Annotated in this window: 40 protein-coding genes (2 of these 40 running past the window's edge); 9 read left to right on the plus strand and 31 right to left on the minus strand. The window is 43.8% G+C overall.

Translation table 11 applies throughout. The features are described 5' to 3' along the window. On the minus strand, positions 1-221 hold the start of the coding sequence (locus GTW09_RS01025) for an acyl-CoA dehydrogenase family protein (RefSeq protein ID WP_163109310.1). Its footprint begins 934 nt before the window's first position; the window shows 221 of its 1,155 coding nt (coding positions 1-221); its start codon is at positions 219-221; the stop codon falls past the left edge of the window. A gap of 293 nt (positions 222-514) precedes the next feature. Here GTW09_RS01025 and GTW09_RS01030 point away from each other — a divergent pair, with 293 nt between their 5' ends. Continuing rightward, the gene (locus tag GTW09_RS01030; protein WP_338024916.1) at positions 515-2,092 is read left to right on the plus strand and encodes a response regulator; all 1,578 of its coding nucleotides are present in this window, start codon (positions 515-517) and stop codon (positions 2,090-2,092) included. Positions 2,093-2,103: 11 nt separating this feature from the next. On the opposite strand, the gene GTW09_RS01035 is transcribed toward GTW09_RS01030, so the two are convergent. Continuing rightward, positions 2,104-2,964, minus strand: a complete 861-nt coding sequence (locus GTW09_RS01035; protein ID WP_163109312.1) for an NAD(P)-dependent oxidoreductase — start codon at positions 2,962-2,964, stop codon at positions 2,104-2,106. A 209-nt stretch (positions 2,965-3,173) separates the two neighbouring features. Between GTW09_RS01035 and GTW09_RS01040 the strand changes: the two genes are divergently transcribed. Both GTW09_RS01040 and GTW09_RS01045 read left to right on the plus strand, forming a co-directional pair. After that, positions 3,174-3,659: a glutathione peroxidase gene (locus GTW09_RS01040; protein ID WP_163109314.1), complete on the plus strand. Its 486-nt coding sequence runs from the start codon at positions 3,174-3,176 to the stop codon at positions 3,657-3,659. Positions 3,660-3,688: 29 nt separating this feature from the next. Further along, positions 3,689-4,690: a 2-hydroxyacid dehydrogenase gene (locus GTW09_RS01045; RefSeq protein ID WP_163109316.1), complete on the plus strand. Its 1,002-nt coding sequence runs from the start codon at positions 3,689-3,691 to the stop codon at positions 4,688-4,690. 30 nt (positions 4,691-4,720) lie between these two features. Here GTW09_RS01045 and GTW09_RS01050 read toward each other — a convergent pair whose 3' ends face one another. The 6 genes from GTW09_RS01050 to GTW09_RS01075 all read right to left on the minus strand — a co-directional run bounded on the left by GTW09_RS01050 (position 4,721) and on the right by GTW09_RS01075 (position 13,627). Further along, positions 4,721-5,479, minus strand: a complete 759-nt coding sequence (locus GTW09_RS01050) for a methyltransferase (protein ID WP_163109318.1) — start codon at positions 5,477-5,479, stop codon at positions 4,721-4,723. 24 nt (positions 5,480-5,503) lie between these two features. After that, complete coding sequence (locus GTW09_RS01055; RefSeq protein ID WP_163109320.1) at positions 5,504-6,265, minus strand: Nif3-like dinuclear metal center hexameric protein; 762 nt, start codon at positions 6,263-6,265, stop codon at positions 5,504-5,506. 156 nt (positions 6,266-6,421) lie between these two features. Next, positions 6,422-7,045, minus strand: a complete 624-nt coding sequence (locus tag GTW09_RS01060; protein WP_071979737.1) for a TetR/AcrR family transcriptional regulator — start codon at positions 7,043-7,045, stop codon at positions 6,422-6,424. Positions 7,046-7,105: 60 nt separating this feature from the next. Beyond that, positions 7,106-8,128, minus strand: coding sequence for a protease SohB (gene sohB, locus GTW09_RS01065; RefSeq protein WP_163109322.1), 1,023 nt, complete (start codon positions 8,126-8,128; stop codon positions 7,106-7,108). Between the two features lie 135 nt (positions 8,129-8,263). Beyond that, on the minus strand, positions 8,264-10,831 hold the full coding sequence (locus GTW09_RS01070) for an acylase (RefSeq protein WP_203565578.1): 2,568 nt from the start codon (positions 10,829-10,831) through the stop codon (positions 8,264-8,266). Between the two features lie 198 nt (positions 10,832-11,029). After that, positions 11,030-13,627 (minus strand): VolA/Pla-1 family phospholipase, encoded by a 2,598-nt coding sequence (locus GTW09_RS01075; RefSeq protein ID WP_163109324.1) that lies wholly within the window; start codon positions 13,625-13,627, stop codon positions 11,030-11,032. Between the two features lie 306 nt (positions 13,628-13,933). Between GTW09_RS01075 and GTW09_RS01080 the strand changes: the two genes are divergently transcribed. Beyond that, a complete protein-coding gene (locus tag GTW09_RS01080) occupies positions 13,934-14,677 on the plus strand; it encodes a YciK family oxidoreductase (protein ID WP_163109326.1) in 744 nt (247 codons plus the stop codon). A 125-nt stretch (positions 14,678-14,802) separates the two neighbouring features. On the opposite strand, the gene glnS is transcribed toward GTW09_RS01080, so the two are convergent. Next, positions 14,803-16,470, minus strand: coding sequence for a glutamine--tRNA ligase (glnS, locus tag GTW09_RS01085; protein ID WP_163109328.1), 1,668 nt, complete (start codon positions 16,468-16,470; stop codon positions 14,803-14,805). A gap of 380 nt (positions 16,471-16,850) precedes the next feature. Between glnS and GTW09_RS01090 the strand changes: the two genes are divergently transcribed. Beyond that, on the plus strand, positions 16,851-17,882 hold the full coding sequence (locus GTW09_RS01090; RefSeq protein WP_163109330.1) for a LacI family DNA-binding transcriptional regulator: 1,032 nt from the start codon (positions 16,851-16,853) through the stop codon (positions 17,880-17,882). Positions 17,883-17,941: 59 nt separating this feature from the next. Here GTW09_RS01090 and GTW09_RS01095 read toward each other — a convergent pair whose 3' ends face one another. The 19 genes from GTW09_RS01095 to sdhC form a co-directional block, all read right to left on the minus strand. Beyond that, positions 17,942-19,684 carry an alpha-amylase family glycosyl hydrolase gene (locus tag GTW09_RS01095; RefSeq protein WP_163109332.1) on the minus strand — a complete coding sequence of 581 codons (1,743 nt, stop codon included), beginning with the start codon at positions 19,682-19,684 and terminating at the stop codon, positions 17,942-17,944. Continuing rightward, a complete protein-coding gene (locus tag GTW09_RS01100) occupies positions 19,674-21,167 on the minus strand; it encodes an MFS transporter (RefSeq protein WP_163109335.1) in 1,494 nt (497 codons plus the stop codon). The genes GTW09_RS01095 and GTW09_RS01100 overlap by 11 nt, the downstream gene beginning before the upstream one ends. 40 nt (positions 21,168-21,207) lie before the next feature. Further along, positions 21,208-23,115 (minus strand): alpha-amylase family glycosyl hydrolase, encoded by a 1,908-nt coding sequence (locus GTW09_RS01105; RefSeq protein WP_163109337.1) that lies wholly within the window; start codon positions 23,113-23,115, stop codon positions 21,208-21,210. A gap of 226 nt (positions 23,116-23,341) precedes the next feature. Further along, positions 23,342-25,285 (minus strand): alpha-amylase family protein, encoded by a 1,944-nt coding sequence (locus GTW09_RS01110; protein WP_239059235.1) that lies wholly within the window; start codon positions 25,283-25,285, stop codon positions 23,342-23,344. A gap of 106 nt (positions 25,286-25,391) precedes the next feature. Next, on the minus strand, positions 25,392-26,288 hold the full coding sequence (locus GTW09_RS01115; protein ID WP_239059236.1) for a PEP-CTERM/exosortase system-associated acyltransferase: 897 nt from the start codon (positions 26,286-26,288) through the stop codon (positions 25,392-25,394). A 113-nt stretch (positions 26,289-26,401) separates the two neighbouring features. Beyond that, entirely contained in the window at positions 26,402-26,908 is a 507-nt protein-coding gene (locus GTW09_RS01120; protein WP_071979747.1) for an RNA methyltransferase, read from the minus strand. Positions 26,909-27,466: 558 nt separating this feature from the next. After that, positions 27,467-28,309, minus strand: a complete 843-nt coding sequence (locus tag GTW09_RS01125) for a patatin-like phospholipase family protein (RefSeq protein WP_163109935.1) — start codon at positions 28,307-28,309, stop codon at positions 27,467-27,469. A 215-nt stretch (positions 28,310-28,524) separates the two neighbouring features. Continuing rightward, complete coding sequence (locus GTW09_RS01130; protein WP_163109339.1) at positions 28,525-32,856, minus strand: alpha-1,6-glucosidase domain-containing protein; 4,332 nt, start codon at positions 32,854-32,856, stop codon at positions 28,525-28,527. A 71-nt stretch (positions 32,857-32,927) separates the two neighbouring features. Further along, positions 32,928-35,987 (minus strand): TonB-dependent receptor, encoded by a 3,060-nt coding sequence (locus tag GTW09_RS01135; RefSeq protein WP_163109341.1) that lies wholly within the window; start codon positions 35,985-35,987, stop codon positions 32,928-32,930. 405 nt (positions 35,988-36,392) lie between these two features. Beyond that, positions 36,393-37,889 carry a tryptophan halogenase family protein gene (locus GTW09_RS01140; protein WP_163109343.1) on the minus strand — a complete coding sequence of 499 codons (1,497 nt, stop codon included), beginning with the start codon at positions 37,887-37,889 and terminating at the stop codon, positions 36,393-36,395. A 209-nt stretch (positions 37,890-38,098) separates the two neighbouring features. Then, positions 38,099-41,020, minus strand: a complete 2,922-nt coding sequence (locus GTW09_RS01145) for a TonB-dependent receptor (RefSeq protein ID WP_163109345.1) — start codon at positions 41,018-41,020, stop codon at positions 38,099-38,101. 369 nt (positions 41,021-41,389) lie between these two features. Next, on the minus strand, positions 41,390-42,262 hold the full coding sequence (gene sucD / locus GTW09_RS01150) for a succinate--CoA ligase subunit alpha (protein WP_071979752.1): 873 nt from the start codon (positions 42,260-42,262) through the stop codon (positions 41,390-41,392). Next, complete coding sequence (gene sucC, locus GTW09_RS01155; RefSeq protein ID WP_071979753.1) at positions 42,262-43,428, minus strand: ADP-forming succinate--CoA ligase subunit beta; 1,167 nt, start codon at positions 43,426-43,428, stop codon at positions 42,262-42,264. Before sucC ends, sucD begins: the two co-directional genes overlap by 1 nt. A 148-nt stretch (positions 43,429-43,576) precedes the next feature. Next, positions 43,577-45,097 carry a 2-oxoglutarate dehydrogenase complex dihydrolipoyllysine-residue succinyltransferase gene (gene odhB, locus GTW09_RS01160; protein ID WP_163109347.1) on the minus strand — a complete coding sequence of 507 codons (1,521 nt, stop codon included), beginning with the start codon at positions 45,095-45,097 and terminating at the stop codon, positions 43,577-43,579. Between the two features lie 9 nt (positions 45,098-45,106). Further along, complete coding sequence (gene sucA / locus GTW09_RS01165; RefSeq protein ID WP_163109349.1) at positions 45,107-47,926, minus strand: 2-oxoglutarate dehydrogenase E1 component; 2,820 nt, start codon at positions 47,924-47,926, stop codon at positions 45,107-45,109. A gap of 174 nt (positions 47,927-48,100) precedes the next feature. Next, on the minus strand, positions 48,101-48,811 hold the full coding sequence (locus GTW09_RS01170; protein WP_071979756.1) for a succinate dehydrogenase iron-sulfur subunit: 711 nt from the start codon (positions 48,809-48,811) through the stop codon (positions 48,101-48,103). A gap of 14 nt (positions 48,812-48,825) precedes the next feature. Beyond that, the gene (gene sdhA, locus GTW09_RS01175) at positions 48,826-50,598 is read right to left on the minus strand and encodes a succinate dehydrogenase flavoprotein subunit (RefSeq protein WP_071979757.1); all 1,773 of its coding nucleotides are present in this window, start codon (positions 50,596-50,598) and stop codon (positions 48,826-48,828) included. 1 nt (position 50,599) lies between these two features. Next, the gene (sdhD, locus tag GTW09_RS01180; protein ID WP_071979758.1) at positions 50,600-50,947 is read right to left on the minus strand and encodes a succinate dehydrogenase, hydrophobic membrane anchor protein; all 348 of its coding nucleotides are present in this window, start codon (positions 50,945-50,947) and stop codon (positions 50,600-50,602) included. Continuing rightward, complete coding sequence (sdhC, locus tag GTW09_RS01185) at positions 50,941-51,315, minus strand: succinate dehydrogenase, cytochrome b556 subunit (protein WP_071979759.1); 375 nt, start codon at positions 51,313-51,315, stop codon at positions 50,941-50,943. The genes sdhD and sdhC overlap by 7 nt, the downstream gene beginning before the upstream one ends. Positions 51,316-52,015: 700 nt before the next feature. On the opposite strand from sdhC, the gene GTW09_RS01190 reads away from it, so the two are divergent. Further along, on the plus strand, positions 52,016-53,293 hold the full coding sequence (locus GTW09_RS01190; protein WP_163109352.1) for a citrate synthase: 1,278 nt from the start codon (positions 52,016-52,018) through the stop codon (positions 53,291-53,293). A gap of 88 nt (positions 53,294-53,381) precedes the next feature. After that, a complete protein-coding gene (locus GTW09_RS01195; protein ID WP_100971632.1) occupies positions 53,382-53,804 on the plus strand; it encodes a DUF3429 domain-containing protein in 423 nt (140 codons plus the stop codon). A gap of 143 nt (positions 53,805-53,947) precedes the next feature. Here GTW09_RS01195 and GTW09_RS01200 read toward each other — a convergent pair whose 3' ends face one another. Both GTW09_RS01200 and GTW09_RS01205 read right to left on the minus strand, forming a co-directional pair. Continuing rightward, on the minus strand, positions 53,948-54,835 hold the full coding sequence (locus GTW09_RS01200; RefSeq protein ID WP_163109937.1) for a pirin family protein: 888 nt from the start codon (positions 54,833-54,835) through the stop codon (positions 53,948-53,950). Positions 54,836-54,888: 53 nt separating this feature from the next. Then, positions 54,889-55,851 (minus strand): glutathione S-transferase family protein, encoded by a 963-nt coding sequence (locus GTW09_RS01205; RefSeq protein ID WP_163109354.1) that lies wholly within the window; start codon positions 55,849-55,851, stop codon positions 54,889-54,891. A gap of 328 nt (positions 55,852-56,179) precedes the next feature. Here GTW09_RS01205 and tcdA point away from each other — a divergent pair, with 328 nt between their 5' ends. Together tcdA and GTW09_RS01215 are read left to right on the plus strand one after the other, a co-directional pair. Then, a complete protein-coding gene (gene tcdA, locus GTW09_RS01210) occupies positions 56,180-56,956 on the plus strand; it encodes a tRNA cyclic N6-threonylcarbamoyladenosine(37) synthase TcdA (protein ID WP_163109356.1) in 777 nt (258 codons plus the stop codon). Between the two features lie 115 nt (positions 56,957-57,071). Beyond that, on the plus strand, positions 57,072-57,479 hold the full coding sequence (locus GTW09_RS01215) for a hypothetical protein (RefSeq protein WP_100971628.1): 408 nt from the start codon (positions 57,072-57,074) through the stop codon (positions 57,477-57,479). A gap of 130 nt (positions 57,480-57,609) precedes the next feature. On the opposite strand, the gene GTW09_RS01220 is transcribed toward GTW09_RS01215, so the two are convergent. After that, positions 57,610-57,671, minus strand: partial view of a DUF2919 family protein gene (locus tag GTW09_RS01220; RefSeq protein WP_163109358.1) — the 3' end only. Its footprint extends 472 nt past the window's final position; only the last 62 of its 534 coding nucleotides appear in the window; its start codon lies beyond the right edge, outside the window; it ends in the stop codon at positions 57,610-57,612.

Here is a 57,671-nt window from a genome sequence, read left to right on the forward strand (position 1 = left end):
TCAAAAATAATAGATGAGTCTAATCGTGAAAGCCCTAGCCCGCCGGCTTCTTCTGGCGTATACAAACCACAAAAGCCAAGCTCGCCAGCTTTCTTTATGGCCTCAACTGGAAAGTGATGCTCTTTGTCCCACATCGCAGCATGAGGTGCGAGTTCTTGTTGTGCAAACTGACGCGCCGTATCTTCAAACGCCAGTTGATCATCATTCAATTCAAAGTTCATGTTATTTGCCTTTTATCATTGCGACTTTACACTGTATTAACACAATAACTAAAAGTTACCCCTTACGTAAACGTAAAGGTAAAACATTAATTAAATTATAATTACAGGCACGTAAATAATTTGTGACGACAGAGGAGGTATCTGAGTATACAACCCAGTCTCTTTACTTTTGTCATCTTGGCGTGTTGAACTTTTCTGTGAATGAATGTTACGTGCAGTTTTACAGGTTCACTGGTAAGCTATTAACAGAGTTAAGTACAACCTTGGTTTCTGTGGAATTACGAGCCGCTATTATTGAAGACAACGCGACTGCACGCACTGCGCTGCGCGGCCACGTTATGTCGATTGCCAATTTATCAGTAAGTAGCTACACATCAGGTGTTGAGTTAAAGGCTGCGCTGCGAAAACAAAATTTCGAACTCATCATAATGGATTATCACCTTGGTGAGGGGAAAACAGGCGTTGAATGGCTCCAAAGCTTAAAAGAAGCAGGCTATATAAAACCTAGCACCGGCGTAATATTTCTGACTTCTGATAGAAGCGGTCAAGTTATTGGTCGTATCATGGATTTACAGCCCGATATCTTGCTTATTAAACCCTACACCATTGCCTCCCTTTCCCGCCAAATAAAGCATTATTTACATTACCGTGACTTTGTAAAAAATGTATTGCAGGCATTAGATAATAAACAATTAGAGCGTGCGATAGGGGTAATAAGAAGCAAAATAAAGGAAGGCATCCCCCCCCGATTGGTATCAGATATTCGCAAATTATACGCTCGCTTATTGTATGAAAACGGTGAAATACAGCGAGCACTCAGTATTTATGACGACATTCTTAGTCGCTCGGATAAAGTATTATGGGCGCAGTGGGGTAAAATAAGGTGTCAGTATTCCGCTGGGCAGTGGCCTGAATGTAAAGAGCAATTAAGCTCAATGGTTAACTCAAGCCTTGCTAGAGACGAAGCCTTTGAATGGCTGGCCTCCTTATCCTTTGAACAGCATTCTTATGAAGACGTTGAAAAATACTTGGAGCAAATAAAATTTAGTGAACTTAGCCTGCCCGCTGCAAAACTTAAAAGCCTAGCGTTTCAAAAGCAAGATAAGGTAGTAGAAGCTATCGATCTGCTACAAAAGAAACGTGCTCTCCATCGTTCAGCAAAAGACAGATTCAATGATTTCACATTTGAATTAGCAGAGTTTTACCTATTGCTCGCAGAAGATTCACCACAAAGTAACCGAGAAGAAAGTCTGTCTCAGGCACGAAAGTTAGTGGGCATAGCAGGCCGTAATCAATCTGATAGCCAAGTTTTACAAAAAAGAGATTACCTACTCGCTTTTTCTTCAGTTCTCGATGATGATTTGGAAAAAGCAGCACACTTTTTAGATGCTGACTATATGGAAAACCATTTAAGGACTGAGCCCGCAACCCTTGTTATAGCGGCAAAAGTACACCACAGCCTTGGCGATGAGCGCAAAGCGGGTGAATTATTGCTTATGGCAAAGCAAAAGAACGGCGACGTTCAAGGTATTTCTGAGCAAGTGATGAACGACGAGTCCATCTTCTCAGGTGGTGAACGTTTAGGGCTCAATCATGAACACGCGATAGCCATAAATGATACGGGCACACAGCTGTTTATTGAAGGTCTGTTTAGCCAGGCCATGAAACACTTCTATGACGCATTTCAGCTATCACCAGAAACCGCTGCCTTTGGGCTTAATTTACTTCAATGCATGATTGAAGCAGACACCGCTGTCTATCGGCGTTATGGCATTCACAAGCTACTCGACACCCTATCTGAACTGCCACTAAGTGAAACAAATCGAGGGCGCCTTGAGCAGCTTACGCTTTTAGTGCAAGAAAATAGTTAAAAGTTATTTCGTTACTTTAAGCGCGTTAATAAACTCGATGTATCCCATCGCCCGCCACCAAGCTTTTGCACATCGGCATAATACTGGTCGACCAAGGCGGTCAATGCTAGCGTGGAACCATTGCGTTTAGCTTCATCAAGGGCAATGCCTAAATCTTTACGCATCCAATCTACCGCAAAACCAAAATCGTAAGTGTTGGTTAGCATAGTACTTGCGCGATTTTCCATTTGCCAAGATTGTGCAGCACCTTTGCTTATTACATCGACCACTGCATTGCAGTCTAAGCCCGCTTTTTGACCAAAGTGCAGTGCCTCTGATAAACCTTGTACGATGCCGGCAATGCAAATTTGATTCATCATTTTGGCCAATTGGCCACTACCGCACTGTCCCAGTAATTGACTATGGCGTGCATAAACATCAATAACAGGCTGGACGCGTGAGAAAACCTGATCTTCACCGCCTACCATAATGGTAAGTTGCCCATTTTCTGCACCTGCTTGCCCACCTGACACCGGGGCATCTAAAAAGTGCACACCTTTGTCGGCACAATGTTTATTCAATTCTCTTGCTGCATCGGCAGAGGCTGTTGTGTGATCGACTAGCACGGAGTTAGGTTTCATTGCGCTAAGCGCACGGGTGCCAATCTCCATTACATCATTATCGTTTCCCACGCACATAAAAACGATGTCTGCCTCTTCCGCAGCTTGCTCGGGAGATGTGGCCAAAGCACCGGCGTACTTTTCCAACCAGTTCTCTGCTTTTTCTTTGGTTCGATTATAAACGGTGACTTTATACCCAGCCCTTGCAAGGTGCCCTGCCATAGGAAAACCCATGACACCGAGTCCTAAAAAGCTTACCTTTAAATCTGACATGCAAAGTACTCTCTTGTTATTTGCGATAAATGAAGGGCTGACCGAGGACATATCAAATACACAGCATGCGTAATCAACAAAGACTGGCTTAATAGTTAAGTAGAATTAAGCTATGTTAGAAAAACACTTACTCGAATATAGATACTGTTCAGCCGCGAATATGATGAGAATATCAGAATTCACAACAACAAAAACATAAAGGATGCAAATTGAGTATTTATCAGCATACGGTAACAACAAATAGCGGTAACAACATTCACCTTGAGCAATATAAAGGAAAGGTATTGCTTATTGTTAATACCGCCAGCAAATGTGGATTTACGCCCCAGTACAAAGGGCTAGAAACACTTTACAATAAATATAAAGAGCATGGATTTGAGGTTCTAGGTTTTCCATGCGACCAGTTTGGTCACCAAGAGCCTGGGTCAGATGAAGATATTGCCGAATTTTGTGAAGTGAATTTCGGTGTTTCTTTCCCCCTTTTCAAAAAAGTTGAGGTTAATGGACCGAACGCGAGCGCAGTGTTCGAACAACTAAAAGAGAAAGCGCCTGGATTACTAGGAACCAAACGCATTAAGTGGAATTTCACAAAGTTTTTGGTCAACCGCCAAGGTGATGTAGTAAAGCGTTATGCGCCAACAATGAAGCCAGGCGATATAGCAAAAGATATTGAGTCTCTGCTTTCTCAACAATAACGGTTAACACACCTCAATAAAGGATGATGATGAAAAAGAAAATAGCGTTTTTCAGTACCCAAGACTATGACCGCCATGTTTTTGATGCAGCGTTAAAGAGCAGCGTCTCAAACCAAACGAAAGACATGGACATCACTTATTTTGAGCATACGCTATGCGCTTCTACTGCGCCTTTATGCCAAGGCTTCGACGTTGTTGTTGCGTTTGTTAATGATGACTTAAACGCTAAAACCATTGAAATACTTGCCAGCTGCAAAGTAAAACACATTGCTTTACGGTGTGCTGGATTCAACAACGTGGACATCAGCGCTGCCGAGGCAGCCAATATTCGGGTTAGCCGAGTTCCAGCTTATAGCCCTGAAACCGTTGCTGAACATACTATCGCACTAATTCTGACTCTTAATCGCAATACGCATAAAGCGTATAACAGAGTGCGAGAAGGTAACTTTCAGTTAAACGGTTTAATGGGATTCACACTTCACAATAAAACGGTAGGTATTGTAGGTACAGGAAAAATTGGTAAAGCGGTTATTCGAATTCTGCGCGGATTTGGCTGCAAAGTACTTTGCTGTGACCCCTTCGAAGACGAAACGGTAAAAGACCTAGGCGCGTCTTATGTCGATATAGAAACGCTATTTTCTGAAAGTACAATTATTTCGCTTCATTGCCCTCTCACTGAGGACAGCAACCATATGATTAACGAAGCGTCACTTCAAAAAATGCAAGACGGAGTGATGTTAATTAATACGTCGCGAGGCGGATTGGTGGATGACACCGCTCTCATTAATGGACTCAAGCGCAGAAAAATCGGCTATCTCGGCTTAGACGTATACGAGAGAGAGTCTGAGTTGTTCTTTACCGACCGCTCTCATGAAATTATACAGGATGATAATTTTCAGCGCCTTATCACTTTTCCCAATGTTTTGGTAACGGGCCATCAGGGCTTTTTCACTGCAGAAGCGTTGAACGAAATTGCCCATGTAACGTTAGATAATATCATTAACGGGAACAACACTGTTGTACTCGATTAACAGCTTTAATCCAACGCGACGTTTATACAGCTACTTTTTAACAATAATGTGAAAGTATTTACCTAACCACATGTAGGGAGCCTGCTTATGGTACTGCCTCTCAAGCGCTAGCAATTCATCATATTTTGATGCCTGATGCGATATATCGCGCATATAATCATGGAAGCAACGCACCCCTGCTTTTTCGACGATTGAAAAACCAAGTGATTCGCAGTATTCCAGTACTTTTAAAGCCGAAAGCGGCTTTTTAGGGTTTAAACGAACCTGCTTTTTCGCCTTCATACCCTTGGCAATGTAGTCAAAGTTGCCATAAATAGCATTCGCAAACAAATTCGCATCGTAATTGAAAAAGCTTAGGCTTAATGTAGTGCCTGCCGTCATGCGATCATAAAGCATCGACAAGGCCTCGTAGGGTTCATCAAGCCATTCAAGCACCGCATGGCACACTACAACGTTGAATGGTGTAAAATCGTTGATGTCCTGCAAAAACTGCTGACGAATTTCTATATTATCGCGAAAACTCGCATTGGCACTTTGGGAAAACAATTCTTCTGCTTGAACCAATACATCTTTTGATGCGTCTGTGAGCACAATTTTGTGACCCATGGACGCCAAGTACGCTGTCATAACACCCGTTCCGCCACCTATTTCAAGAACGTGAGCGTGGTTAGGTAAGTGAGGGGTAAGCACGTCACACAATAAGGTATGCCTTAACTTACCTTTTGTCGTTCCATAGATATTCTTGGCAAACTTATCCGCGATGCCGTCAAATACATGATCGTCTCTCATTAATTTTTAAACACTTATTATGAGTTAAGCCGGATTGTTGATGTCGACAAAATCAACAGTAACGTCAAACTGAGAAGCAATGTGCTCACCTAATGCTTTTGCGCCATACCGCTCTGTCGCGTGGTGCCCAGCGGCATAAAAAGCAATATTTTGCTCTCTGGCTATATGAATAGTTTGCTCAGACACCTCGCCGGTAATAAATGCATCTGCTCCCCAATCGGCCGCTTGCTCTATGAAACCTTGGCCACCACCAGTGCACCAGGCCAGGGTTTTAATTTCACGCTCTTCAGCACCCTCAAGCAAAATAGAGCGACCTAGAACCGCTTTCAGTCGCTCTTTTAATTCAGCGGCGGTAATTGCAACGGGGAATTCGCCCTGCATAACAACGCCAATGGGCTTTACCGAAGATAGTGCAGCAACATTTTCGATATCAAGTAAATCTGCTAATTGGCGATTGTTTCCTAATTCAGGATGAACATCGAGTGGAAGGTGATAAGCATACATGTTTATGTCGTTCTCAATTAACGACTTTAAACGCTGCTTTTTCATACCGGTAATACACTGAGACTCGCCCTTCCAAAAGTAACCATGGTGAACCACAATTGCATCCGCTTTGCGCAGAATGGCTTCGTCGATAAGTGCCTGGCTCGCCGTGACACCGGTGACAATATTGGCGATATCTTTTACGCCCTCAACTTGCATTCCATTGGGACAATAATCACTAATTTCATTAACGCGCAGCAGGCCGTCTAAATAAACCTTTAAGTCTTGATTATTTACAGACACATAAACTCCTTTGAAAGGTAGGATTGAGCGACAAAACCATTTAGCTTTATCACCTTGTTGCAGTTCTTTTCGATAGAGTGACATTAAGCCGTATACAGGCTTGTAACTTTGAGTAGTAATTCATGTACGCTTTACTTTTTGCGCATTGTAACAGATTTAGTTACCTGCAACTCCCTGCGCTACAAACGGAATAAGGTGAGAGATAACTTCTGCAATATCAACATGTTTTTGAAAGTCAGACTCAACAATTTCTGTTAACGCTTGGCTTGACGCCATAGAGAAAACAAAACTACCAATGGCAAAATGCAGCCTCCAAAACAATTCCTCTTCGGGTACGTGTGGAAGGCAAAGTTGAATTGCGTTAACCAGTGATCTAATGGTGGTTCCATAATGACTCATGATGAAACGCCGAAGATGACCTTGCGTCTCGTTGTAGCCTCTCCCTAGCAACTTCACAAAAGTGGCAGTGCCCTGTTCGCTAACTACATTTAATTCCAGCATAGGAGGAGTTAACGTATACAGCAAATGCTCAACACCTGCTGCGCCTTTTTTAGGTTCGAGGTCTTTTAGGCATGTATCGATGTGAGGCATGAGATGATCAAAATATCGTTTAAATACTGCTTGGATCAGGTTCTTCTTACTGCCAAAATGATAATTTACAGACGCTAAATTAACCCCTGCCCGTGCAGTAATTTCTCTCATAGAGGTTTGAGTAAAACCCTGTTGAGAAAACAAGTATTCCGCTGTATCTAAAATGTCATTTTTAGTGTTTTTTGCCATTTTTATTATCTTTGCGCAGAGCAATAGAGGCCTTATTGGCCTCTCACTTAAACGAGCAATTTAAAACCAGTGTCTGGCTTTGCTCCACGATTTCATCAGAACACGCTCAGCCACAGATGCAGCAGACATTCCAAGCTTTTCGGCAACATTCTTTTTAACCGAATATTTTACGCTAAAGATCTCTCTTTTTGGGTAGTGAGAAAGAATGTAGTCATCGGACGTCGTTATATCGTCGATAAGCCCAAGTTCTTTTGCCTTTATTCCAGGCCAGTACTCACCAGTAGCGACTTTATCTATATTCATTTCTGGGCGTTGGCTATGAACAAAGTCTTTAAATAAAACGTGGATTTCTTCTATTTCTTCTTTAAATTTTGCACGTCCCTCATCATTGTTCTCGCCAAAGATCGTTAAGGTTCGTTTGAATTCGCCCGCTGTGTGTTGTTCGAATTCTATATCGTTTTTCTTTAACAGCTTATGAAAGTTTGGCAGCTGTGCTAGCACGCCAATGCTACCAATGTAAGCGAATTGTGACGCCAATAGCGTGTCTGCGACACAGGCCATCATATAGCCGCCACTGGCAGCAACCTTATCTACCGCTACTGTTAGCTTAAGCCCTTTTTGCTTTATGCGCTGAAGCTGAGATGCTGCAAGACCGTAACCATGAACAACACCGCCGCCGCTTTCTAAGCGAACTAATACCTCATCGTCTTTATCCGCTACACACAAGATTGCCGTAATCTCTTCTCTCAAATTATCGACTTCTCCAGCATCCATAGAGCCCTTGAAGTCAATAACATATAACCTTGGAGACTTTTCTTCGTCGTCTTTTTGTTTACTCTTTGCTTTTTCTTCTTTCTTTTGCTGTTTCGCTAGCTTTTTCGCAGAGTTCTTGTCTAGCAGTACTTGCTTTGCATAGTTAGTAATGTCCTTGAGTTGGTCTGAGATTGATGTGATCTCTAACTGACCTTTACCGTGCTTCTGTTTGTTTGCCACACCAACAATTGTTGCAACAACAACGACAAACGCAACGACCAGCGTTATCGCTTTGGCCACAAATAAGCCATATTCGTACAAAAACTCCAAACCTTACTCCTAGTAAAAAATAAGGGTCTGAACAATTCAAACCCTTGGACACGCTTAGAAAATGGGTACTTTTGCCGAAACTACAAGCGGAGACCCATTTTTATTATTATCTCGCGCTATAATACCAGTCTTACTTTATTCTGACGATAGTGTCATCTTCTCAATCATATTCGATTCAATTTCTTCATCTGTAAAGTAGATATCTCGCAAGGTAGGTTGCTCGGAATACAACCTTGTTTGATCCAAGAAGTGCTCACTGCCAAACTGACGAGACTGAGAATAGGTCAAAATCCCTCTTCCCTTAGGTCCATTGTCAGTAAAGCTAATCACCATAGCCCAACTTGTACCGTAATTGATGTGATAGCCTCCAGCCTCAGCGCTCATGATAGTATTGTTATTCACAGGCTGATATCTGTGTCTAGGCAGCAGGGTTTCATCTCTGCCGCGTATGCTATCAAATACATTGAAACCACCTTCTATATTGTGAGCTCCACCCCACGGCAGTTTTTCACCCGACGCAGTGCCATCAGGTAAGCTACGTTCAACAAACTGAACGTTACCAAGGGTGGCATCAAACTCAACACCCGCTTGCTCAATAACCTGTACCGCTTTTGCTAATTGTTGCATAGTGGTCTCGTTTTGAACTAAGCCGGTTGGCGTTGTCACTGGAGACTCAAGAGAGAAAGGCACTTCCCACTGTGGGTTTTGATTAAACTGAAATGCAAACTCTCTAAATACATGGGCACCAACACTTGATGTATTCATAGTTCCATCCCATGCACCGAGTGCATCACAGGCGGCCGAGATATCTACCTCTGTACCATCAACGTTTACCGGCGTATCACCTTGTTCAGTGCATGCTTGTAGCAGGCTCGGTAAAATGTCTTCAGCAAGATAACTGCGGTTATTTAATAGAAGTTCTTCAACCTCTTCAGGTGTGAAGGTCTCATCGCTTCCAGCCTCAGTCTCAATAAACTTCTGACCCATTCTAGAGCGCAGAGATTGCTGATTCTCAGTATTACCATAGAGGGGATTTACTCCAGTAATTGGTGAAGATAGATTCGTTAGCCAAAAACTGTCATTCGAGTTTTGCACCGAGTCTGCTCCCTCATATTTAGGCGCTTCTTCGTAAGGTACAGGCCCATCAAAGTCGAACTGTGAAATAAAGCCCGGCAATACGGTGAAACCTGCCGCCGCTTTGGTTTGTATAAGAACAGGGTTTGTTGTTAGTTCGTTGATAGCGGTTTCAGTTAAGTTCGGTACTGTTGAATCATCAATGTAAAACACCTGACCATCGCTTGACGCCGCCATAGTGTTATTAAATATTACGCCATCATAGTCTTTAAATGCCTGCTTAAACTCATCCATTGACGTGGCCATATTCATTGCTAGCCAATGATCAACAATATCAAAGTTGGGTAAGTTAGCATCCTTGATAGCGAACGCGTTTTCAGAGTCCCAACCGAAGCTCCCAGGTACTTCAATCATAGGCCCGTAGTTAGTGTAATAAGAGGTTTTATTCAATTGAATGGTTTGTCCACCACCCACAGCGACTTCAATCTGAAGCGGTTTTTTATAAATAAGTCGCTTATTACCATCAACAATATGGCTCATACCCGACGCATCGTCTTCATCGAGGCTTAATTGATAAACTACAAAATGTTCCGCTGTTGAAAATGTGTGTGTCCAAGCAACATTTTCGTTAAACCCAATATTAACTGCACCTGGTAACCCCATAAGGGAACTACCCGTTACATTAAGATAATCTGGTATTTGCGCATGGAAATTCCAAAAGCGTAAATTCCCAGTGTGTGGAAAATGGGGATTACCAAGTACTAATCCTCTACCGTTGGTGGTTTTATCGCTACCAAGGCCCCATCCGTTAGACCCCATTTCCTGCGGATTTCTCTCTGGTAATTCAATGGTAGGTGCTATTTTGAACGGAATGTTTGATGACTTTGGTGCGCCTTGCGAAGTGCCAACTTGAGAAACGGCCGCTTGAGCCGATGCTGCCGGTGTTGGTAAATAACTTTCTCCTTCCGGCGCCGCTAAAAACATTGGCCCTAAGAAATTAGCCGCACCTGGCAGAAGTGCAACACCTAAAGAGTAAGTCAGCAAATCCACACTATCTATTGGCTCAACCCAAGGTTGACCAGCACAACTTTGATCCTGTTCTTCAACTGGCGTGTCTTCTAAATAACGGTTATATCCCGCTGTATAACCTTGAAACATTGCTCGAGAGTTTGCTGAAAGTCTAGGGAGGTTTTCCTCTGCCAATTCTCTAATGCCTAACGTAAGAAAGCCAAAGTCATTAATAAGATGCTCTGAGTCTCCACTTCCAGGCTGGCGATCGGGTCCATAAAACTTTGCCCTTTCAGAATTGTATTTAAGAATTTGGTCTGCCAGCACACACATGTTGTCTCTGGCAAAGGCATAACCAACACCATAGGCCATACTTTCAAGGTTGTCGGCTTTAACATGCGGTACCCCGTAGGTCGTCCACGTGATATCTGCGGTTAATGTTCCGTCGGTGTCAAAAGCGGGAATTGGAGCAGGAGCCGAAACAGGAGGAGGCGGTGGCGTTGGTGATACGGGTTGTACATCAGAAAAGTCGTTGTCGTTATCACCACACCCTACTAAACATGCGGCGACTGAAAGCGCAATAAGCGTAGGGGCAGGCTTGGTATTTTTAATTATTCTCATTGAAGATTTCCTTGTTAGTAAATGCAAATGTGGTAGAGAAAAACACCGAATTGCTTTCCCTGAAAACCACAACACATCCGACCAATTCACATTACATTAACAAAGGAGAACATTCAAATAACAGTCACACTTAGATACAAAAAAGCCGGCTCTCTGCCGGCTTTATCAATAACACGTTAGGTGTTTACTATTTATAGATTAGTTTGCAACAACAGACTCGTTATTGATTTCTAACAATGCTGCATCAGATGCTAGATAAGTCGCAACTTGTCTTTGCATTTCAGCCGTTACTGCTCCATTTGGCACAGGGTTTAAGCTAGATGCATGAGCACCACTGTTAAACAATACCAAGCCGCTTACTGGATCAGCCTGAGGCCCCTGAGTTGTTGTCACTTGCTCAAGACCAATCAGATTAGCTAATGGCAACTGACCAGACAAAGGCAACGCTGTTGAAACCGGAATAACTTGGTCTGGTAAATTCTCAGCACTACCGTCACCCACCACCGTCATCATGTGAACAGGTGTGTTACTGCCAAGCGTCTGAGCATAGTTTGTTGGGTCACCGGAATCCATCACAGTTTGTGCAGCAAAAGCGAACTCAGCAAATACAGCATTCACCGCAGCAGCTTGCTCTGGCGTTAGGTTATCTTCAAATAGCGCTACAGCTTCTACCAACTGCTGTTCGTTCACGTCAGTTGTTTCGTAAAGCTGATTCAACAGTGCTACGAAATCTTCCGATGCTTGCGAAAGTAATAGGCCTTTAATGAGCGGCCCAAATGACGGGGACTCTATTAAAAACTGTGCTGCACCGCCTCCTGGAGATTCAAGAGAAGCTTGTTTTACTGCAAACATACCGTCAAGCGCCGCAAGATCGCCACCCATAGACGTATTTGCTAAAGCTGCAAAATTACCACCTGTAATTGCACCTAATGATACACCCATAATTGAAACGCGACTGGTATCAAACTTAACGCTTTGACTTGCAGTCGTGTCTACCACAGCGTTAAGGCCAAGGCGAACTCCGAGCAAATCAGAAACACTTTGACGTAAGTTATCTCTCGCTGTTGGTAAGCTAGCAAGGTTCATATAGTGCGTTGCACTTACCGTAGTTGCATTTAAATCATCAACTCCGTCACCATTAAGGTCGAACCCACGGCTGCCGTGAATGGGCTGATCGATAGCGACTGAAGCAATCCCGGCTAGCGCCAATGTACCTGTAATAGATAGCATTGCTTCTTTCTGACTTGTAATACCGTGAGCGAGAATGACAACAGGCCAGCCAGACTCTGGCATACTAATTGGGAAACCTAGCGCCCCAGCTAGTACCGGATCGGGCACGGTAACTTGAACATCCAACGCTTCAGTACCCATATTGCCGCCAGTAGGCTGTGGATATGGGTTGAATTTAGTAATGTTACGCGCACTATCTAATTTCTCACCGTTAACGCGAAGATCGGCTAGACCTAGTGCCGAACACGTTTGCGCATTAGGACCTGGCGTTGCCGCTGCCAATGCTTCCTGAGGCGCGCCTGCTAGCACGATACCGCTGTCACAGGCTGCAGTCCAAAACTGGTTAACCGGTGCAAGTGGGTTTTCAGCAGATGGAACGCCTAGGAAATATGGAAGGTTAATGTTTCCTTCATAGCGCTGGGCTGCGCAGAATGGGCCAACTTGCGTCAATATGGCACTAGACACGCCTACTGCAAACTCATTCAATGCTCCCCACTGCGCAGAGAGCTGACCTGAAGCCGTTCCAGCCAAACCAGCACACGTTTCTAAGGCACTAAAATCAGTGGCATCGATAAATGCCTGCGTCTGTTCTGGCAAGCCTTGTTTGCCAGCCTGAACAGCACCGGCCACAGCCTCAGCTGTAAGTAGGTTTAACGCTTCAGCAGCGTTTGGATCTTCATCTACATCGCCTACTACAATTGCTGGCAGTGCTTGACCCGCAGTCGGGTCGCCAGCACCTGCGCGGGCAGCAAATTCGCTAATCATCACCTTCTTGATGGTATCAAGAGAATTAGCAATAGACTGGGTAGTAAATGCAGATACATACGTCAGTTCTTCGCGATCGTATCCAGCGCTTATTAGTGGATTAATCAGTGAGTTAACCAGCCCTTGCAGCTGCAACTGGTCGTCCGTTGCTAGTGGGTTTGTATTGATATCTAGCCTTGCTAAATCCCAAGTTGTTGAGCCTTGCACCGACTTACCAGACGAATCTTTTAGGTCGGTAGTCATTACAAGCATGTACCCTTGCGCTGGTTTAAGCGGCTTTAAAGGTACGAATGAAACCGTGTTGTTATCTGCTAAGCTCAGTACATAATCTACACCAAAAGTCAGCTGCTCACCTAACTTACAGCCTGCTGATGGTGTAGAAATTTGTGCGCAGTCTGGATCAGATTGGTCAAGACCTAAGGTTGCTTCAAACAATAAAATACCTGCAGACAGCGATGACTCATCAAGAGATGTTCCAGCTGGTGTCTCTACATTAATCACGAATGGGTGCTGTGTAGACCAACCGTCTAATACATTCAATGCATTTTGTGGGTCACCAAAATCAGTGGGGTCTGCAACAGGAATGTTAAGTGTATAATCGAAAAAGCCATCATCGCCAGGTAACATAAGCAGGTCATTTGGAATATTCAGGTTCCCTGCTGCTGGGTCAAATACAATTCGCGAAAATGGGGTTTGGACTTCTGTTTCGGCCTGAATGTCGGAAAGGGTTTCATCGGAGCCACCACAGCCTGCTAGACCCAGTGCAAGGGCCACACTGGAACTTAATACGAGTTTTCTCATCTCTACTCCCTACAAGCATTGTTGTTATTCTGTGTCTAAAATTCGGTTTTATAAAAATAGCTTGGTCTTTCCTGCTTTAACAGGCATAGAAGAACGTTTTAAACATGTTAGACCAGTTGTATCTTCCTCAATCTTATTGACTTTGTTGCAACTTTGCAAAGTTTTGTTAACTACTTTCGTGAAGTTTTTTTACGTTTGCTAGGTTTTTATCAGGAATGTTTTACTTGGCGGCAAGACTGAGTATCATCTCACCTAAGATTTAACGCTACATTAATTACCGTTACACCATGTATTCGAAGGAAAATAATGAACGACTATAAAGCGCCCAGCAAGTTATTGAAAGACAAAGTCATACTCGTCACCGGTGCCGGAGACGGTATAGGTGCGCAAGCGGCTAAGACTTACGCTGCACACGGAGCAACGTGTATATTGCTTGGTAGAACAGTCTCGAAACTCGAAGCAGTATACGATGACATTGTGAACGCTGGGCATGCCGAACCTGCCATAGTTCCGCTTGATATCAAAGGTGCTACTCCTAATCACTATCAGCAAATGGCGCAAACCATTATTGATCAGTTCGGTCGCTTAGACGGCCTGCTGCACAATGCATCTATTCTCGGTCATTTAAGCGCCTTTAAGGATATTGACCCTCAGGAATGGCAAGATGTGATGCAAATAAACCTCAACGGCATGGTATACATGACCCAAGCACTTATTCCGGCGTTACTCAAAGCCGAAAACGCTTCTGTGGTTTTCACAACGTCAAGCGTGGGCCGTAAAGGGCGTGCTTTTTGGGGTACTTATGCCGTATCAAAATTTGCCACTGAGGGCGTAATGCAAACGCTAGCTGACGAGTACAAGACCAAGAACGTACGCTTTAATTGCATAAATCCAGGTGGAACCAGGACAAACATGCGCGCACAGGCGTTTCCAGCAGAAGATCCAAATGCACTGAAAACACCTGAAGATATAATGCCCACTTATCTATATCTCATGGGCGATGAAAGTGCAGAGGTTAATGGCGAATCGCTAGACTGTCAGCCGAAATAGGCGCCTAAAGCGCCACACACAAATAAGCCGCGTATTAACGCGGCTTAGTTTTTTTAGGGCAGTCATTTTTCAGTTGGCCCGAGTACCAATGAGCGCGAATTTAGCGCCAATTTTCCTTAGAAGGGCTAACCTTCTATTTTTGCCCAGGTATCTCGCAATCCAACAGTGCGGTTGAACACCGGTTTCTCTGGTGTGCTGTCGCTGTCTAAACAAAAATATCCTGTGCGTTCAAACTGCCACGCACCCACTGCAGGCACATTCTCACTCAGACCAGCTTCAGCCCAGCCTTGTTTTACTTCAAGAGATTCTGGATTGATAGAATCGGTAAAGTTTTCTTCCGCAGCCGGGTTAGGTACATTGAATAAACGGTCATAGAGCCTAAATTCAGCGGCCTTTGCGGTCGCAGCGTCAACCCAGTGAATGACACCTTTTACTTTACGGCCATCAGCAGGGTCTTTGCCAAGCGTATCCGGGTCGTAAGTACAGTACACTGTGGTTACGTTATCGTTTTCGTCTTTTTCTATACGATTAGCTTTAATCACATAGGCATTACGAAGTCGAACTTCTTTATCGAGAACGAGTCGTTTAAATTTCTTGTTCGCCGATTCACGGAAATCTTCAGCTTCAATCCACACTTCACGGCTAAAAGTGATGTTACGCGTACCCATTGATTCATCGTTAGGATGATTAGGAGCCGCCAGAGTCTCTGTCGCCCCCTCTTCGTAATTTTCAATAACGACCTTAATGGGATCGAGAACAGCCATAGCACGAGGGGCATTCACATTTAAGTCATCGCGAATACAGGCTTCTAACATGGACATTTCTACCATGTTGTCCATTTTTGTTACGCCAATGCGCTTACAAAATTCGATAATTGAGCCAGGCGTATAGCCCCGGCGTCGCAAGCCAGCTATGGTTGGCATGCGTGGGTCGTCCCACCCATGAACGTGCTTCTCATCAACCAATTGAATAAGGCGGCGTTTACTTAGTACCGTGTATTCCAAATTAAGACGAGAGAATTCATACTGCTTAGGACTGCAATCGATAGAGATATTTTCAATTACCCAGTCGTATAAACGGCGGTTATCTTGAAATTCCAGTGTACACAAAGAATGCGTAATGCCCTCGATAGCATCTGATATACAGTGAGTAAAGTCGTACATTGGGTACACACACCACTTATCACCAGTTTGATGATGGTGGGCGTGCTTTACTCTGTAAATAACAGGGTCGCGCATGCACATGAACGGTGACGTCATATCAATCTTTGCGCGCAGGCTGCACTCGCCTTCGGCATATTCGCCGGCTGTCATTTTTGCGAATTCACGTTTATTAGTCTCAACATCCGTATCGCGATATTCGCTATTTTTGCCCGGCTCTTTCAATGTACCGCGCATTTCTCGCATAATGTCTTGACTAGAAAAATCGACGTAGGCTAAACCTTTGTCGATCAATTCGTTTGCAAAGCCGTGTAGTTGGTCGAAGTAGTTGGAGGAATAACGCTCCTCACCGCTCCATGTAAAACCAAGCCACTTAACGTCTTCTTTTATAGAATTAACAAACGAAATATCTTCTTTTGCTGGGTTCGTGTCGTCAAAACGGAGATTACAGGTACCCGTGTAATCCTTCGCAATTCCGAAGTTCAAGCAAATGGATTTCGCATGACCAATATGAAGAAAGCCATTAGGCTCTGGCGGAAACCGCGTTTTTATTGAGTCATGCAAACCACTGGCAAGATCTTTATCAATGATTTGTCGGATAAAATTGGTCGGACGATGCTCAGTCTCGGCCATTCGCATGTTCCCCTTATGCACAAGTAATTGTAATAATGACGTGAGTATACCACTGACACAATTGCTTCAACCACGTTTTATTGAATTAACACTGACAACTGGTCGAATATGCACCGAAACTTTGTCTGTGCAAATACTCTGACAACAAATTCTTTCACACCCGCCACTTTCAAAAAATGAGTGTACTTTTTATTGTGACCACTTATTTTAATTAAGTCTTTGATGTTTAGTTAATAGTTAAAAGACGTATAAACGCTTGCAATCTCACTCTTTCAACATTACAAAACGTACAAAAAAAAATTCAGAAACCAAACAACCCGAAAAAGTGTGGTAGTCTGAAATTAGCGACAACAATGTCGTTCTAGCGAGAAAAGATGTTTATGAAAGAAAAAGCCACCTCTTTTGATATTGCTCACCTAGCAGGCGTGTCACAATCGACGGTATCAAGAGCGCTTAATAACAGCCCTCTTGTGAATCTAGAGACACGGGAGCGCGTGCAGCGGATAGCACAAGAGCTCAACTATAAAGTTGACAAAAATGCGAGCAATTTAAGAAAACAAAAGAGCAGTACGATTGCATTGTTATTGTTTGAAGATCCAACGTCAGATGATTCAATGATCAATCCCTTTTTTCTTTCGATGCTAGGAAGCATTACACGTGCCTGCGCTAAAGCTAATTACGATCTTTTAGTGTCATTCCAAAACTTAGAAGACGATTGGCACGCAGAATATGAAGATTCCAACAAGGCCGACGGCATTATTTTGCTGGGCTACGGCAATTACACCGATTATCAGACAAAGGTGGCACAACTAGAGTCACAAGGCACCCATTTTGTTCGTTGGGGCGCTCCCGACAAGGCCCACCCTGGCGTAAGTATTGGCTGCGACAATTACCAAGGCGGTCACAGCATTACCGAGCACCTCATATCGTTGGGTAAAAAAACCTTCGCGTTTATTGGCGACAATGGCGAGCACGCACCTGAATTTATGGCTCGTTATAAAGGTTATGAAGACGCGCTAAAACAACATAATTTAAATGAGTGTAGCGTTCAAAGAAATGCGATTTCTACCGAAGACGACGGTTCAGATGCAGTTAAATCGCTTATTGAGTGCGATGAACTTCCCGAAGCAATTGTGTGTGCCTCAGACTTAATTGCCATGGGGGCTCTTCGAGCGCTGCGGCGAGCTAACATCTCTGTGCCTAATGATGTTGCAGTGGTGGGCTATGACAATATTGCCGTTTCTGCATACACGACCCCCGCACTCTCAACCGTGCAACAAAATACAAAGTTAGCAGGCGAATTGCTTGTCGATACGTTGTTAAAAGCCATTAACAACGAGCGGGTTGAAGATTACCTGATGCCTGCAGAAGTGATAATTCGACAATCGTGTGGAAACGAAAGTGGCGCTTAATCAAGCGCCACTTTATTTCGTTTATAAATTCTTAAAGACAAGATTACTGAGAGTAAAACTTACTGCCTCGACATTTGGAATGAGGCTGCTTTTAACAGTTCAGGCTGCGTAATCATCTCGTCTAACACCCATACTTGAACGCCATTAGGCTCAACAGTTGTCGATAAAGACTCACCTTTTTCTACGCGTTTACGCTCACCGCTTATTTGCTCATGCCAATCGCCTTCTTGCATAAACTTTTTAACATTGAACACGCTGGGTCTATTGCCTTTGTTAAGCAAAACGAGTGCAGTTTGTTGAACCTCATCGGTGTTAAGAACTCGATAGAATGATGCTTGGTGACCAGAAAGCGAAACGTTCACTTGCAAACCTCGCTGCAATGCAGGGGTTTGCTTACGCACATTAGCAATAGTGGTTAATGCTTGTTTGATTGGGTGCGCCTTTGCTGCTTCTATTCGCTTCTGGCCGAAATAGTTTCGATTACCGGCATGTTCTGCAGTGCCTCTCATAAACCCTATCTCAGATCCCATGTAAACCACAGGAATACCTCGCACGGTAAATAGCCAATTGTGGGCATTGATGAACCCTTCATCAGTGGCATTCATACGAGCCATATCGTGATTATCATAAAACGTAGTTAAGTCATAAACATTTTTGTAAGGGCCATGGGTGAGATGTAATACCTCTTCCATTTCTGAAAAATCACTGTCGAGTGGGTTTTCAAACACCGATAGCATGGCTTTTTGCATCGGGAAATCGAGAACGCTGATAGCACCATTTTTGTCCAGAGTATGCTGGGCAATATTACTCGCGGAGTAATCAAAACTCTCCCCAAACATAAAAAAGTCTGGGCGCTCGCTGCGGATCCTATCTGATGCTTCACGCCAAAATGCATGCGGTACGTGTCTTATTGTATCTATGCGAAACGCATCTGCGCCTTGGGAAATCCAGTAAAGGTAACTATTTATTAAATAGTCTCTTACCGCTGGGTTTTCATCATCTAAATTAGATAATTTAACCAAGTCTGGGTAGTCATGGAAAAAACTGTGCAAAGGGTTGTTTTCTGGGTCAAGCTGCTCTGGATTAAGGTTTTGATGATCGGCCACAAGCCTTCCGTCTTTGTCATAAAGTTCACCATAACCCGGCAAATCCTCGTCCATGGTAAAACTTGGCGAGCCATGATTTGCAACGATATCGAACACTGACTTCAAACCCAGCTTACGCATTTGAGATGTATACTCTTTTACGCTCAGGTCATCGCTTACCAAGTGTTCGTCTGGTTTATAGAAGTTGGACGCCCAATAACCGTGATAACCGGTTTTTCCTCCGTCTTTAAACGCACCGCCGTAAGTTATTTGCTCATCACCATTAAATGCATAATCCGGATTATCGTGAACAGGTGTCATCCAAACCGCAGTGAAGCCCATATTGGCAATATACTCCGCGTTTTTGACTATGCCCTTTAAATCGCCGCCCATATAACCAACATAGGCTTTTTTACCATCAGGGCCTTCGAGGGGAAGTTGCCACGTGGGGTGCTCACCGCCCTGATTTTCATAATTATTTGTTTTGTCACCATCGACAAAACGATCAGTAACAACGAAATATACGGCCTCGCTCGCAAATGGTGTTGTTGTGCCCGCAATGAAAGAGCTTTCGTCGCTGCTGAAAGTGTTAATGCTCTTTGAATGCGCACCGGCATGAGTCGTAACAACATCACTGTTCACCATGCTATTGTTAGAACACCCAGTAACAAATAGTGCAGTTAATGTAAGAGCAAAAATATTTGGTTTAAACGCCATCGGTAATAACTCCCTCTTCTTGCGCAATATCACTGGTATCAGCTTCTTTGACAAAAAATACCGATAACGCGCCTATCATCATTGAAATACCTGCTACCACAATAATGTATTTGGCATCGTTGTCGAATACGCTACTTAATATCCAACCTGCTGTTAACCCTGAAACAATTTGAGGAGCCGCTACGGTAAAGTTGAAAATGCCCATATAAACCCCTGTTTTATCTGCAGGTAACGCACCTGCTAACATGGCATATGGCATGGCAAGAATAGCCGCCCAGGCAATACCGACACCTACCATAGGAATCAATAGCTTAACTGCACCGAGAGGCACGGTAACTTCTGTGATCAATAAATTTACGTTTACCATGGTTAAGTCTTGGAAAAATAAAAAGCTGATGTAACTTAATCCACCTAATGCAAGAGCGCCTGCATAGATGGTTTTACGTCCGAATTTATCAGCGAGTTTGGCAAGGAAAATTGAAAAAATAGCGGCAAATACAGAGTAGGCAGCAAATAAAATACCCACCCAATCGCCTGCGGCACCTTTGGCCATTACGATAGCTTCGGGCACCATAGGTGCGGCCGCAATATATGCTGGATCAAACCACTGTTTGTCTACATTCCAGATGTGTTGAGTAATAGCTGGTGTGGTGTATACCCACATAATAAATAAAGCAAACCATGAAAAGAATTGCACCACTGCAAGTTGTTTCATAGTTTTAGGCATAGTGGCCACTAGCTTGAAGAATTCCGCCAGGCGCTGGCTCAAAGGCGCTTTTTTCTCTTGAATACGAGTTTGCCCTACCGCTAAGCCTTTATACTGATTATATTGCTCTGGCGAGTATTCTTTGGTTCTTATTACCGTCCAAATTACCGTGCCTAATAATACAGTCGCACCAATGTAGAATGCCCACATTACTGAGGGAGCAACCTGCCCCATTTGCGCTGTATTTTCTAGCCCAACCACGTTGGTGAGAACAAAAGGAAGAATAGACCCAATTACTGCACCAATATTAATTAGCAAAGACTGAATAGAATACACTACGTTGCGTTGCGAGGGCGGTACCATGTCGGAGACTAGCGATCTAAACGGCTGAAAGCATACATTAAACGACGCATCCATCAGTGCCACCATCAACGCCCCCATCAACATGGGTGCGAGAAACGCCACGAATAACGGGGCGTTAGGTAACAGAATCATCCCCAATACTGCTGCAATAGCGCCTGCTAGAATAAATGGGCGGCGTCTCCCTAGACGATTCCACGTTCTATCTGATGCAGAACCAACAATAGGTTGCACTATAAGGCCCATAATAGGTGCCACTAGCCAGAAGAGAGAAAGGGAGTGAAGATCAGCGCCCAGGTCTGAAAGAATTCTACTTACATTTGCGTTTTGCAGGGCAAAACCAAATTGAACACCAAGGAAGCCGAAGCTGACATTCCAAATTTGCCAAAAAGAAAGGCGAGGTTGAGTTACTTGCATAGTTTGCTCTATTTATTGTTTTTAAATTAATTGAATACGATCATTTCACAATGAATACGCTTGCAGACATAGCCGGTAAGCTAATCGTGTCTGTTGCTTCAAATGTTTTACCGTCACTCACTCGAGTTAAGGTTTGTCCTTCTTTCAGCATCTCTGTGAAAGATGTTAAAGATAACTCTACAGATTCTTTACTGAGAGCCACCATGATTTTTTCGGAATTCTTATCCGTGCTATCAGCGGTGCGGAAATAGGTGTAAACACCGTCAACGGGCGCGTAGTGTTTTAACTTACCTTGAAATAGTTGCGGGTATGTTTGACGCAGCTGTAATAAGGCTTTAATGCGCTGCTGAGCCCAACGTTCATCGCTATTGAGCCCTTTACCCGTAAAGGCGTTTTTATCACTATCTGAATGCCACCCGCCTGGGAAATCAGAGCGTATAATGCCGTGGTCATCACTGCCTTCGTTACCCATTAGAATTTCCGTTCCGTAAAAAACTTGTGGGATCCCTCGGGTTGTAAGCAATAAAGTCATCGCCATATTCCACTTGGCTTTATCGTGTCCAAGTTGCGTATAGATTCTGCTCATATCATGATTATCGGGAAAGATAACCAGGTTGTTCGGGTCGCCATATAAAAAGTCGGTAGCCAGGGTTTCATAAACACTAATAAAACCAGAGTTCCAACTTTCATCACTGTTTAATGCTTTAACAACGGCAGCCTGCAATGGAAAATCCATCACTGATGGAAGCGCGCTATCATAGTCATCGTGGCGCTGACTACCCGCTTGCCAATAGGCCGTGATTGCAGGGTTTACAGACCATTCTTCACCCACGATATTAAAGTTAGGGTATTCGTCCATTAAGCGATTTGTCCATTCACTTAGAAATACTTTATCTGGATAAGAGTATGTATCTACACGAATACCGCTTAAACCTGCAGTCTCTACCCACCAAATAGCATTTTGAACTAAATAATTGGCCAAGTGTGGATTACGTTGATTTAAATCTGGCATGGTAGGCACAAACCACCCATCGCTAAACCTTTTGATATCGCTTTCTATGGCATGAGGGTCGTGCAGAGACTCTCGTTTGTGGGTGGTGCCGACGAATTTTCCTTCATTATTGATCCAATCCTTTGATGGCGTATCTTCCATCCACTTATGATTACTACCGATGTGATTAAGCACCATATCCATGATAACGCCAACCCCTTCGGATTTTGCTTGTTCACTGAACTCTATAAAGGCGTCATTAGAGCCAAAGCGCGGGTCAATGTTGTAGTAATCTGTGGTTGAATAGCCGTGGTAGCTGTACTTATCCATCGCATTTTCAAGCAAAGGCATTGTCCAAATCTGCGTGAAGCCCATGCTTTTAATGTAATCAAGGTTGTCCATAATACCTTGGATATCGCCGCCATGACGGCCACCTTTTAATTGGCGGTCTACCTTATCTTGATAACCGTCAACGTTATCATTTGCGGTATTGCCATTTGCAAAGCGGTCAGGTGCAATCAGGTAGATAGCGTCTTTTGGCCCGAAGCCTTTTCTCGACGCAGAGCCTTCTTTGCGTTTATCAAGCGAGTAATGAAGCCTTCGATAGCTCCCATCATTGTCGGTCAACGTAAGCGTAAAATCTTGCGCTCGAGCCCCCGAAATATCGAGCGTTACAAAAAGATAGTTTTCACTATCTAATGCGTTAACTCGACTAATTGTTGCTTTGCCTTTATCAATAGAAACGGTGTCATCAGCTACACCTTCACCGTAAATCATCAACTCCACTTCAGGATGTTGCATGCCCGCCCACCAGTTAGGGGGATACACTTCAAGTTCACTTTGTTGTAATGCGTTAACCGGCGCTGCTACCAATAATACAACCGAAGTGAGAAGCAACGGCAATGCGCGATAGCGATTTAGAAGGAAAGCATGGCTTACGCTGTTAAAATTAAACACATGAACACCAATGTTAATAATACGTTAAGTACAGAATCATATCGAGATACTACCTTGTACACTTATTCATACCAACGCTCTGCATACGTATTCACGAAGGGGTAGATAAAATAAGTGGCAAAACAAGTGATACACGCAACAAGTAGGATAAGTGAAAAATAGGTACGACAGTCATAGCCTTCAACGTCAAATGCCTGCACTGGACCGGTGCAAAGAAAGGTGCTGCTTAAAAAGCAAACACCTTAGTTTCAAGGGCATCTAAGGTCATAATGGCACGGTAGTTAGCACCCTCCTGCTCAAGGGTTATCCCCTTGTGGGAGAGTAAAGGTTTAAGCGAAAGGTTGTTGCCTGACGCTTTTATTGCCGAGGCAGGCACTATAAGTGAAATAGGGCCTGAAGCGTTATCGCTAAAGTTAGCAATCACAATGAAACCCTGATCGTTCTCCTCTCGCACGAATGCAAACTGCTGTTCAGAGTAGGCAGAGTCTTTTTCGCTCAGGTTCAGGGCATGTAGACTTTTATAGCGACCATTGATAGCACTGTGTGTTGCGGCAATGTTCATGACATCTTTGTAAAAGCTGTGCAGCACTTTTTCTTCTTCTGTTGATTGCCCCGCATCAAATTTGCCGTTATTCATAAAACGCTGATGTGCTGGTACACCAGCATAGTCAAAAATTGTTGTGCGCGTTGGATCACCAAAACCGGTCTCTTCGCTGCCGTCTTCGCCAACATCCTGCCCAAAATAAAGTAAGGTTGGAGCGCTACTAATTAGTGCACTTACGGCTAGTGCAGGTTTTCCTTTTTCAGCGTCTCCCGTAAAGTCTGGGCTTGCTATGCGCTGTTCATCGTGGTTTTCTAAAAAATGCAGCATATGCGATGCAATATCAGCAACATCGTCATGGACAGAAACGAGATCGCTCACCTTTCCCCTTCCCTGCATGATGGCTTTTAACGTATCGTAAAAACCTACCTTATCGTATAGATAGTCCATCTTTCCTGAATGTAAATAGTCGCGATATTTGCTGGGCTGATATACCTCTGCCAATAAAAATGCGTCTGGTCGCTTCTGCTTTATACTACTATTCAAAAACGACCAAAATTCTACGGGAACCATCTCGGCCATATCATAACGAAACCCGTCAACACCTTTATCTAACCAATAGTGCGCAATGTCTCGAAATTTGTACCAAGAATTAGGAAGCGATTTATCTGCCCAAAACGCGGCGTGCTGTTGGTATGACAAATTTGCATATTCAGCTGGAAGTGTTGGAAAGTCGTAGCTACCGTCGGGTTTTACACCATAGTTAATTTTAACCGTTTCATACCAATCGTTTATATCAGGCTTAGGTGCCCGCGCTCCGTTACCGGTCCATTTAGCAGGAAATTCCTCGAACTTCCCGTCTAATAGAGCGTGTTGCTCTCCGCCTAGCGGTTTATAATCTGGTGAAGTTGGGACTTGAAACGGTTCATCTACAACATAATAAAAATTATTATCACGTGCATAAGTGACTGTTGTATCGTCGTTCTCTCCAAAGTTACTATGGCCTTCTGGCATCGACAATGACTCATAGCGCCTAGCCACATGGTTAGGAACGATATCAATAATAACTTTCATTCCCGCTTCATGCGTTCGGGAAATAAGGGCTTCGAATTCCTCTAAACGCTGGTTTGGATCTTCGGCAAGGTCGGGATTAACGTTGTAATAATCTTTAACAGCGTAAGGTGAACCTGCGCGGCCTTTTACAACATCTGGATCATCATTGGAAATCCCAAACTCGGTATAGTCGTTAATCACTGCATGATGAGGAACACCGGTATACCACACATGACTTGTACCCAGCGCTTTTATACTGGCAAGGGCCGTAACTGTTATATCATTAAACTTTCCAACACCATTTTCATCAATGGTCCCCCAAGGCACATTGGCGGTATTTTTGTTACCGTATAGACGAGTAAAAAGCTGATAAACCACCGGCTTGCCTTGGTTTAATGAGTCACTCGTTTCATGTTCATTAGTGTGGATTGAGATTTGATTATCGCCCTGTTTATTGGCATTTTTGTTGCTGATATTTTTGTTGCTAATAACATTCGTATCTGAACACGCGAAAATACTCGTTAGCATAACAGCAATTGCGAAAGATTTAGTAGATGAAGGTGTGATAGTCGGCATTCGTGCATCTTTAGTTGTCAGTGAATGCCGATAGGATACGCGTTAACGTATTGTTAAAAAACATGCATACGTATTCAAAGCGTAAAAATCCGAAGAGTAGGTTTTTTTAAGCCGCTCTCGATACCTTACTATCGCCAACACGTTGAAACACGGCGGAACTGCAGTCAATGTTTGCGTAATCCACTTTATTATCTAGCATGCTCATACCCAATGACATCTTTTGCAGACTCGGCTGCATAGTATCATGCACTTCGCGCTGAAATCGCTGTAACGTCTTGGATAGATCATTTTGAAAATCTGTTGACGATAAACGATAAGGCACTCGCTTACCTTTAAAACTTATTGCTTCACCAACTTCATTAAAATGAATGCCAAATGCTTTCATTCGCCTCGCCAGCTTTGGCTCCATGAGTACGTAGGCATGAGACATATTTAAATGAAGACAAACACTTGTGGCCATCAGATAAAGTGCAATGGATAAATAGGGAAAGTGTTCTAAGTTAAAGTCCAAGTTTTTGGATTGCTTTATTTTATTCAGTTTTTTTCTTGGGAAGACTTTGGATTTGAACTGTCGCACGCGAAACTCTCGTGGTACCGCAAGACGTGATATTTCACATACTCCTTCGCTAGTTAAACTTGATGGTAACAATGAAGAACTGTTAAATGCATCAGAGAACTTTTCTTCTAATGGTAGCGAACCGTCTTCTTCCTTTGGCAAAACAAGCCTGATAGTGCCAGCACATTCTCCTGTGGGAAGGTGCTTGATGTAACAGTTAATCGCTCTGTCATCATACTGGTCTATTTCTAGTGAAGAAGCTGTGGTTTGCTCAAACTTCATTTCTTCACAATAAACTTTATGGCGAGTTTTAAAAGAGACCTCTTTTTCATCATCATCATTAGCTACAACAAGTTGATAACGGCTGAAGAAAAACCGCACTATCTCCTCATCAAGAGAAGTTTCTTTTGACAATACGCGAGGTAAAAACGAAGGAATTCTTTTCATTTTTTCCGTTACTGAGCTTTTTAGTGCTCGCATTGCTTTTTTTGTTTTAATCTTCAACGCAAAACTCTCCCACACTTTTTGTATTCAGTTAGCTTCCCGGCCTTTCTAAACAGTTAGATTTTTGTTGTATTGTTCGTATCTCTGCTGCTGCGAATTAGCGCATCCCCGCTAATAAAGTCTGATTTTGATAACCTGTCATATAAAAGTACATTTGCTGTTGCGGCCAAATTCATGCAGGAAAAAGTTGGTATATAGACAACATGGTCACACCACGCCAACACATCCTGCGGCACACTGCCATCTTCTGGACCAAGAATATAAAACGCATTTTCAGGGTGTTCGAAATGCGGTAAAGGAACCGCGCCTTCTACTAACTCCACACAAACGACTTCTGCACCTTTTGGCACTGCGTCTTTAAGACTCTCAACGCCAATTGTGGGTATTATTTTGTGAAATGCTTTAGTGTCTGCATTGAACTCTTTGGCTAACCTATATCTTTGTCCGGTATAAAAAACCGAGGCAACGCCGTAGCATCCCGCCGCTCTTAAGATAGACGCGACATTCACTGGATTTTTCGGGTTAATTAGACCAAGTGACGTTTTTTGTTTTTTTAGTTGCATACGTTAATTTTTATTTACACTTTTTAGTGAGCGCTGATACTGCCACGGTTTAAGATGCCCTGCCAGATGACGGCGTTAAGATTTAGCCTAAGGTATAAATTTTTTATTCTTTTTGTATCAGCTTTTTTTACACGTTTGAGATAGAACTGACATGGATTACCGCTAACAAAAATTTTTTTCAAAAGTGCGTGCATCTTTCTCATTCAGCAAGAACTGAACCACCTGTGAAAAATATGCACGGCTTAATATGTAAAACTTACACGAATATACTATAGCAATATTAATCAACACGTTAAGTGAAAAGTCCAAGATGGCGAAGATGCTTTTGATTACAGTTCGATTAGCTCGATAGATAGAAAGTAAGGATACGATAGACCCTTGAAGGTTGGCATGTCTGCGAAAAGATACAGCGCAATGCACTGTTTACTCTTGCTTTAATTAAGTATGTAGTGGAATGAGGATTGGAATAGAGCAAGAAACGCGCTGCTGTATCAAATCAGATACGGATTGGCATGAAAGATAAAAATGACGTTTCACAGGTGAGTTATAGCACAGTAATTAACCCGCTAAACGCTGAGTAATGGTCTGCACAAATCGCCGGCCCATGCGCCTACCCTGTGCATAACCGCGTAGAAGCTTTTTCTTGTCCATGGTGAGGCGTCTTACACAAAAGCCAACATCTGGCGCTATTACATGCACCACACAGTCTTTAGGCGGATTAGTGATAAATTGCAATGTATCATTATAAATTTTAGGTCGGTTGAGTAAGCTTTTAAGCAATTCAGGTTGATCACGATACATTTTTTCGAGTAACCATGCCGACTTTACTGCAGGTTTAGTGAAGCCTGGTGGTTGAGAAAGAATAACGGTTATCTCACGTGCCCCCATGTCATAGGCTTGTTTTACCGGAATGGCGTCTGCAACACCGCCGTCGACGTAGCGATGATTGCCGATGCGAGGTTGTTCCCTGAATGCTGTTGGCAATGCACATGATGCAACCATTAAATCATCAACATTGGTTTTGATTGCCTTAAAGTATTCACATTCTCCAGAGTCTACGTTTGTCACGCCAACATAAAGAGGCATGTAATTTCCCGCCTCTGGTGAAGGTATACCAAGGGATTGTTTGGAATGATGCCACAGCCAATGGACATCGGTCATGTGCCCACCTTTTACAAACCGCAAGGGGCTAAAAAATTCTCGCTTAGTCGCGTAATTCAAAATAATCTGCTTACTTAACCCTTGCATATTGGTGACATAAGTAGAGAGGTTGGTAGCTCCAGCTGAGACACCAATAGCAAAGTCAAAGTCGAAATAGCCCTTTTCCATAAACTTGTCTAGCACGCCCGCAGCGAATACGCCGCGCATAGCGCCACCTTCTACCACTAGTGCTTTTTTCAACGACTTTTGTTGCATGGTTAACTCCTTCTCAACCCAAAACCTTTTGTAATGGCTATTACTTCTAGAGGGATACAAGTATTGCGCCATTTGCTCACAATATTCTTACAGGCCCAGTAAAAAGCTAGATATGCACGATATCTCCATACCGCTTTTTGCAAAAAAACCGCAATATAAAAATATTGCGGTTTTATTGTTTGCGATGTTTTTCTTTGATATTACTTTAAGGTGACCGTTAACGTTGGCGCTGCGCCATTTGGCCCGGACACTCTAAATTGGTATAGACCTGACTGAGGAACATCCATCATTAGATTGTTGTTACTACTACCAAGAACTTTTGGCCTATCGATATCCACCACATTAGTAGCTGATTCATTCGGGTTACCCAAGTTCACTGTTGACCAATCCTCTGATGCAACTTTAAATTCAACCGAGCCAGCACTTAATTCTACATCGGCCACGTATTCACCGTTTCCGAGATAAGAAAATACATCTTCAGCCCCCCAACCATTCATACCGCCTCTGACATAAACGTTAGTTTCACCCCAAAACGCCTCTTTATACACGCCAATAGTAGGAGCGTCTTTATCAGATACATCAAACACGAATACATAGCGATCTGGGTTATCAATAGTAAGTATGAGATTGTCATTAGTTGGTGCCAGCGCTAGAGACCCTCCAACAAACAGATTTCTGTCACTATCAGCGCTGCTAAGTGCACCTAAATTAACTGTACTCCAATCTTCAGAAGCCACTTTAAATTCGTAGGTTCCAGGTTCCATATTGCGCGCAAATGTGTAAACCCTCCCACCTTGGTAGTTAAACTCTTCTTCTGTGCCCCAGTCGTTCATTGCACCACGCAAGTACACTGATGTGCCAACATAGGGCTCTTCGTTTTCAATTAACAAGGCCGGTGCTTCGCTATCAGACGCATCGATAATAAATAAATAAGTTGCGTCAATTGATGGCGTAAACATGAGATTGGTGTTTGTTCGTCCTAAAACCTTTTCCTCGTTTTCAACAACATTACTGTCATCACCGTCAAGCGCACCAAAGTTAACGGTAGCCCAATCTTCAGAAGCAAACTTGAACCCGTAAGTTGTTCCACCCTCAAGCGGTACCGCAACTGTGTATACGCCGTCTCCTTGGTAAGTAAATGCATTGTCTAATGACCATCCATTCATATCACCGCGTAAATAGGCGACCGTGTCACCATAAGGTACAACGTCTGGGGCACCTGATGTTGCAAATGCTGATAACCCATATCCTTGTGACCCCGACTGTGGTTTCACGAAAACAGCGATTGTGAGCGCAGGAACGGTGAACGTACCATTTCCATCTTCGCTCTCTGCAAAAGTGGCGGCTCGCACCTGACTATCAACGGAGCTCGCGTGAGTGGCATGAAGAACAAAACCTGTTGCTGTGTTTACCGTTATCGCTTTTTCTTCATAGCCAGTGTTAACAAGCACCATAATGGCATCGTTAAGCATGTCTATATCATTGCGGTTTTGCTCGGGGTCTTGCGGCACGCCGTCATCTATACTCATGGCGATAAGACCCTTTTGCTGGCGGCTTCCAATATTGTGAAAACCCACGCGATCTATTATGTCTTCAGCAGTCGTTAACCTAAAGAGAGGGCTAGACATTCGAATTGACAATAACTCAGCAAACACGTCGGAAGCGAACATAATGTCAGCACTTGAGGCTGCGCGCTCAGGGTCGTAGATAAACTCGCCCATTTCTTCCCATCGCGCTTCATTGTCTTGTGCAAGCGGAAGGCCTACATTCCAATTGTTAGTTGAATAGGTAAAGTCTACATAATTAAACCAATCACCCGAGTCGTAAGTGTTTCTATCCATTGATTTAGAGCGCAGCATATCCCCGCCCATTTGTAAAAATGGAATACCCTGAGAAACCAGTGTAATACCCATAGCCACATTTTGCGCTCTTACTCGCTCTTGTAAACTAATGTCTTGCGGAAGCGTGTAATTAAGCTGATCCCAAAGCGTTTCATTATCGTGTTTTGATACATAGTTAATGATATCAGCCGGATCATCAGCATAGCCGCCTAAGTTACTGGTGGCCCCTGCGCTACCTGCAGAGGTTTCGAGTATGTAATCTTTAAGCGTGCCCGCCATACTCATCTTCACGCGGTCTTGATCGCTTAGCAGAGAGTCTGACTGTGGTGAAAAGATGTTACCTTGTCGAATTGCTTCGCGTATACGGTCGTTATAAGTACCAATTTCAGTACCCGCCATATTTAACTGATTGGCTTGCTCATAACCGCGGTCTATTTTTGTCCAACCTTCACCGTAAAAATAATTATCGTCATCGATTGCTTGCACAGCCTCGCGTAAGCGCACCATGGTGTCTTTTGTTGCCTGACTCATAATGTCAAAACGGAAAGCATCGTATTTGTAATGCTCAGTCCAAAGAAGTAAAGAATCTTCCATGAACTTTTCCATCATTACGTTGCGTGGCTCAGTATCATCACAACAAGTCTCACGAACGATAGCGCCCGTATCCACTTCATAACGGTGATAATAACCAGGAACAGTCTTATCCAACACAGACTTTGAAAATACACCCGATGCATTAGTATGATTGTAAACAACATCTAGCGCCACGCGCAGCCCCATTTCATGAAGTGCCTGAACCATTGCCCGCATTTCAATAATGCGTTCTACCCCTTCTGCACTCGATGCATAGCTTCCTTCTGGCGCGTTAAAGTGATGCGGATCATATCCCCAGTTGAATGTATCTACACCGCGAAGATCATTAGTAAGCTGCTGCGCTTTTGCAGCTTCAGCAAGTGGGTCGTAACTGTTATAAACATCAATGAGTAGCGTATTTTCACTTTCTTCATCGCAAACTGCAGCATCATCGTTTAAGCGACATAGTTCACCTACGGTGTCATATAAATCTATCGTATTTGTCGGATCTTCATCGATAGTTGCAATGTCGTTGGCAGGTAAAATATGAAAGTAGTTTAGCCCTGCATCAACCAGTTTTTGAAGATGCGCTACTGGCGCTGTTCCCTCTTCAGTAAAGGCAAGGTATTTACCGCGATTTTCCTCAGAAGTAGACATATCTAACACACTAAAATCACGTATATGACCTTCGTAAATCACAGCATCTTCTACATTTTCAATAGTTGGAATGTTGTGTGAATCCCACCCTTCTGGTTTAAGGTCTTCGTCGGATAGATTTACAAAGCGGGAAAATCGGCCATTAGTAGTGAGTGAAACAGAGTATGGGTCTGTTACTAAAAGCGTTTCAATATTACCTGTGACCGGATGAAACACGGTAATTTCATAACGATATAATCGTCTGTCTAAAGACATATCGCCATTGTAGCGCCAAACTCCAGAGGTTGGATCAAGGCTCATCTCTAGACGTTCAGACAGACTTTTATTGTCGTTATAAATTAACAGATCAACGTTGGATGCTGTGGGTGCCCAGACAGCGGCGGTAATACCATTTTCTTGATAGATACCGCCCAGTTCGGCCTCATCAGCGTCGTTTTCACCGCGAGTGTAAATAGCATCGATGGCGTTTGCGAGTTGAATTCCCGTTGCTGCCACTAAGTTACCATCGACATCGTACCCACCCAGCGCGGTTTGCGTTGTTAATACGGTCTTTGCATCATCGAGGGTCCAAGTACCTTCCCACGCAGTCATATCGCCAAGGTGAGGAGCCTGCGCTACTTGTTCTTCAGTTAACGACGTAGCCATTAGTTCTACCGCTGTGCCGTTAATGCCATTTTCCAAAGTGCTTTCTAAACTAGCAGTGTCGGAATAATGTAATTTAACAGTGGCTACCGCTTCAGGCACATCCCATAAAATAGTATTACTATCGAGCCAGTGAGCACCAAAACCTTCGATATCGACTGGCTGGGGTCCTAGCGACATAATTGGGAATTCAAAAAGGGTGGGCTCGCCAGACAAGGTAAAGTTCATACGCGTGAAAGTCTCATCGTCTTGAACAAGTGAAGCTTGAAAATCACCACCGCCCATTTCTTTCCCTGCGTCATCAGTGCCTTTGTGAATAATAAAGTTATGACAATCACCATAGTTGTCTTTTAAATCTAAGATCCAATAGGCCCCGTAATTAGGGTCGACTCCATTATGCACACGCCCATTAGCCCAGTCTGTATCTGCATCGGCATACGCATCACAGGTATCATTATTCCATGTATGCAAGCGCCAGCCTTCGTAAGCTGGATCGCTGCTGGAGTTATCGGCATCAACCGCCGCACGGTTGTAATACAATACAGCTTGGTTATCACCAGGGGTAAACACTGGCATTGGCAGAGATGGATCAGCGCCTACAACACAAGCGTCATTGGTTTCGTTAGGTACGGTTGGCGCTTCACATGCGATAGGTGGAGGCGCTACGCACTCAGTTCCTGTTTCATCGGGTACGTTAGGCACCTCACAGGTTAATAATTCGTTGGTGCCAGACTCTACATCTGCCCCCCCACATCCTGCTATTATAAGGGCGCCTACTATCAGCACAGCTAACCGCCATACTCTTAAGCTAGTAAACATAGTGTTCTCCTGATTTGTTCTTATATTTTTGGCATTTATCACAGTGATAACGCGGCTTAGGACTAGAGCTCTCATAATCGGTATGTCATCCCTAAGAAGTATTGTGTGCCAAAGAATTGGATAGTGCCGGTTTGCTCTTGTGACGAGAAGTAGCTGCGAGTGGGCTCATCGGTAAGGTTGTTCACCTGAAATAATACGCTCCAATTCTCATTCAATTCGTAAGATGCTTGATAATCAACAACGAGCTCAGAATCGAAGTTTACGACCTGATCGTTGACCGCAACTTGTTGAGAAACAAACGAATCCCTAAAGCGTGTGGAAAGACGGGTTTCAAATCCCTCGTATTCCCAAAATGCGGTTAGTGTGGCCACATTTTCAGACAGACCAGGCAAACTCGTTGCGTAAATGCCATCGCCAAGTGTTCTCTGAATCTCGCTTTCTGTATATGAATAGCTCGCGCTAATGCCTAGGCCAGACCAAAAGCCAGGTAACATGCTGTAAATTTGCGTATAGGCAATTTCAATGCCTCTAATGTAACCACCTTCAGCGTTGTTAACTGCTGTACTGTAGCTTCCGTTTTCTGTTGGCACAGTTACAAACAAAGGGTCGCCATTAGCGTCTACTGCTAATTCTGATTCCTGGCCTGTAAACTCTGGCGTTAAATACACCGGCACTTGTACAGAGTCTGGCGTAACAATGCCATTCGCTTCAAAGTCGTATGGGTCTATTTCTATGTCTTCGACAAACGATTCAATATCCTTGTAGAAGCCAGCTATAACTAGTGCACCTTCTGTTTCGCTAAAATAGTACTCCCATGACACATCGTATTGAGTGGCATAAAATGGCTCTAAATACGGACTATTACGTGCGTTGCCATTTACCCGAGCTGTCGGGGTAGATAGGGTTATTTCCCCAGAATCTCGGTCTTGAAACGCAGTAACTACCTCTACGTTTGTTGAGGCATTGGCGGCAAAACGATTAATTGGTGCCCTCCCCATTACCTTTGCAGCAGCAACACGTAACTGCATATCGTCGTTAAGCTGAAAGTTTAAGTTGATTGACGGCAACACATCACTGTATTCATGGCTCAATAGCGCAGGGCGGTAAAAGTTATTAATAAGACCTACATCATCAGTAATGTTTTGCGCGCCCGCAGTTGGGTCGCTAACTTCTTCAGTTGCACCGGTTTCTAGGTCGGTAATAAGTTGAGTGGCACGCTGAAGCGTGGTTGAGCGTTGTTTACTTTTTACGTAACGCACACCCACATTACCGGTTACTGGAAGACGCCCAATTTCCGTATTTATCGTCGCCATTAAGTAGGCTGAATTCACGGTTTCAAAAACATCACCGCTCTCTTGTAACGTCCAAGCAGTTGCCGGCCCCGTGCCTGGGCCATTTATTACACCTGCAGCACCAGGACCCCAAGTTTGAACCGGTACAGGCCTGCCATCTGGAAACCACGCGTTAAGTGCGCTGTCCAAGTCTACCGACAGATAACTTGGGAAATAGCCAAAGTCTCCGCTCCAGTCTACCTGTTCCACCATATCTGAGGTTAGTTTTAGCGGCGGTTGGCTTACTGAGAATGCGCTGTCGTTTCCATACTCAAACACAGAGCGATCGTTGTTATATTCTCTGTCTGAATAGCGGTAACCAAATTCCAAGCCGGATATAACGGGTGAATCTATAAAATATTGAAAATCAATTCTGTAGGCATCTAATTCGTCTTTATTTTCAAAAGGGTAAATACCATACTTGCTTACCATCACGCGGTCGGTGTCGGTGAACGCATTCATTTGATTAAAACCTAAGTCAGGTAAGTCTAATCCATTCAGCAAATATGATATTTGCACGTTCTCATCGAAAACCGGATTGGCTGCATTGGCGTCTTCTCCCACTAAAGACCACAATAAACCGTTTCTAAAGTCGCTTTCAGCGGTAGAACGAGAGATGTCGAACTGAACCGCTAGGTCGGCACTAATTTCCCAATTGGCATTCACACCAAAGTTTGCAACGCTATCGAAATCTTGATTGTCGTCGTTGACGAGTTCTATGCGAGTAAAGCTATTGTCTGTGCGTGAAAACGTGCCGCCAATCACGCTGTTATTCACAATGGTAGGGTTAGTGATCCCTGCGTTGATACCGCCAAGTTTCACTCGGAAGCCTCTTGCAAACGCTTCAGAGTCAAACTTTGAAATAAAGGCATCGGCTTTTAGCGTAAAGGTGTCGATTGGTGCCCATTCAATGGCAGCCACATAACCATCGCGAGTCTCTTCACCCCCTTTGTGCTGCATTTCAAACCCTTCGGAAATGTATTCACATTCCACACACGAGTCAGGCCCATCAGTGTCACCTTCAATGCCGTCTACATCCACCAATCCGTTGTATGCAAGCCCAATAAACTGGGTTGAAACACTCGGTTGAAATAAGCGCGCATACCCCAGCGATACACCTACGGTGTCATCTAAAAATTTGCCTTGATAGGAAAAGCTAAGACGATGACCGAACTCTTCTGCGTCGGAAATCTCTGATGCTCTATCGTTATACATTCCTCGCATATTGGCGCTGAATTTATGTTGCTCCTGCATTTTAAGGGGGGACGCAGTTTTCAATTCAACGGTACCCGCAATACCACCTTCGATAAGAGAGGCTTTCGGTGATTTATACACCGCAGCTTCACTGATTAACTCCGAAGGGTACTGATCAAATTCAATGGCCCGGCTACCGCTTGTAGAAACCTGCTCACGGCCATTTAAGGTTGAAAATACAAAATCGCCCGAAAGGCCGCGAATGTTTATCTGCGCTGCTTGACCACCTGTACGAACCGCCGAAATACCAGGAAGACGAGTAAGTGCATCGGCCATTGAAACATCAGGTAGGCCGCCAAGATCATCAGCTGATATCTGTTCAGATACAGTATCTGAGAAGCGTTTTTGATTTAGCGATTGAATTAGACTGGTACTAAAACCCCGCACTTCAATGCGCTCAACTTCTTCTGGGGGAATGTCGACTTTGTCCGTTTTTCTATCTTGTGTGTTTTCAGCTACGTCCTGTGCATAAGATGGAAGCGACATAAATGCCACTCCACTACTTATTAGAGCAGCCATTATTGTACTGGGTTTGAATGTTTTCATTGGTGTCCCATTTCTGATTATTGTCGACAAGTTAGGACTGCCACACCTAATCTTGTCTCTTTTATTCCAGTAATAGATATTACTGTTTTGTTCAAAAAGAGAGCAATGCTATGCATACGTATTCATTTACATAAAAAACACAAACTGAAAACAAATTTAAAACACAAATGGTTAGAGATAGAAATAAAAAGAAAAGCGCGAAAGTGACATATAAAAACCACAAAAAAGATGCGATCTTGTGCTGCAGGAGGGAAAGTTAAAGAGGTGTTTATTAGAATACGTGAAATTTGCACTCGACAAAACGAATGCATAAATATCCAGGTACAAATTGCAATTGCAGTTCGAGAAGTCCTTTTCTTTATGTTTGTTGTCTACAACTTGAAGAGGTATCCGCTAGCAGTACCTCTACTGCTGCGCACAAAATTGTTTTAAAAACTCATCATGGCTAGCAATTTTACTGACAGGCTCATGTTTTATGCGTTTTATGTTTTTCATCAAGTCCATTAGTTTCTGCTCTGAAATACCATTGGCAAGGGGATGATAATCGTTAGGCGAGACACCCTGCCCCATAAGCACTTGTAACCATGAACTTTCTAAAAACAAATCATTTTGCTCTCGGAACAAATTGCCAGAATCCCTAAATAACTCAATTTTGTGAGTAAGACTATCTGGCACATCCATTTCTCGAACATCTCGCCAAAACTGACTATCAGTACGCTCGTTTACGTGATAGTGCAAAATAATAAAATCTCGAATTTGTTCATATTCAATTCTTGATTGCTCGTTATATTCATCAACTTGCTTTTGTTTAACGCCATGGTGCGGAAACAAGTGTATTAACCGTACTATCGCAGATTGAATAAGGTGGATACTTGTGGATTCAAGTGGTTCGAGAAAGCCACTTGCCAATCCTACGGCAATAACATTCTTGTTCCATTGTTTACGTCTGCGACCAGTTTTGAACCTGATGAAATTAGGATCGGCGAGAGGTTTAGTTTCAAGATTGGCAGAAAGAATACCCAAAGCTTCGTCGTCACTGTAATAGTTACTGCTATAAACCAAGCCATTGCCATTGCGATGTTGAAGAGGAATGCGCCATTGCCAACCCGCACTGTGTGCGATAGAGCGAGTAAATGGAACCGTTTTCTCAAAACGTTCAGAAGGCATAGCTACAGCCCTGTCGCAGGGCAACCAGTGCGACCAGTCCTCGTACCCCGTATTGAGTGTTTGCTGGGTTAACAATCCTTTAAAACCGGAACAGTCAATAAAGAGATCGCCGTTAATCATTTGCCCATTCTTTAGACAAACCCCTTTAATAAAGCCGTTTTCAGGGTGTTGCTCTACCCGCTCGATAACGCCTTCAGTGCGCACAACTCCCATTGCCTCGCATTTTTTTCGCAAAAAGCGGGCATACAAAGAGGCATCGAAGTGATAAGCATACGGCATTTCAATAACAGGGTCTGGGGTTTTTATATGCGCAAATTTGCCGGCCTCGCAGGCCAGATAATTAAGGTCATATTCCCAAATTGAATCTTTCAATCCAAGTTGTTGTGCCCGCTTGAAGTAATGGTGGAAATGACAAAATGCATAGCTTTTTCCCGGCGCACCGAAAGTGTGATAATAGCTATCGCCCTGAGTCTTCCAATTCTCAAAACGAATGGCTAATTTCATGGTGGCGTTGGTTTCTCGTAAAAATTCTTTTTCATCCAACCCTAGCATATTGTTTAATAATGCGATGGGCGGAATAGTGGCCTCTCCAACACCAACAGTCCCGATGTCTTCCGACTCAACCAAGTTTACGTTCACCTGGCTTCCAAGAAGGCGCTTAATTACCGCAGCTGAAATCCAACCAGCGGTGCCGCCACCCACTACTACAACATTCGTCACCGTATTATTTGTCATTGCTTTGATATCACCAAAATTTAGCTTTGCTTTTATATAGACACTGTTACACAGAGTTGGCCATAGAAAAATAAAGTTTAAACTAAAAGACCCCAACCAGTGCGACTAATTGGGGCCCATTCTTATTTAACTGTTTTCTGCAGTTTTTTGCTCTAGCCGCGTTGGTGTATTTTAAAATAATCCAACGTGACTAATGTGCAAAGTCAGCATTAAAACGTGTAGTTAACACCTAACAAGAAGTTGCGACCAAACTGCTGAAACTCGGTAATTTGACGAGAGTCACCTGGGTTTGTGCGAACCGTAGGCTCGTCTGTTAAGTTCTGACCTTGAAGCGTTACACGTAATCCATGTAATGATTCTATGCCAGATTCACTGAAGTCGTAGCCAATCTGTGCGTCCCATTGTTCAACGCCTGCATCCTGAATTTGAGCAAGCGAAAGGCTAACCGCTCGAGTTTCGGTGCTAAACGCGTCGCGCTTGGTACCAGAAACGCGGAACTCAAAGCCATTATTCTCATAAAACGCTGTAAGTGAATAAGTTTCATCTGATAGCCCTGGTACCGCATCGCCGTTATCTAACTCACCGTCTAAGAAAGTTGCGCTTGCAAACATACCAAAACCTTCAAGAGATTCGTGGAACAAGTCAAACGGAATACTCCCTTGAACTTCCCAACCACGTACAAACCCTTCCAGTCCGTCTTCACGGAAGCTTACAACGCCGTTAAAGATTGCTGGTGGAACAATGTCGTTTTCATCTAACACATCATCGTTGTTGATGTCGGTTTGTCCAGACGTTTGGTGGAAACCTTCAATGTATGAGTCACTAAAGTCACCAATTGTCTGCCCGCCAACGTGCCAGTTTGTAAGATCTTTATAGAAGAAGCTCACTGCAACATAACCAGAATCAGCAAAGTAATTCTCATAAGCAATATCAAATTGATTCGCTTCTAATGGTCTTAAGCGCGCGTTACCAGAACTTGCAGACCAAGGGCCGTTACCCACGTCTTGAGAAATTATTTGCTGGTCGTTAAATACGAAATTTACCGTATTATTTGGACGCATATCATCCATACGAGGACGGCTCATAACTTTGCCCATTGCAGTACGAATGAACTGGTTATCTGCAAATTCAAAACTCAAGTTCAACGTAGGCAATATATCGTGATAAGAAGATCCATCAGACACAGGCGTTACACTGGTAAAGCCAGTAGGACCAGTTGTGGTATTAAAACCAGTACCGCGCTGTTCCACGTCTACCACCTGAACCCCTAGATTACCTGTGATATAAACACCACGAAGTTCTGTATCGATAGTAAGCTTGGCAAACATAGTTAGAAGGTCTTCAGAGATTGTGTATGTATCGCCTATACGACCATTTTCAAACAACTCTGCTTCTGTCTCGATATAGTAGCCACTGCGATAAAGTGCAAGACTGTCATACGCAACTACACCTTCAATACCAATGTGACTAAGATCTGCTACACCAAGTGGATTTGGAATTGACTCAGAGCTAGGCCACAGTGGAGACGTTAAGAATGCACCATTGTTGTCTTTTGATTTTTCGCGCTCTTGATAGTTAACACCTGCGCTAAACTTCGAGAACATGCCCCAATCAACAAAACCTTCAATATCAAGTCTTACTGCGTCTAGCGTTTCGTCAAACACTGGCTCATTAACGAAGCCATCTTGAGCTGTATCAGGACCAAAACCCTCTACACCCTGGAACTGTTCTACTGGCGCTAATGAACCACCCCACGCCTGTGGACCTGCAAGTTGGATCATAGATGGGTCGGTTAGATCAACACTGTCCAGAGTTGGATGATCACTATATACCGCGCCTGTTGATGTCATAGTCCATGAACGAGGTGTCATAGCCCGACCTGCAACACCCGCACGGCCTACACCAGAATAACTCTCAATATCGGTTATAGTCTTATCCACTTCACCAGTTGACACATCAAGTGTTGCCGTCCAGTTGTCGTTAAGAATGTATTCAACATTTAAACCAAAAGTGGTTAGCTCGGCCTGTTGCTGTCTTGAATCGTTGCGGATAACTGAAAAGAAACCATCAAAATATCCTGATGTAACCAAGCCATCTTCTACGCCGGTAATGGTATATTCGCTTGTGCCCCACTCTGCGCCACCTTCTTCAACACCACGTCTTACATCGTTTTCTTCAAAGTCGATATATAGAGCGTCGAATTGGATTTTTAAGTCGTCCGTAGGCGCGTACTCAATAACACTGGCAACCGAGGTACGCTCAAGCATGGCCGAACGAGTGTAAGAGTCGTGACCACCAAGAACAACAGTGCCATCTGGAACATCTACGGTGTCTTGGCCATCAAATCTGCGTGGATTCCACAGTGGATTTCCGTTATCGTCGAAAGTCCCTTCAGGCGTTGTGTTTACATTGGCATAGCCCCAACCTCGGAAATATTTTTCCTGACGTGGAGACTCCATATCTGCAACAACTAATGCAACACCTAGCTTGTCGTCTGCAAATTTGTCTACGTAGTTGAATGAAATTCTGTGGCCATTGTTATCGAAATCTGGATTTCCAGAATCTTCGCCATTCATTTCGTAGCTGCCGTTAATGGCAAATGTTTCTTTTGCAGTAAGAGGACTCACCGTTCTTATATCAATAGTACCACCTATGCCTTGGGTCATTAAACCGGCTTCAGGTGTTTTATAAACGAGGATATTAGAGACAATTTCAGTTGGGTATAAGTCGAACTCAACCCCACGGTTATCACCCATACCTAATAGTTCGCGACCGTTGAGCGTTGTGCCTACGTAGTTTTCGTTAAAACCACGAACAGAAAGACCGCTGGTTCTGCCGTTTCTTCGCTCACCGGCTAAACCTGGAAGACGAGCCAGTGATTCAGCAATAGAGGTATCTGGCAACTTACCAATATCTTCCGCTGAAAGTGCTTCAACAATAGATGTGTTATCCATTTTTATTGCTTGAGCACGTTGTAAACTTCCGCGAATGCCGCTTACTTCAATGACTTCAACGGCGGCCTCATCAACCGTGTCAGTATCTGACTGCTGTGCTAGTGCAGGGCTACTTCCAAAAGCAACGCCGCCAGCAATAAGCGCTGTCTTTATTAGGTTAGGTTTAAAGTGTTTCATAAAACGTGTGTCCCGTAAGGTTACAAATTTTGCCTATTTATTTGTTATTGTGACAAAGAAATGACAATAGATTACTTGAGCGTAATGCTATAGCGGTGCGACTTATTGCACAATTGTCTGCATACGTATTCAATTAACTTTTTAAACAAAGCGTTAACATAGCTCACAGACAACAAACTTGTAATTTAACACCAGAATCAATGATTTTAGCGACCTAAAGAGGAATTTGTTGTAAATTTGTTTCATGAGGAATAATCGACTTGTTAATAAAATCATAAACAAAACGACTTTCTTTTTGACAGGAGCCTTTAAACAAGCAAAAAAAAGCCCGCGTAACGCGGGCTTTCAAACGTATTAATAAGCGTTAGCTTACCAACCTGTAGTTTCACGAAGTGCTTTACCGATTTCGGCAAGTGAACGCACAGTTTTAACGCCTGCGTCTTCTAGTGCTTTGAATTTCTCATCAGCAGTACCTTTACCGCCTGCGATGATTGCACCAGCGTGACCCATACGCTTGCCTGGAGGGGCTGTAACACCCGCAATGTAAGAAACAACTGGCTTAGTTACGTTCTCTTTGATGAACGCGGCCGCTTCTTCTTCCGCAGTACCGCCGATCTCACCGATCATAACGATAGCTTCTGTTTGTGGGTCATCTTGGAACATTGCAAGAATGTCGATGAAGTTAGAACCAGGAATAGGATCACCACCAATACCAACACAGGTAGACTGGCCGAAACCTTCATCAGTAGTTTGCTTAACCGCTTCGTACGTTAATGTACCAGAGCGAGAAACAATACCTACTTTACCAGGCTTGTGAATATGACCAGGCATGATACCAATTTTACACTCTCCAGGAGTGATAACACCTGGGCAGTTAGGACCAATCATGCGAACGCCTTTTGCTTCAACGTATTCTTTAACGTAAAGCATGTCTAGCGTTGGGATACCTTCAGTGATACATACAATTAGCTCGATACCCGCATCTGCAGCTTCAACAATTGAATCTTTACAGAAAGGCGCTGGTACGTAGATAACTGTTGCAGTTGCACCAGTTGCTTCTACTGCTTCACGTACAGTATTGAATACTGGAAGACCTAAATGCTCAGTACCGCCTTTGCCTGGTGTTACACCACCAACCATTTGCGTACCGTAAGCAATTGCTTGCTCAGAGTGGAATGTACCCTGACCGCCAGTGAAACCCTGACAAATTACTTTAGTATCTTTGTTAATTAATACAGACATTATTTGCCCTCCGCTGCAGCAACAACTTTCTGTGCTGCATCAGTTAGCGATTCAGCAGCAATGATATCAAGACCAGAGTTCGCTAGAACTTCACGGCCAAGCTCTGCATTGGTACCTTCAAGACGTACAACTACTGGTACTTCTACGCCAACTTCTTTAACCGCACCGATAATACCTTCAGCAATCATGTCACAGCGTACGATACCACCGAAGATGTTTACCAATACCGCTTTAACATTGTCATCAGAAAGGATGATTTTGAATGCTTCAGCTACACGCTCTTTCGTCGCGCCGCCACCAACATCTAGGAAGTTAGCTGGCTTGCCGCCGTGTAGGTTTACGATGTCCATAGTACCCATTGCAAGGCCAGCACCGTTAACCATACAACCTACATTACCGTCTAGTGCAACATAGTTAAGTTCCCACTGAGCAGCATGTGCTTCGCGTGAATCTTCCTGTGAAGGATCCTGCATGCCTTTTACTTTAGGCTGGCGATAAAGCGCGTTACCGTCGATCGCAAGTTTTGCGTCTAGGCAGTGAAGGTCACCGTCGTCTTTGATAACAAGCGGGTTGATTTCAATGAGCGCGATATCTAAGTCTTCAAACATTTTAGCAAGACCTAGGAAGATCTTAGTAAACTGTTTGATTTGCACACCGCTAAGACCAAGTTTAAACGCCATTTCGCGCGCTTGGTAAGGCTGAGGACCTACAATAGGGTCAATTTCAGCTTTAAGGATCTTTTCAGGTGTTTCTTCTGCAACAGTTTCAATCTCAACGCCACCTTCAGTAGAAGCCATGAATACAACGCGACGGGTTGTACGGTCAACTACTGCACCAAGGTAAAGTTCGTTTGCGATATCTGTGCAAGATTCAACTAGGATTTTGCTGACAGGCTGACCGTTTTCGTCAGTCTGGAAAGTCACCAAATTTTTGCCAAGCCAGTTTTCAGCAAACGCGCGAATCTCGTCTTTTGTTTTGACTAGCTTCACACCGCCAGCTTTACCGCGGCCGCCCGCGTGTACCTGACATTTTACTACCCACTCTTCTCCGCCAATGCGGTCGGCGGCTTCTACAGCACTTTGAGGAGTGTCTGCTGCGTATCCTTCAGAAACAGGCAAGCCGTATTCTTTGAATAGCTGCTTACCTTGGTATTCATGCAAATTCATGGTGTTTCTATCCGATTTTTAGTAAGACAAAAGTCGCCAAAGCGACTTGATTAGTTTGGCTAATATTAAAAAATATCAGCGTTGCGTTAGAAGCAAATATAGCATAAACCACACTTGCCCCTAACCACAATTACGTGAGACTGAAGTCTTATACGTCTAATAATAGACGTGTAGGATCTTCGAGCATCTCTTTCACGGTTACCAAGAAGCCAACCGACTCTTTACCATCAACAATTCTGTGATCGTAAGAAAGCGCTAGGTACATCATTGGTAAAATTTCTACTTTTCCATTAACCGCCATTGGACGATCTTGGATTTTATGCATACCCAAGATAGCGCTTTGCGGAGGATTAATGATTGGTGTAGACATAAGTGAACCAAAAACACCGCCATTCGTGATGGTGAAATTACCACCTTGAAGGTCAGACATAGCTAGCTTGCCGTCACGGCCTTTAATTGCTAGATCTTTGATTCCTTTCTCAATTCCAGCCATTCCAAGTGTGTCTGTGTCCTTCAAGATAGGTGTCACCAAACCACGAGGTGTTGATACTGCAATCGAAATATCGAAGTAGTTGTGATAAACGATATCATCGCCATCAATCGATGCATTTACTTCTGGGAAACGCTTAAGGGCTTCGGTTACGGCTTTTACGTAAAAAGACATGAAACCTAAACGAATGCCATGACGTTTTTCAAAACTTTCTTGGTATTGCTTACGCAAATCCATGATTGGCTTCATGTTAACTTCGTTAAACGTAGTCAACATTGCCGTTGAGTTCTTAGCGTCAAGTAGGCGATTGGCAATAGTCTTACGAAGACGAGTCATTGGTACGCGTTTTTCAGTGCGATTACCAGTTGGAAGTTCCGCTGTGTCAGGCTGTGCTGGTGCAGAAGGCGCTGATGCTTTATCCCCGCCCTTCAGGTGCTTCTCAACATCTTCTTTCGTGATGCGACCATTTTTACCCGTGCCTTTAACGCTAGACGCTTCAACACCCTTCTCTGCGAGTAAACGACGAACCGATGGGCTTAACGCATCGCTGCCGCTATCATCCGCTTCTTCACTTTCGCTTGCTGAAGTTGATGCAGATGCACCGCCAGAGGCGCCTTCCACGAATTTAGCGATGACTTCTTCTGCTGTTACCGTAGCGCCTTCTTCAGCGATAATCTCAGACAGTGAACCGTCTGCTGGTGCAACAACTTCAAGAACCACTTTGTCCGTTTCGATATCGACTAGGTTCTGATCCCGTGATACTGCTTCGCCAACAGCCACGTGCCAAGTTGCAATAGTAGCGTCAGCAACAGACTCTGGTAATACAGGTACCTTAACATCAGACGACTTGCCCGCTGGCGCGTCGTCAGACTTAGCAGCTTCGGCTGGCTTTGATTCTTTTTTCGAATCAGAATCGTCAGATTTAGCCGGCGCAGCTGCACCGCCCTCTTCTAACTTAGCAATAACTTGCTCACCTAAAACCGTCGCACCCTCTTCGTTCAAGATCTCACCGATTGTACCGTCCGCTGGAGCTACAACTTCTAGAACTACTTTATCAGTTTCAATATCAACCAGGTTTTGGTCTCGTTTAACTGCGTCACCGGCTTTAACGTGCCAGGTTGCAATGGAGGCATCGGCAACTGACTCAGGTAGAACCGGAACTTTTATCTCAATTGTCATTTCTGTTCCTTATTTAATAGTGAGTGCGTCTTCAATCAGTGCTTTCTGCTGCTGATTGTGAACGGATACATAACCTACTGCAGGCGACGAGGATGCTTCACGACCCGCATATGTTAATTTTGCACCTTCTGGAATTGCTTGCCAGAAGTGATGCTGGCTACAATACCAAGCGCCCTGATTTTGCGGCTCTTCTTGGCACCAAACCCAATCTTTTACATGGCTGTACTGTGCAACAACTTTAGCACATTCTTCTTGCGGGAACGGGTAAAGCTGCTCTAAACGCACAATTGCTACATCATTTTGTTCATTCTTACGACGTTGATCTAACAGGTCGTAATAAACCTTACCAGAGCACATAACCACGCGCTTCACGTCTTTCGGATCAATGTCATCTATTTCACCAATAACATTATGAAACTTCCCTTCGCTTAATTCTTCTAGTGAAGATACAGCGAGTGGGTGACGCAATAGTGACTTAGGCGACATAACAATTAGTGGCTTGCGCATTGGGCGAACTACCTGGCGGCGAAGCATGTTGAATACTTGCGCTGGTGTAGATGGCACACATACTTGCCAGTTATGGTCTGCACACATCTGTAAGAAGCGCTCTAGACGCGCAGAGCTGTGCTCTGGGCCTTGACCTTCATAGCCATGTGGAAGTAGAACGGTTAAACCGCAAAGGCGACCCCATTTTGCCTCACCAGAACTTAAGAACTGGTCGAAGACAACCTGTGCACCATTGGCAAAATCACCAAACTGCGCTTCCCAAATCGTTAAACATGTTGGTTCGGCAGTGGCATAACCATATTCAAACGCCATAACAGCTTCTTCTGAAAGAACTGAGTCGTAAATTTCGATTTGACCTTGCCCCTCTCTGATGTGCTGCAGAGGAAGGTAGGTAGAGCCGTCTGTCTGATTATGAAGTACAGCGTGGCGATGGAAGAAGGTACCGCGACCACTGTCTTGACCGGTAATACGGATATCTTCACCCGCATCGACGAGTGTTGCGTAGGCTAAGTTTTCTGCCATACCCCAGTCGAGTGGTTTTTCGCCAGCAACCATTGCTTTTCTATCTTGGTAAAGTTTATTTACACGAGACTGAAGCTTGTGCTCTTCAGGGAAAGACGTAATAGACTCACCCAGTTCTTTAAGCTTCTCTACACTTACGCTACCGTCGTACGGTGTATCCCAATCGTGACCAAGATACGGAGACCAGTCTACGCTGTGCTCTGTCATAGGACGCCATTCTTCTACTACACAAGCGCCGTGATCGAGTGCTTCGCGATACTCTTGTAAATAGCGGTCTGCGTCACGCTGCTCAATCACGCCTTCAGCAATGAGCTGATCAGCATAAATAACGCGTGGAACAGGATGCTTTTTAATTTTTTGATACATTAACGGCTGCGTTGCGTTTGGCTCGTCAGCTTCGTTGTGACCATGACGACGGTAACAAACTAGGTCAATAACCACATCACGCTTAAACTTCTGGCGATATTCCAAGGCAAGCTGGGTGACAAATGCAACAGCTTCCGGGTCGTCAGAGTTAACGTGGAAGATAGGAGCCTGAACCATTTTTGCAATATCAGTACAATATTGCGTTGAACGAGTGTCTTCCGTCTTCGATGTCGTAAAACCAACTTGGTTATTAACCACAATGCGCACTGTCCCGCCAACGGCAAAACCGCGGGTTTGTGACATGTTGAACGTTTCTTGAACAACGCCCTGACCCGCAATAGCAGAATCGCCGTGTATTGTAATTGGTAACACTGAATTCGTGTCGTTATCTCGGCGAGATAAACGGGCGCGAACCGAGCCGATAACAACTGGGTTCACAATTTCCAAATGCGAAGGGTTAAACGCTAGTGCAAGGTGAACATTTCCGCCTGGTGTAGCGAAATCTGAAGAGAAACCTGCGTGGTATTTTACATCACCAGCACCTAGTGAGTCGTCATGTTTACCGGAAAACTCGTCAAATAATACTGACGGGTTTTTACCTAATACGTTTACAAGCACGTTGAGACGACCGCGGTGGGCCATTCCGATAACCACTTCTTTTGTGCCCGCTGTACCAGCTTTTGTGATCAGTCCTTTAAGCATTGGAACTAGAGCATCACCACCCTCAAGGGAGAAACGCTTGGCACCTGGGAACTTTGACCCAAGGTACTTTTCCATGCCATCTGCAGCAGTAAGCCCTTTAAGGATACTAAGCTTTTCATCGCGAGAGATTTCTGGCTTCGCTTGCACAGATTCGAATTTTTGCTGTAGCCAACGCTTTTGGTCAGTATCGGTGATGTGCATATATTCGGCACCGATAGAACCACAATACGTCCTGTTCAACGATTTAAACAACTCACCTAACGGAAGCGACTCTTTGCCGATAGCATAAGAACCGACGTTGTAAACCGAGTCAAAATCGTCTTCGGAGAGGTTGTGGTGAGATAATTCTAGGTCGCGAACTCTTGGCTGCTTCCAAAGACCGAGTGGGTCTAAATTAGCGTGTTGGTGACCACGGAAACGGAATGCGTTGATAAGTTGAAGAACTTTAACTTGCTTATCGTCCGAGCCACTTGACGCAGGAGCCGATGAACTGGACATTCTCGCAGTCGGTCCTAACGCAGCAAGTTGCCTAAATTGATTTTTAATTGCTGTATGATTAGTTTCTAACGCTACGCCATCAAGATTGGGGAGGTTATCGAAGATTTGTCGCCATGTATCGGAGACACTTTGCGGGTCATCCAAATAGGCTTCATACAACTCTTCAACATAGGCAGCGTTGGCACCTGCCATGTGCGAGGAATCCCACCACGCTTTCATCACGCTTTCTTGCATTTAATTTGCCTTGCTACGTTTTATAAAATCTAGTTAACAATCAAGTACTATTATAAGGCTATTCTCAACAGAACCAAGTGTTATCACTATGATTACATAAAAAAATAGCCATCCTTAGGGGATGGCTATTTAGAGCATCAAAATCTGTGACTAACTTGGTTAGTAAGATTCGAACTAAACAGCCCGAGACAGAAGCATGGACTTAATTTGACCAATTGCTTTTGTTGGGTTTAGCCCTTTAGGGCACACGCTTACACAGTTCATTATACCGTGACAACGGAACACGCTGAACGCGTCGTCAAGTTCATTCAAACGCTCGTCTGTCGCAGTATCGCGGCTATCAATTAAGAAGCGATAAGCGTGAAGCAAACCAGCTGGTCCGATGAACTTATCTGGATTCCACCAGAAAGACGGACACGATGTTGAACAACATGCACACAGGATACACTCATAAAGACCATCTAACTTCGCACGTTCTTCAGGCGACTGCAAATGCTCGCGCGCTGGCGGCTGTTTGCCATCATTGATTAAGAACGGCTTGATCTTTTCGTACTGTGTATAGAATTGTGTCATATCAACAACTAGGTCTCGAACTACCGGTAGACCTGGAAGTGGACGAACTACAATTTTACCTTTGCCTAAAGCTGAAAGCGGTGTAATACAAGCAAGACCATTCTTACCATTCATATTAACGCCATCAGACCCACATACACCTTCACGACATGAACGGCGGAAAGACAACGATGGATCTTTTTCTTTCAGTGCTATTAATGCATCTAAAACCATCATGTCCTGACCTTCCTCTACTTCTAGAGAATAGTCTTGCATGCGTGGCTTTGCATCAACATCAGGGTTATAACGGTATATCGAAAATTCTAATTTCATAATCGTTACCTCTCTTAATACGTACGCGCTTTAGGAGGGAATGCCTCTCTAATTTTCGGCGCCATATTGACATCACGTTTGAGCATTTTTTCAGTGTTCGGATCGTAAATGCTGTGGCATAGCCAGTTGTCATCATCACGATCTGGGAAATCGAAGCGGCTGTGCGCGCCACGGCTTTCCGTTCTGAAATTCGCTGCTACTGCTGTGCTGTACGCTGTTTCCATTAGGTTATCAAGTTCTAAACATTCGATACGTTGAGTATTGAAGTCTGAGCTCTTGTCATCAAGGCGTGCGTTCTGTAGGCGTTCGCGAATTTCGCTAAGCTCTTTCAGGCCGTCAGCCATTGCTTCACCCTCACGGAATACTGAGAAGTTAAGCTGCATGCATTCTTGCATGTCTTTTTTGATTTGAACCGGGTCTTCGCCTTTACCCGCTTCTGAACTTTCCCAACGATTGAATCGTGCCATCGCTGCTTCAAGGTCAGACTCCGACGCATCACGACTTGGCGCCATATCAGATAGAGTCTTGCCAAGGTGCATACCCGTTGCGCGACCAAACACAACCAAATCAAGTAGTGAGTTACCACCTAGGCGGTTTGCACCGTGTACAGATACACAAGCAATCTCACCACAAGCAAATAAACCGTTCACAACTTTGTCGTTGCCGTTCTCGTCTACTGCTAAGCACTGACCGTCTACGTTAGTAGGAATACCGCCCATCATGTAGTGACAAGTTGGTATTACTGGAATTGGCTCTTTTACAGGGTCAACGTGAGCAAAGGTACGAGAAAGCTCTAGAATACCAGGCAGACGTGATTCAAGTACGTCTTTACCGAGGTGATCTAGCTTAAGTTTGATGTGCGTGCCCCAAGGGCCTTCACAACCACGACCTTCACGAATTTCTGTCATCATTGAACGAGCAACAACGTCACGGCCTGCTAAGTCCTTCGCATTTGGTGCGTAGCGTTCCATGAATCGCTCGCCGTCTTTGTTGAGTAGATAACCACCCTCACCACGACAACCTTCGGTAACCAATGTTCCTGCACCAGCGATACCTGTTGGGTGGAACTGCCACATTTCCATGTCTTGAACTGCAACACCAGCGCGAAGTGCCATACCTACACCGTCACCGGTATTGATGTGCGCGTTGGTAGTTGACGCATAAATACGACCTGCACCACCAGTGGCAAGAACTACGGCACGTGACTTGAAGTAAACTACCTCACCAGATTCGATGTCGATTGCTGTACAACCTACTACGTCGCCGTCTTGGTTTTTCACTAAATCTAGTGCGTACCACTCAGAGAATACTTTTGTTTTGTTTTTTACGTTCTGTTGGTAAAGAAGGTGAAGAAGCGCGTGACCAGTACGGTCAGCCGCAGCAGCTGTACGTGCTGCCTGTTCGCCACCAAAGTTTTTTGATTGTCCACCAAAAGGACGCTGATATACTTTTCCGTTTTCAAAACGTGAGAACGGCAGACCCATGTTTTCCATTTCAATAATGGCTTCAGGACCTTCCTTACACATATACTCGATTGCATCTTGGTCGCCGATGTAATCTGACCCTTTAACAGTGTCATACATGTGCCATTCCCAGTTGTCTTCGTGTGAATTACCTAGCGCAACGGTAATACCACCCTGTGCAGACACAGTATGAGAACGGGTTGGAAAAACTTTTGATAACAGTGCACATGACTTACCAGACTGTGAAATCTGTAGCGCGGCACGCATACCTGCGCCACCAGCACCAATTACTACTGCATCAAACTCGTGTACGGGTAAACTCATCTTACACTCCCCACAATACAAATAGGCCGACAGCTACGTAGCCAAAAGCGATGATATTTAGTATATATTGTAATCCCGCGCGCAGACTTGATGACTTAACATAGTCTGATAGTACCTGCCAAAGGCCGATACGTACGTGGATCATCACTGCGATTAGTGCTGCCAATGTGAAAACTTTCATAGCTAAACCAGAAAATAACCCACGCCATTCGACGTAACTTAAGCTACCGCTGGTTATAAAGTACCACGCCATGAAAATCGAGTACGCGAAAATAATTGCTGCTGTCGCACGAAGTGATACATAATCTTGTACACCATCGCGCTTCATACTTGCTTGGTTGGTTACCATAATGCAACTCCCAATACTACGGTCAGTACAATCCACAATGCGATTGTTGCTTTCGCACTTGTGTTGCCCGACTCTAATTCTTCCCAGTGACCCAAGTCCATTACGACATGTCTTAGGCCGCCTAGAATGTGATACGTCAGCGCTGAAGCTGTGCCAATTGCGACAAATTTCCCAAAGAATCCGTCCATGATTGCCTGAACATTCGCAAAGCCTTCAGGCGATTGAACAGAAACTGCCCATGCCCAAATAACGAAAAGTAGCGCGAAGAACATGGCAACACCGGTTACACGATGGAGAATTGACGAAATAGCAGAGGGCGGAAATTTAATAGTATTGAGTTCTAAATTTACTGGTCTTTGCTTTTTCACAATGTATGCCTGTTTAATCCGTAGGGATAAGAATTACTTGTATTTATTATGTCCTGTACAAGTGAATTCGCTTTTAACCTGTTAATTGCCTCATCCATTGAGTTGTTAACAATTTGTGAACTATTCTTTAATGCTTGTAACAGAATAATTATTCTGTATTTCAAGCACCGCTGAGTATATCCAGCGTAGTATATAATTACAATTTTTTGTGACGTAGTAAGACTTTAGTCTGAAATTACACACAATTGGTAATTATTTTAAATAAAAAGAGATCACAATTGCTCCTAACCCGCTAGTATCTGCGTAGTAGTAGCGTGTTAAGGGTATCAGTACCTCACTTATATGACTATGTGAACTAACAGCAAATTAAGCTCTTTTAATGTGGTAGATTAATTATTCAACATCAAGCGCTTATTTGTTAAACCAGTAGCGAAACAAAAAATCTGTTTTAACAATTTACCTTTCAATAAAAGTCATTAAAAATGTTGATGCTATTAGAAAGGGTTGTATTCATTTGGTAAAATTCGAGTGAGAAAATTGCTAATAGAAATATGAGTGATAAAGAATATTTATTGTACATATATGCAATAAAATTGACTTGTTGGTGCATTATAAAGTACAAATACGCCCACTTTTCCCAATAAAGCGGACATTTTCGTCCGTTTTGCTGCAAACAGAACCATTCTGAGGAGAGCATTATATGGCAGATCAAAAAGCCATTCTTAAAGCCGGCGACAAGGAAATAGAGCTTCCTATTTTGTCTGGCACAGAAGGACAAGACGTAATCGATGTCCGTTCAGTTGGACAACACGGTTATTTTACTTACGACCCTGGTTTTATGGCGACAGGATCTTGCGAGTCAAGCATTACGTACATCGACGGTGCTGCAGGTGTTTTATTACACCGTGGTTTTCCCATTGAAGAACTTGCCCGTGATGCTGACTATCTAGAAGTGTGCTATATGCTTCTACACGGCGATGCACCGTCTATAGAGCAATACCAAGAATTTAAAGAAACAATTACTCGTCATACAATGGTTCACGAGCAAATTAACATGTTCTTCCACGGTTTCCGTAACGATGCCCACCCTATGGCAATGTTATGCGGTACCGTTGGTGCAATGTCATCGTTCTACCATAGCGACCTTGACGTTTCTAACGAAGAACAACGTGTACGCAGTGCACATCGTTTAATTGCGAAAATGCCAACACTTGTTGCAATGTGTTACAAGTACAACGTTGGTCAACCATTCGTTTACCCTCGTAACGATTTAAGCTATGCAGCTAACTTCTTAAACATGATGTTCTCTGTACCAGCTGAAGAGTACCAAATCAGCCCTGCTGTTGAACGTGCAATGGACCGTATCTTTACGCTTCATGCTGACCACGAGCAAAATGCTTCTACGTCTACAGTTCGCTTAGCCGGTTCTTCTGGTGCTAACCCTTATGCGTGTATCGCTGCTGGTGTTGCATCACTTTGGGGACCTGCGCACGGTGGTGCTAATGAAGCATGCCTTAACATGCTAGAAGAAATTGGTACTGTTGATCGCATTCCTGAGTTTATCGCACGAGCGAAAGACAAGTCTGACCCGTTCCGTTTAATGGGCTTTGGTCACCGTGTTTATAAAAATCACGACCCTCGAGCTACCGTTATGCGTGAGAGCTGTCATGAAGTTCTTAGTGAACTGAACGTTAAAGATCCTTTGTTAGAAGTAGCAATGGAATTAGAAAAAATAGCGTTGAGCGACCCGTACTTTGCAGAAAAGAAATTGTTCCCTAACGTAGATTTCTACTCTGGTATCGTGCTTAAAGCTATTGGTATTCCAACTAACATGTTTACGTGTATCTTTGCACTTTCTCGCACAGTAGGTTGGATTTCACATTGGCATGAAATGATGAGCGACCCCAAGCAAAAGATTGGTCGTCCTCGTCAGCTTTACACTGGTCACAGCCAAAGAAAATACACACCTATTAAGTAGTTTGAACTAACTGTCTTTTTAGATTGTAAAAATAGCGCCATGTTTGGCGCTATTTTTGTTTAAGGCGTATCTTTTGAGAGGAGAATCCATGCCATATTCTGCCCTTGGCTTAGGTATAGCAGGTTTAATACCGTTTATTGCTATGCCGCTAGCCTATCAACTTAACCTTCTTTCAATATCAGAAAGCGCAACATATTTTGTTCAGTATTCCGCTGTGTTGCTCTCTTTTTTTGGTGGAGTTCACTGGTGGGATGCGATTAGCAATCAGCGATATGATAAACAAATGTACATAGCCATGCTGCCCACTATTGTTGGATGGCTATGCCTAGTGTTTGCAAGTGATGTAAAAGTGCTTGGCGTACTGTCAATAAGCTATGTAGCCGTGTTGCTATACGACAAATTCACCCTAAGTTTGCCAAAAGACCAAATTGTAAGTTATATAGGACTACGAATGGGTTTAACGACCGTAGCGGTAATAAGCCATGCTTGGATGATACTTATACTTTCCTAGTCAGTGGCAACTAATAACAAAAGTAGCAACCTAATGAGTAGTACCGCTCCTGCACAATGCAGAAGCGGTATTTTTCTTATAGGCGATCATGCTTCAAATCGAAAGCTAGCCGTCCTGTTCTTTAATTTTGTTACCCTAAAAGCTTATTTAGTCAGCGAGCCGTTTTTATACGCTTCGAAGGCGTCCATTATCTCCTGCTGTGTGTTCATCACAAACGGTCCATACTGAACTACAGGCTCCTTAATAGGCTCTCCCAAAACAACAATACATTTGCATCCTCTCTTGGCCTCTAATGTTAACGTGGAGTCACCAAGAGGGGCTGGCGATAATACTCCGAGCTCGCCTTTACCAAGTTCATTATTAGTGTGTGGTGCCTCGCAATTCACAGTTAAGGTACCCTCATAAACATAAATAAAGCCTTCGTGGTTACTTTCTATATCTATAGATACCGTTGCCGATTTAGAAGTTTCAGGCGCAAGCGCTACATCATAAAACGAAGGAGCAACAGCAGTGGTTTTTACGGGGCCTTTAACACCTTCGAACTCACCTGCAAGTACTTTTACTTTTACTCCTGGCTTTTCTACCTCAGGTACATCTGATGGCGGTATATCCTGATAATTTGGCAGTGACATTTTCTCATGCGACGGCAGGTTTACCCAAAGCTGAAAACCTTTCAGAAGCCCCTCTTCCTGCTCGGGCATCTCTTCGTGAATTATTCCTTTGCCAGCATTCATCCATTGAATACCGCCAGCCTCTATAACCCCCTCGTTACCTACCGAATCTTTGTGACGCATTTTGCCAGCCAGCATGTAGGTTACAGTCTGAAATCCTCTATGGGGGTGTGCGGGAAACCCTGATAAGTATTCAGCGGGTTTATCAGAGCCAAAAAAATCTAACATCAGAAAAGGGTCGAGCCTAGGGAGTATAGGCTGACCGATAATACGGGTTAGTGAAACTCCGGCACCATCGCTGGTTGCCACACCCTTTACCCTCTTCGCAATTGACCGTTGAACATTATCAGTTTGTTGCATATCAGAAGCACTTTGAGATTCAATATCTGATTTCATATCGTATACACCCTTATTTATTTGCCAACGTTCTCTCTGCCGTGGGCAGACATCAAATCCTGCGAAGGTCCTACAGGAATAACCTGGGTTGGGTTGATCATTGTATGGCTGTAGTAATAGTGACGTTTGATATGGTCAAAGTTTACGGTTTCAGCTATGCCAGGTATTTGGTAAAGCTCTTTCATATAACCGTACAAATTGGGATAGTCGGCTATCTGCTTTTTATCGCATTTAAAGTGACCGTGATAGACAGGATCGAAACGAATCAGGGTAGTAAACAGCCGCCAGTCCGCTTCCGTAATCGCCTCTCCTAAGAGGTAACGTGAATCAACTAAGCGAGTTTCAACCACGTCAAGTGCATTGAAAACCGCGTTAAATGCCTCTTCGTATGCCTCTTGCGTGGTCGCAAAGCCAGATTTATACACTCCGTTGTTGATATTGTGGTAAACCAACTCGTTAACGGTATCAATTTCAGTACGGAGAGATTCTGGATAATAGTCATCCGTGTTCCCCGTCAGAGAATTAAAATCACTGTTTAAAATTCGGATGATATCTGCCGATTCATTGTTGACAATGGTGTTGTGCTTAGTATCCCAAAGAATTGGAACCGTAACTCGCGTAGTGATAGTAGAATCAACGTGGGTATAGAGTTGGTGGGCAAAGTCGAAATCAAACAGTTTGTCTTTTGTGGAGCCTGGGTAGTTGCCAAACTCCCAGCCCTTATCCAACATTTCGGGATGTACGACAGACACGCCTATATGGGATTCCAGCCCTTTTAGCTTGCGAAATATTAGCGTTCTATGTGCCCACGGACACGCCAAAGATACATAAAGATGATAACGACCACTCTCAGGTTGGAATTTGTCATGGTCTTCGCTAATACGGTCGCGAAATTTACTCGCCTGACGCTCAAATTTACCGCCGCTTTTATCCGTGTCGTACCATTTGTCTTGCCATTTACCGTCTACTAAAAGTCCCATTGCAATACCTTTCTGTGATTTCAGTTTTTAACAGCGCATATTTTTACATGTATTAAGTAGAACGTATGTTGACTTAATACGGATTTATTATTCGAAAAAAGCTAAAATAGAAAGGTAAAAACCAAGCGTATTGCAATATTATATGGCGCAACTTTTTAGTTTGTAGCGTTGGTTGATATTCTACGCAACTTGCAAATTTACGTCGTTTTGCTTATTTTGCTCGGCTTTAAAAGTGGGTGGGACCAATCACATTGTCTTTAATTGTAATTAACACGTTTGGTTTGCGCTAAAAACACTTTCACGACTAATCTTTATTATTGGAAATAACATGTCTGAAGATCCTCGCCTTGGCGGCATTGTTCGTCTATATGGTGCAGAAAACACAAATGTTCTCGCTAACAGTCACGTTGCCGTTGTCGGCATTGGCGGTGTGGGCAGCTGGACTGCAGAAGCACTGGCCCGCTCGGGCATTGGCACAATTACACTTGTGGATTTAGATGATGTATGTGTCACCAATACTAATCGCCAGATTCACGCATTAGACAATACAGTTGGCGAGCCCAAAGTGGAGGTTATGGCAGCGCGAATTAAGCAAATAAACCCATCGTGCCGTGTAAATATCATCGAAGATTTTGTTACCCCAGACAATACGCCAGAGCTGCTCACGAAGAACATGCACATGGTGGTAGACGCTACAGATAGTATTCGCGCCAAAGCGGCGATGATAGCGCATTGTAAACGCAATAAAATTCCTATCGTTACTGTTGGTGGAGCTGGCGGGCAGATAGATCCAACGCAAGTTACTCGCGGCGATTTAGCAAAAACTACGCAGGATCCTCTGGCCGCAAAGTTACGCAGTGAGCTACGGCGAAATTATAATTTCAGTAAAAACCCAAAACGTCGTTTTGGTGTCGAATGTATATATTCTACAGAGCAGCTTCGTTACCCCCAGCCAGACGGCTCGGTATGTTTCAGTAAATCTGCAATGGAAGGCGGCACCCGTCTTGATTGTGCAGGCGGCTTCGGTGCGGTGGTAACGGTAACCGCTACGTTTGGTATGTTTGCGGCTGCTAGCGTGGTTAATCGATTAACAGGTCAAAAATAAATACGAATTATCAAGTTACGTTACTACGCACAACCTGATATATTTTTCTATTATATGCTTCAAATGATAAGAACATGATACATCCACTAGCTGTATCGTTAATAAGGAGAAAGCTTTGTCACCTGAAGAACTCGAGAAACTCATGGCTGATTGTGCAGCCGACGCTAAAGTAGTCGCATCAACAGAGTTTGACGTTACGCTTGATGACACACCAGAAAGTATTTCGGCAGTCGATGATATCTTACTTAGTTTTATAGACAAATTTCACGATCAGGCGCTGGAAGATGAGGCGGTGTTTACTATCTGTAATATCTTTGGGGCCTATGTAGGTGAGATCCTAAAAGCGCAGCTCGATGGCGAATGGATATATGACCAATCAAATCCACAAGCGCCGGCGGTATTTTTACGCGTTGGAACAAATACGTACGCCCTTGCAGGTATTTGTTACGAGCGCTTAGTGAATGATAGTCAAGTGAGTGTCCATTCATACTATGAGCAAGCGCTAGAAAACCACAAGCACTAACGCAGCGTTAATGAAAACTTATTAGTGAGTCCCTTACAAGGGCGTGCTGGTAAGTTTTCAGATTGCGACTTAGCGATTTTTATTTGGCTGGTGTGATCTAGCTAGTATTAATTCAAGAATTACAGCTAGTCTATTTTAGCGCATCGTCGCTACTGTTATCCTCACCTTTACTTTGTGTATTCTTTTCATCTT

Origin of the sequence: Alteromonas hispanica (assembly GCF_010500915.1) — a bacterium.
Classification (GTDB): Bacteria; Pseudomonadota; Gammaproteobacteria; order Enterobacterales; family Alteromonadaceae; genus Alteromonas; species Alteromonas hispanica.

Bases quoted from the DNA above. Each gene is read 5' to 3' on its own strand.
- GTW09_RS01070 (WP_203565578.1), bottom strand. From the start codon at position 10,831: ATGAGAATAATTAAAAATACCAAGCCTGCCCCTACGCTTATTGCGCTT.
- GTW09_RS01115 (WP_239059236.1), bottom strand. From the start codon at position 26,288: ATGAAAAGAATTCCTTCGTTTTTACCTCGCGTATTGTCAAAAGAAACT.
- GTW09_RS01060 (WP_071979737.1), bottom strand. From the start codon at position 7,045: ATGGCAAAAAACACTAAAAATGACATTTTAGATACAGCGGAATACTTG.
- GTW09_RS01090 (WP_163109330.1), top strand. From the start codon at position 16,851: ATGAAAGAAAAAGCCACCTCTTTTGATATTGCTCACCTAGCAGGCGTG.
- GTW09_RS01205 (WP_163109354.1), bottom strand. From the start codon at position 55,851: ATGGGACTTTTAGTAGACGGTAAATGGCAAGACAAATGGTACGACACG.
- GTW09_RS01120 (WP_071979747.1), bottom strand. From the start codon at position 26,908: ATGCAACTAAAAAAACAAAAAACGTCACTTGGTCTAATTAACCCGAAA.
- GTW09_RS01100 (WP_163109335.1), bottom strand. From the start codon at position 21,167: ATGCAAGTAACTCAACCTCGCCTTTCTTTTTGGCAAATTTGGAATGTC.
- tcdA (WP_163109356.1), top strand. From the start codon at position 56,180: ATGTCTGAAGATCCTCGCCTTGGCGGCATTGTTCGTCTATATGGTGCA.
- GTW09_RS01145 (WP_163109345.1), bottom strand. From the start codon at position 41,020: ATGAAACACTTTAAACCTAACCTAATAAAGACAGCGCTTATTGCTGGC.
- GTW09_RS01130 (WP_163109339.1), bottom strand. From the start codon at position 32,856: ATGTTTACTAGCTTAAGAGTATGGCGGTTAGCTGTGCTGATAGTAGGC.
- GTW09_RS01050 (WP_163109318.1), bottom strand. From the start codon at position 5,479: ATGAGAGACGATCATGTATTTGACGGCATCGCGGATAAGTTTGCCAAG.
- GTW09_RS01170 (WP_071979756.1), bottom strand. From the start codon at position 48,811: ATGAAATTAGAATTTTCGATATACCGTTATAACCCTGATGTTGATGCA.
- GTW09_RS01045 (WP_163109316.1), top strand. From the start codon at position 3,689: ATGAAAAAGAAAATAGCGTTTTTCAGTACCCAAGACTATGACCGCCAT.
- GTW09_RS01080 (WP_163109326.1), top strand. From the start codon at position 13,934: ATGAACGACTATAAAGCGCCCAGCAAGTTATTGAAAGACAAAGTCATA.
- GTW09_RS01135 (WP_163109341.1), bottom strand. From the start codon at position 35,987: ATGAAAACATTCAAACCCAGTACAATAATGGCTGCTCTAATAAGTAGT.
- GTW09_RS01095 (WP_163109332.1), bottom strand. From the start codon at position 19,684: ATGGCGTTTAAACCAAATATTTTTGCTCTTACATTAACTGCACTATTT.
- sdhD (WP_071979758.1), bottom strand. From the start codon at position 50,947: ATGGTAACCAACCAAGCAAGTATGAAGCGCGATGGTGTACAAGATTAT.
- GTW09_RS01190 (WP_163109352.1), top strand. From the start codon at position 52,016: ATGGCAGATCAAAAAGCCATTCTTAAAGCCGGCGACAAGGAAATAGAG.
- GTW09_RS01195 (WP_100971632.1), top strand. From the start codon at position 53,382: ATGCCATATTCTGCCCTTGGCTTAGGTATAGCAGGTTTAATACCGTTT.
- glnS (WP_163109328.1), bottom strand. From the start codon at position 16,470: ATGGCCGAGACTGAGCATCGTCCGACCAATTTTATCCGACAAATCATT.
- sucA (WP_163109349.1), bottom strand. From the start codon at position 47,926: ATGCAAGAAAGCGTGATGAAAGCGTGGTGGGATTCCTCGCACATGGCA.
- GTW09_RS01075 (WP_163109324.1), bottom strand. From the start codon at position 13,627: ATGAGAAAACTCGTATTAAGTTCCAGTGTGGCCCTTGCACTGGGTCTA.
- GTW09_RS01110 (WP_239059235.1), bottom strand. From the start codon at position 25,285: ATGCCGACTATCACACCTTCATCTACTAAATCTTTCGCAATTGCTGTT.
- GTW09_RS01035 (WP_163109312.1), bottom strand. From the start codon at position 2,964: ATGTCAGATTTAAAGGTAAGCTTTTTAGGACTCGGTGTCATGGGTTTT.
- odhB (WP_163109347.1), bottom strand. From the start codon at position 45,097: ATGACAATTGAGATAAAAGTTCCGGTTCTACCTGAGTCAGTTGCCGAT.
- sucD (WP_071979752.1), bottom strand. From the start codon at position 42,262: ATGTCTGTATTAATTAACAAAGATACTAAAGTAATTTGTCAGGGTTTC.
- sdhA (WP_071979757.1), bottom strand. From the start codon at position 50,598: ATGAGTTTACCCGTACACGAGTTTGATGCAGTAGTAATTGGTGCTGGT.
- GTW09_RS01140 (WP_163109343.1), bottom strand. From the start codon at position 37,889: ATGACAAATAATACGGTGACGAATGTTGTAGTAGTGGGTGGCGGCACC.
- sucC (WP_071979753.1), bottom strand. From the start codon at position 43,428: ATGAATTTGCATGAATACCAAGGTAAGCAGCTATTCAAAGAATACGGC.
- GTW09_RS01200 (WP_163109937.1), bottom strand. From the start codon at position 54,835: ATGCAACAAACTGATAATGTTCAACGGTCAATTGCGAAGAGGGTAAAG.